49 protein-coding genes and 2 pseudogenes (1 of these 51 running past the window's edge) are annotated in these 57,671 nt (G+C 58.2%); 21 read left to right on the top strand and 30 right to left on the bottom strand.

Annotated elements, in window-relative coordinates:
• From FHT92_RS28665 to FHT92_RS28620, 9 genes are all read right to left on the bottom strand, one after another.
• On the bottom strand, positions 1 to 4,287 hold the start of the coding sequence (locus FHT92_RS28665; protein ID WP_312858800.1) for a hemagglutinin repeat-containing protein. The gene continues 4,404 nt to the left of window position 1, outside the view; only the first 4,287 of its 8,691 coding nucleotides appear in the window; its start codon is at positions 4,285 to 4,287; the stop codon falls past the left edge of the window.
• A gap of 564 nt (positions 4,288 to 4,851) precedes the next feature.
• Complete coding sequence (locus tag FHT92_RS28655; protein ID WP_183831531.1) at positions 4,852 to 6,597, bottom strand: ShlB/FhaC/HecB family hemolysin secretion/activation protein; 1,746 nt, start codon at positions 6,595 to 6,597, stop codon at positions 4,852 to 4,854.
• Between the two features lie 17 nt (positions 6,598 to 6,614).
• Positions 6,615 to 7,274 carry an invasion associated locus B family protein gene (locus FHT92_RS28650; RefSeq protein ID WP_183831545.1) on the bottom strand — a complete coding sequence of 220 codons (660 nt, stop codon included), beginning with the start codon at positions 7,272 to 7,274 and terminating at the stop codon, positions 6,615 to 6,617.
• A 588-nt stretch (positions 7,275 to 7,862) separates the two neighbouring features.
• Entirely contained in the window at positions 7,863 to 8,420 is a 558-nt protein-coding gene (gene mug / locus FHT92_RS28645; protein ID WP_246735587.1) for a G/U mismatch-specific DNA glycosylase, read from the bottom strand.
• A 282-nt stretch (positions 8,421 to 8,702) separates the two neighbouring features.
• Entirely contained in the window at positions 8,703 to 9,311 is a 609-nt protein-coding gene (locus tag FHT92_RS28640) for a TetR/AcrR family transcriptional regulator (protein WP_183831529.1), read from the bottom strand.
• 48 nt (positions 9,312 to 9,359) lie between these two features.
• Positions 9,360 to 9,734, bottom strand: coding sequence for a nuclear transport factor 2 family protein (locus tag FHT92_RS28635; protein ID WP_183831527.1), 375 nt, complete (start codon positions 9,732 to 9,734; stop codon positions 9,360 to 9,362).
• Between the two features lie 34 nt (positions 9,735 to 9,768).
• Positions 9,769 to 10,722, bottom strand: a complete 954-nt coding sequence (locus FHT92_RS28630) for an aldo/keto reductase (protein WP_183831525.1) — start codon at positions 10,720 to 10,722, stop codon at positions 9,769 to 9,771.
• 306 nt (positions 10,723 to 11,028) lie between these two features.
• The gene (locus tag FHT92_RS28625) at positions 11,029 to 12,528 is read right to left on the bottom strand and encodes an MFS transporter (RefSeq protein ID WP_246735586.1); all 1,500 of its coding nucleotides are present in this window, start codon (positions 12,526 to 12,528) and stop codon (positions 11,029 to 11,031) included.
• Positions 12,529 to 12,574: 46 nt separating this feature from the next.
• Positions 12,575 to 13,753, bottom strand: a complete 1,179-nt coding sequence (locus FHT92_RS28620; RefSeq protein ID WP_183831521.1) for an HlyD family secretion protein — start codon at positions 13,751 to 13,753, stop codon at positions 12,575 to 12,577.
• 402 nt (positions 13,754 to 14,155) lie between these two features.
• Here FHT92_RS28620 and FHT92_RS28615 point away from each other — a divergent pair, with 402 nt between their 5' ends.
• Together FHT92_RS28615 and FHT92_RS28610 are read left to right on the top strand one after the other, a co-directional pair.
• Positions 14,156 to 15,916: an MOSC and FAD-binding oxidoreductase domain-containing protein gene (locus tag FHT92_RS28615; RefSeq protein ID WP_183831519.1), complete on the top strand. Its 1,761-nt coding sequence runs from the start codon at positions 14,156 to 14,158 to the stop codon at positions 15,914 to 15,916.
• Positions 15,917 to 15,953: 37 nt separating this feature from the next.
• The gene (locus FHT92_RS28610; protein WP_183831517.1) at positions 15,954 to 16,550 is read left to right on the top strand and encodes a peroxiredoxin; all 597 of its coding nucleotides are present in this window, start codon (positions 15,954 to 15,956) and stop codon (positions 16,548 to 16,550) included.
• A 538-nt stretch (positions 16,551 to 17,088) separates the two neighbouring features.
• Here FHT92_RS28610 and FHT92_RS28605 read toward each other — a convergent pair.
• The 7 genes from FHT92_RS28605 to FHT92_RS28575 form a co-directional block, all read right to left on the bottom strand.
• Positions 17,089 to 17,745 (bottom strand): isochorismatase family cysteine hydrolase, encoded by a 657-nt coding sequence (locus FHT92_RS28605; RefSeq protein ID WP_183831515.1) that lies wholly within the window; start codon positions 17,743 to 17,745, stop codon positions 17,089 to 17,091.
• A gap of 13 nt (positions 17,746 to 17,758) precedes the next feature.
• Positions 17,759 to 18,301, bottom strand: a complete 543-nt coding sequence (locus FHT92_RS28600; protein WP_409527180.1) for a hypothetical protein — start codon at positions 18,299 to 18,301, stop codon at positions 17,759 to 17,761.
• A gap of 68 nt (positions 18,302 to 18,369) precedes the next feature.
• A complete protein-coding gene (locus FHT92_RS28595) occupies positions 18,370 to 19,665 on the bottom strand; it encodes an epoxide hydrolase family protein (protein WP_183831511.1) in 1,296 nt (431 codons plus the stop codon).
• Positions 19,666 to 20,191: 526 nt separating this feature from the next.
• Positions 20,192 to 22,771 (bottom strand): PAS domain-containing protein, encoded by a 2,580-nt coding sequence (locus tag FHT92_RS28590; protein ID WP_183831509.1) that lies wholly within the window; start codon positions 22,769 to 22,771, stop codon positions 20,192 to 20,194.
• A 145-nt stretch (positions 22,772 to 22,916) separates the two neighbouring features.
• Positions 22,917 to 23,288, bottom strand: a complete 372-nt coding sequence (locus tag FHT92_RS28585) for a response regulator (protein WP_183831507.1) — start codon at positions 23,286 to 23,288, stop codon at positions 22,917 to 22,919.
• A complete protein-coding gene (locus FHT92_RS28580; protein ID WP_246735585.1) occupies positions 23,285 to 25,621 on the bottom strand; it encodes a PAS domain-containing protein in 2,337 nt (778 codons plus the stop codon). The genes FHT92_RS28585 and FHT92_RS28580 overlap by 4 nt, the downstream gene beginning before the upstream one ends.
• 52 nt (positions 25,622 to 25,673) lie before the next feature.
• Positions 25,674 to 26,333: an MEDS domain-containing protein gene (locus FHT92_RS28575; protein ID WP_183831503.1), complete on the bottom strand. Its 660-nt coding sequence runs from the start codon at positions 26,331 to 26,333 to the stop codon at positions 25,674 to 25,676.
• 176 nt (positions 26,334 to 26,509) lie between these two features.
• Between FHT92_RS28575 and FHT92_RS29890 the strand changes: the two genes are divergently transcribed.
• The gene (locus FHT92_RS29890; protein ID WP_183831501.1) at positions 26,510 to 26,758 is read left to right on the top strand and encodes an SDR family NAD(P)-dependent oxidoreductase; all 249 of its coding nucleotides are present in this window, start codon (positions 26,510 to 26,512) and stop codon (positions 26,756 to 26,758) included.
• A gap of 2 nt (positions 26,759 to 26,760) precedes the next feature.
• Here FHT92_RS29890 and FHT92_RS28565 read toward each other — a convergent pair whose 3' ends face one another.
• The gene (locus FHT92_RS28565; protein ID WP_183831499.1) at positions 26,761 to 27,426 is read right to left on the bottom strand and encodes a VOC family protein; all 666 of its coding nucleotides are present in this window, start codon (positions 27,424 to 27,426) and stop codon (positions 26,761 to 26,763) included.
• A 486-nt stretch (positions 27,427 to 27,912) separates the two neighbouring features.
• On the opposite strand from FHT92_RS28565, the gene FHT92_RS28560 reads away from it, so the two are divergent.
• From FHT92_RS28560 to FHT92_RS28545, 4 genes are all read left to right on the top strand, one after another.
• A complete protein-coding gene (locus FHT92_RS28560) occupies positions 27,913 to 28,722 on the top strand; it encodes an SDR family NAD(P)-dependent oxidoreductase (RefSeq protein ID WP_183831497.1) in 810 nt (269 codons plus the stop codon).
• An 83-nt stretch (positions 28,723 to 28,805) separates the two neighbouring features.
• Positions 28,806 to 29,834, top strand: a complete 1,029-nt coding sequence (locus tag FHT92_RS28555) for a D-cysteine desulfhydrase family protein (RefSeq protein ID WP_183831495.1) — start codon at positions 28,806 to 28,808, stop codon at positions 29,832 to 29,834.
• A 36-nt stretch (positions 29,835 to 29,870) separates the two neighbouring features.
• Positions 29,871 to 30,464: an NADPH-dependent FMN reductase gene (locus tag FHT92_RS28550; RefSeq protein WP_183831493.1), complete on the top strand. Its 594-nt coding sequence runs from the start codon at positions 29,871 to 29,873 to the stop codon at positions 30,462 to 30,464.
• Between the two features lie 100 nt (positions 30,465 to 30,564).
• Complete coding sequence (locus tag FHT92_RS28545; protein ID WP_183831491.1) at positions 30,565 to 30,873, top strand: hypothetical protein; 309 nt, start codon at positions 30,565 to 30,567, stop codon at positions 30,871 to 30,873.
• 255 nt (positions 30,874 to 31,128) lie between these two features.
• Here the strand turns inward: FHT92_RS28545 and FHT92_RS28540 are convergent, their stop codons facing one another.
• From FHT92_RS28540 to FHT92_RS28530, 3 genes are read right to left on the bottom strand one after another with little or no spacing between them, the layout of a single operon-like run.
• Positions 31,129 to 32,115 (bottom strand): enoyl-CoA hydratase/isomerase family protein, encoded by a 987-nt coding sequence (locus tag FHT92_RS28540; RefSeq protein WP_246735584.1) that lies wholly within the window; start codon positions 32,113 to 32,115, stop codon positions 31,129 to 31,131.
• A 30-nt stretch (positions 32,116 to 32,145) separates the two neighbouring features.
• On the bottom strand, positions 32,146 to 32,616 hold the full coding sequence (locus FHT92_RS28535; protein WP_183831489.1) for a RidA family protein: 471 nt from the start codon (positions 32,614 to 32,616) through the stop codon (positions 32,146 to 32,148).
• The gene (locus FHT92_RS28530; protein ID WP_183831487.1) at positions 32,610 to 33,335 is read right to left on the bottom strand and encodes an SDR family NAD(P)-dependent oxidoreductase; all 726 of its coding nucleotides are present in this window, start codon (positions 33,333 to 33,335) and stop codon (positions 32,610 to 32,612) included. The genes FHT92_RS28535 and FHT92_RS28530 overlap by 7 nt, the downstream gene beginning before the upstream one ends.
• A 270-nt stretch (positions 33,336 to 33,605) precedes the next feature.
• On the opposite strand from FHT92_RS28530, the gene FHT92_RS28525 reads away from it, so the two are divergent.
• On the top strand, positions 33,606 to 34,700 hold the full coding sequence (locus FHT92_RS28525) for an NAD(P)H-dependent flavin oxidoreductase (protein WP_183831485.1): 1,095 nt from the start codon (positions 33,606 to 33,608) through the stop codon (positions 34,698 to 34,700).
• A 175-nt stretch (positions 34,701 to 34,875) separates the two neighbouring features.
• Here the strand turns inward: FHT92_RS28525 and FHT92_RS28520 are convergent, their stop codons facing one another.
• Complete coding sequence (locus FHT92_RS28520; protein ID WP_183831483.1) at positions 34,876 to 35,556, bottom strand: response regulator transcription factor; 681 nt, start codon at positions 35,554 to 35,556, stop codon at positions 34,876 to 34,878.
• 317 nt (positions 35,557 to 35,873) lie between these two features.
• Here FHT92_RS28520 and FHT92_RS28515 point away from each other — a divergent pair, with 317 nt between their 5' ends.
• Together FHT92_RS28515 and FHT92_RS28510 are read left to right on the top strand one after the other, a co-directional pair.
• The gene (locus FHT92_RS28515) at positions 35,874 to 36,548 is read left to right on the top strand and encodes a type 1 glutamine amidotransferase domain-containing protein (protein ID WP_183831481.1); all 675 of its coding nucleotides are present in this window, start codon (positions 35,874 to 35,876) and stop codon (positions 36,546 to 36,548) included.
• 14 nt (positions 36,549 to 36,562) lie between these two features.
• Positions 36,563 to 37,027 (top strand): YybH family protein, encoded by a 465-nt coding sequence (locus FHT92_RS28510; protein ID WP_183831479.1) that lies wholly within the window; start codon positions 36,563 to 36,565, stop codon positions 37,025 to 37,027.
• Between the two features lie 421 nt (positions 37,028 to 37,448).
• Here FHT92_RS28510 and FHT92_RS28505 read toward each other — a convergent pair.
• From FHT92_RS28505 to FHT92_RS28485, 5 genes and pseudogenes are all read right to left on the bottom strand, one after another.
• Positions 37,449 to 38,012 (bottom strand): annotated as a pseudogene (locus FHT92_RS28505) (alpha/beta fold hydrolase); the annotation flags it as partial.
• Between the two features lie 910 nt (positions 38,013 to 38,922).
• The gene (locus FHT92_RS28500; protein WP_183831477.1) at positions 38,923 to 39,243 is read right to left on the bottom strand and encodes a hypothetical protein; all 321 of its coding nucleotides are present in this window, start codon (positions 39,241 to 39,243) and stop codon (positions 38,923 to 38,925) included.
• A gap of 240 nt (positions 39,244 to 39,483) precedes the next feature.
• The gene (locus FHT92_RS28495; protein ID WP_183831475.1) at positions 39,484 to 41,895 is read right to left on the bottom strand and encodes an ATP-binding protein; all 2,412 of its coding nucleotides are present in this window, start codon (positions 41,893 to 41,895) and stop codon (positions 39,484 to 39,486) included.
• A complete protein-coding gene (locus FHT92_RS28490; RefSeq protein ID WP_183831473.1) occupies positions 41,895 to 43,121 on the bottom strand; it encodes an MFS transporter in 1,227 nt (408 codons plus the stop codon). The genes FHT92_RS28495 and FHT92_RS28490 overlap by 1 nt, the downstream gene beginning before the upstream one ends.
• A 300-nt stretch (positions 43,122 to 43,421) precedes the next feature.
• A complete protein-coding gene (locus tag FHT92_RS28485) occupies positions 43,422 to 43,721 on the bottom strand; it encodes a hypothetical protein (protein ID WP_183831471.1) in 300 nt (99 codons plus the stop codon).
• A gap of 247 nt (positions 43,722 to 43,968) precedes the next feature.
• Between FHT92_RS28485 and FHT92_RS28480 the strand changes: the two genes are divergently transcribed.
• The gene (locus FHT92_RS28480; RefSeq protein WP_183831469.1) at positions 43,969 to 46,263 is read left to right on the top strand and encodes a PAS domain-containing sensor histidine kinase; all 2,295 of its coding nucleotides are present in this window, start codon (positions 43,969 to 43,971) and stop codon (positions 46,261 to 46,263) included.
• Positions 46,264 to 46,294: 31 nt separating this feature from the next.
• On the opposite strand, the gene FHT92_RS28475 is transcribed toward FHT92_RS28480, so the two are convergent.
• Complete coding sequence (locus tag FHT92_RS28475) at positions 46,295 to 47,179, bottom strand: N-acyl homoserine lactonase family protein (RefSeq protein ID WP_183831467.1); 885 nt, start codon at positions 47,177 to 47,179, stop codon at positions 46,295 to 46,297.
• A gap of 299 nt (positions 47,180 to 47,478) precedes the next feature.
• Between FHT92_RS28475 and FHT92_RS28470 the strand changes: the two genes are divergently transcribed.
• The 9 genes and pseudogenes from FHT92_RS28470 to tnpC all read left to right on the top strand — a co-directional run bounded on the left by FHT92_RS28470 (position 47,479) and on the right by tnpC (position 56,152).
• Positions 47,479 to 50,358 (top strand): ATP-binding protein, encoded by a 2,880-nt coding sequence (locus FHT92_RS28470; protein WP_183831465.1) that lies wholly within the window; start codon positions 47,479 to 47,481, stop codon positions 50,356 to 50,358.
• Between the two features lie 117 nt (positions 50,359 to 50,475).
• Positions 50,476 to 51,000, top strand: coding sequence for a Dps family protein (locus tag FHT92_RS28465; protein WP_183831463.1), 525 nt, complete (start codon positions 50,476 to 50,478; stop codon positions 50,998 to 51,000).
• A 136-nt stretch (positions 51,001 to 51,136) separates the two neighbouring features.
• Entirely contained in the window at positions 51,137 to 51,838 is a 702-nt protein-coding gene (locus FHT92_RS28460; protein WP_183831461.1) for a response regulator transcription factor, read from the top strand.
• A 64-nt stretch (positions 51,839 to 51,902) separates the two neighbouring features.
• Positions 51,903 to 52,630, top strand: a pseudogene (locus FHT92_RS28455) (IS3 family transposase); the annotation flags it as partial.
• Between the two features lie 66 nt (positions 52,631 to 52,696).
• Positions 52,697 to 52,951 (top strand): type II toxin-antitoxin system Phd/YefM family antitoxin, encoded by a 255-nt coding sequence (locus FHT92_RS28450; protein ID WP_183749889.1) that lies wholly within the window; start codon positions 52,697 to 52,699, stop codon positions 52,949 to 52,951.
• Complete coding sequence (locus FHT92_RS28445; protein ID WP_183831459.1) at positions 52,951 to 53,379, top strand: type II toxin-antitoxin system VapC family toxin; 429 nt, start codon at positions 52,951 to 52,953, stop codon at positions 53,377 to 53,379. The genes FHT92_RS28450 and FHT92_RS28445 overlap by 1 nt, the downstream gene beginning before the upstream one ends.
• A 384-nt stretch (positions 53,380 to 53,763) precedes the next feature.
• Complete coding sequence (gene tnpA / locus FHT92_RS28440; protein ID WP_183831457.1) at positions 53,764 to 54,195, top strand: IS66-like element accessory protein TnpA; 432 nt, start codon at positions 53,764 to 53,766, stop codon at positions 54,193 to 54,195.
• Entirely contained in the window at positions 54,192 to 54,548 is a 357-nt protein-coding gene (tnpB, locus tag FHT92_RS28435) for an IS66 family insertion sequence element accessory protein TnpB (RefSeq protein WP_113436194.1), read from the top strand. The genes tnpA and tnpB overlap by 4 nt, the downstream gene beginning before the upstream one ends.
• Positions 54,549 to 54,619: 71 nt before the next feature.
• Entirely contained in the window at positions 54,620 to 56,152 is a 1,533-nt protein-coding gene (tnpC, locus tag FHT92_RS28430) for an IS66 family transposase (protein WP_183831448.1), read from the top strand.
• Between the two features lie 146 nt (positions 56,153 to 56,298).
• Here tnpC and FHT92_RS28425 read toward each other — a convergent pair whose 3' ends face one another.
• The 3 genes from FHT92_RS28425 to FHT92_RS28415 form a co-directional block, all read right to left on the bottom strand.
• Positions 56,299 to 56,742 (bottom strand): TA system VapC family ribonuclease toxin, encoded by a 444-nt coding sequence (locus FHT92_RS28425; protein ID WP_183831439.1) that lies wholly within the window; start codon positions 56,740 to 56,742, stop codon positions 56,299 to 56,301.
• Positions 56,739 to 56,966, bottom strand: coding sequence for a CopG family transcriptional regulator (locus tag FHT92_RS28420; RefSeq protein ID WP_183749925.1), 228 nt, complete (start codon positions 56,964 to 56,966; stop codon positions 56,739 to 56,741). Before FHT92_RS28420 ends, FHT92_RS28425 begins: the two co-directional genes overlap by 4 nt.
• A 195-nt stretch (positions 56,967 to 57,161) precedes the next feature.
• Positions 57,162 to 57,380 (bottom strand): helix-turn-helix domain-containing protein, encoded by a 219-nt coding sequence (locus FHT92_RS28415; protein WP_183749933.1) that lies wholly within the window; start codon positions 57,378 to 57,380, stop codon positions 57,162 to 57,164.
• Positions 57,381 to 57,563: 183 nt separating this feature from the next.
• Here FHT92_RS28415 and FHT92_RS28410 point away from each other — a divergent pair.
• On the top strand, positions 57,564 to 57,671 hold a 108-nt coding region (locus tag FHT92_RS28410; protein ID WP_183831430.1), incomplete at its 3' end, for a LysR family transcriptional regulator.

The following is a 57,671-nucleotide window of genomic DNA, read 5'->3' as shown; positions in this document are numbered from 1 at the left end:
GAAGGCGGCTCGGCTCTCGAAGATGAAGGCCTGGCCCGGGATCGTGCCGCCGACGCCGCCCGATTGCGGCTTGGCAAGCGCTGCCAACCGCACCCAGCTGGCTTGCGGCATCTGGGAGAGATTGCCAAGCGAAGCCGTAAGGTTCCCGTTGTTCCCGACGCTGCCAAGGGCGGCATTGACCGTGAACAGGGCGCCACCGGCCGTCATGCCGTTAAGGGCAGTGAGCGGGCTGCTCTGAGTTACCGGTGCACTGATCGTCGCCTGGCCAGCGATCGAACCACCGGCGGCAGTGTTGTTGACGGCGGCAAAGCCGCTGATGGCAAGCGTTCCTCTCGACCGGATAGTCGCGGCAACGCCGCCGATCGCCGTCACGCTCTCGAGCGTGCTGCCTGGGTAGAGATCCTTCGAGGCATCGCGCCTGCCAAACGGGTTGGGTTCGTAGGTCGTAACCAGATAGGGATCGCCGTTGCCGCCGGTCTCGCCCGTATGCCGCTCCATCCACTCTTGCGCGACGAAGGTGGGATAATACTGGCAACCCGCGGCCCGGTCACAGTTCAGAGACACCGTGCGCTTCAGTTGCAAGCCAAGATTCGTCAGCGTGCCGGTGCCGGACACAGTCATGCCCGTGCCCGCCTCGATGGCACTATAGGCGTTGGTGAGATCGACGGTGTTGATCGAGAGGATCTCGCCGGCCTTGATCAGCGCCGCCGGGCTTCCATACGAAAGCACCCGATCCTCGGCAATGTCACGCCAAACGTGATGATCGGTGTCATCGATGATGTAGACCGTGCCGTTGTACTCGATTCCTCTGCTCGGGTCGCAGGTGTCGCAGACGCTCCCCTCGAGAGTGTCATAGGCAGTCACTGCCGTGCTCGAGATCAACTGGCTCGTGACAGTGGGGGCCACCGTTTTTTCGTTGCGCAGATTTGCGGTGGTGATCGCCATGTTGCGGTCTGCGGAGATCAGGCCGGACCGGTTGATAACGGCAGCATTGCGGGCTCCACCGGCGCTGCCGGCGACTGCAAGATCGCGGCCGGCGACAACTGCGCCCTGATCGTTGGCAAGCACGCCTCCGACAAACAATGCCGCGTCGTTTCCGGCATAGATGAGGCCGGTGGCCGAGTTGGTCAGATTACCGCTGGTGTTGATCGTCAGGTTGTTGCGGGCGGCAAGCTGCCCGCTGTTGGACAGCGTCGGCAGGGTCAGCGTCAGGTCATGGTCCGCGAGCAGCGTCGTGGTGTTGTTGGCGGTCAGACTGCCGGCGGTAATGTCAATGTCGCCAGAGCCACCGGCGTTGGTGACCGTCTTCACCTTCGCGCCCGTCAGATCGGCCCGACCGCTGAGATCGAGCGCCAGTCCGCCGAGGACGAGGCTGCTTCCGGTCAGGTTCGCCGATGTGCCGGTGACGGCAAGGGTGCCGCCCACGGCCAATTTGGATCCGCGCGATCCAGAAAGATCAATTGCGGCGGTATCGATCCCCAGATTGCCGGCGACATTGCTGTTGTTGGTATAGCTGATGCTTCCCGAAGCCTTCAGCGAGGCGTTGGCAAGGCTCTGCAGCAGCGCGTAACTGATGCCGCCGCTTGCCGTGGCGGAAAGATTGCCGCCGGACAATAGTGCATTGCCGGCGATAATGTCGCCGTTCGTCGCGGTGAGCGTCATCGTGCCCGAATGGGCGTTGCGCTGCGAGAGCATCAGGGCGCTGTTCGTCGCCGTCCGGGTGGCGGCGAAGTCCACACCCGACACCAGGCTTGCCGCTGAGATCGACCGGCCCTGCAGGCTCATATTGCCCGCAGCCATGGACTGGCCGGCAAGCGCAATCGACCCACCCGCCATCATCGTCAGATTCTGGTGGGATACGGCATTGGTGGCGATGCTGCCGCTTGCGGTGGCGTCGAGCGAACCGGCTGACAGCAGGTTGGTTGCGTTGATATTGCCGGCCGTCGCCGCGAGCGTGAGCGCACCGGCCGAACCCGCGACAATCGCAGGCGATTGCGCTGAGAGAACGACGCTGCCGTCCACGGACTGGCTGGTGGCAGCGAAGTCGACACCGGAGACAAGCGTGCCTGCGGTGACGTTTGCGCCAGTGATATCGACATTGCCGGCTGCCAGCAGCGTGCCGGTGATGTCAGTGGCCGCGTTGACTGTGACATCTCCGTGACCGGTTACATCCGACGCTATGAACGAGCCGCCTGTCACGTCGAGATTGCCTGCGACCAAGAGCGGTCCGGTCGCGGCACTCGTGGCGTTGATCGTCAGGTCACCGGCCGGGCCGACGACGACAGCGCCTGCCGAGGATTGCGCCATGGCATAAAAATCAACGCCCGTGATCACCTGGCCGGTCGTGACCGCACCACCCGAGAGCGCGACGTCGTTGGCGCCAAGGATCTGACCGGTGGCGGTCAGGCTGGAGCTGCCGGAAAGGGCGATATCCTTGTGGCCGGTTGCAGTTCCGACGTTGAGATTTGCTGCGGTGGCGGAGATGGAACCTGCCGCGAGCAGCGTATTGGTGGACAGGCTGCCGGCGGTTTGCAGGGTCATATCGCCGGACGAGCCGAGCGCGAGACTGCCGCTATTGGCGGCGGTTGCCGCGAAATCGACGCCGGAGACGATGGTGCCGGCCTGAATGTCCGAACCCGAAATCAGAATGTCGCCCGCGCCGAGAATCTGACCCGCGACATTGGTCGCGGCATTGACGGTGAGTGTTTTATGCGAGGTGACGGCACCGGCCGATAGTGAAGCCGCGGCAACCGTCAGGTCACTTGCAGACTGAATGCTTCCGGCCGTCATGCTTCCTGTTGCCGCGCTCGTGAGAGCGCCGGCTGACAAGAGATTGCCTGTCGCGATATTTCCACCGGTCGCCGTCAAGGCGAGGTCGCCGGCCGCGCCTAACATCACATTGCCGGTTGGATCCGCGCTCGTGGCGGCAATATCGATGCCTGAGACGACCATGCCGGTGGAGACCGAGCGGCCGCTGGCGCTGACATTGCCTTGCGCCAGCACATCACCGCCTATGGCGATGTCCAGGCCTGCGTTCAACGCGACGTTCTGGTTGCTGAGCAGCGAAGCGGCCGAGATCGAGCCGGCCGTTGCCGTCAGATTAAGCTCACTGGCGCTGTTTGCAGCGCCAGCAATGTCGATATTCCCGGCACTCGCAGACAGCATTGCGGCTCCGTTGCCCGCCGTTACACTGCCAGCGGCAATGCCGTCGCCGGCGCTCATCTGCACTGTCGTGCCGCTATTGACGTCGCCGGACACGCTGAGCAGCCCGGTGGCGCTTCCGAGCAGGATATCGCCGTCGGCCGCGACAGACTGCAACGTGATTGCCTGGTCGGCCTGGACGGCGACTTTCCGTTTCGAGGTGAGTTTGGCCGCTGTCACCTTCTGTTTCGAAGTGACGGTGACGCCATCGCGCCCCGACGCATTGCCGATCGAGATCTTCCCGTCGGCCGACAGTGTAAGCTCGCCGGCGTTGGCGGCCATGTCGCCGCTCATCTTGACGCCAGCACCCTTCTCGGTGACGACGACCTTGATGCGGTCTGCCTGCATGGCGCCGAGCGCGGTGCCGTCGATCGCATATTCCGGCGTGCCGGAGGTTGCCGTCAGTGCCGTCGACTCGCCGGTGGCGTAATCATACTTGCTGGTGCCGCCCGTCAGCCGGACCGTCTTGCCGTAGATCGGTGCGTTGACGTGAATGTTACGCGCAACCACATCGAACAGGTCGACCGAACCAGGAGCGGCTGCGAAGTTGCCACCGGCGCCCTCGAAGGTGACGTCGCCGCCATTGACAGTGAAGCCCGACAGTTTGCCGTCGGCGCCGATCGTGGGCACGCCGGTCGTCAGCGTGGCATGTGGCGTATTGATGAAACCGCAGCCCGAACACGTGATCCCGTTCGGATTGGCGATGATGACGTCGGCGCGTCCACCGAACACTTCGGTCGCGCCGTTCAGCGCCGAACGATTGCCGCTCGTTACCTCATTCAAAATGACCGAGGCGGGACCGGACGTCTTCAGGTTCGGGTTGCCGGGGGTGACGCCGCCGAGGTTTGACGTTCCGACTTCGCCATTGAAGTTGTTGAGGATCAGGCCCTGTGCGCCGACGTTGAGATCCGAAAATTTGTTATGAGACAGGCCAGAGCTGTTCGGCGTGACGATATCGATGAGCGGCACGCCATTCGGTGCCGCTCCGACGCCCGGTTGGTTCGCGGCGGGCGCCGTAGAGCTCGCCGAGACCGACTGAGCGTTAGCAATCGCCGGCTGCAGGAATAAAAGCGCACTGAGGGTCACGGCAAGTGACTGATGCCCGAGGCGTGCCAGTCGATGAAGGAGACTGCTGGGGAGCCGCCGCAAGACGGTCCCTTCTTTCGACGATTTGCCGGATTGCTGCCTCGAACACTTGCCCACGGTACGCTCGCCTTTCTGAGGGTCGGGCTACGTCCGCGGACCTCGCGGAAAATCTAGCCTGCGTCTCGCCTCATTCCAGGCCGCGTCATGCGGCACATATTGACGACTTCTACTGAGGGACTCGGTCGCAAACGTCAACGGCTACACGTATATGGGGAGGAAAACAGGCGCAGTTCGTGCCGATTTGGTAAAGCCAAGGTGAATCTGAAATTGAAGATTACATCCTGTGCGGCGAGCACACGCATCGCGGACAGTTTCCTTGCGGTCGTTTCAGGCCCTGCTGCGCGACGACGGAGAACGATGACGGTGGTCGGTGGGATCAACAGCACAGTCCATCGACGGATGCGCCTGGTCCGACCGGTGATCGTGACTGGTTTAACGCCGAGAATGGCAGCCGCGTCGGTGACCGGCCGTTGCTGCGATAACAGCCGAACGAGGTTGTCCCACTCACCAATGCAAGGAGGAACTGACAAAGAAAAGGCCGGCGTCATCCTTTTCGACTGTCCCGCCGAGCACATCCGAATAGCCGATTTCGAAATTGACATTGCCGCCGGCGAGCTTGGCGCCGAGCGTCCAGCCGAACATGTCGCCGCCGGCGATGGTGTAGCGGGCCTGGGAGGCGATCCGTCCGTAATCCACACCGAAATAGGGGCGCAACTCGCCGAATATCCTGGCAAGTTCCTGGTTGTCGGAAAACGCCTGGGTGCGCCAGACAAGATCGTTGCGCACGAAGAAGCCGTTATTGCCGAACAGCATGGTCTCGCGTGTGCCGCGCACGGAGGAATAACCACCCACCGAGATCTGCTCGGCCCCGAACAGATTGTCCGGGGAATATTGCCCGGTTACGATCGAGTTGATCTCAAAATGCTGACCAGCCAGTTCGAAGGGCTTCGTCGCCGAAATCGTGCCGGTGAATTTCGAAAAACGCGGATCGGCATCACCGGCTCCAGGATCGCCTCGCGCAACGGCGTCGAAGAGATCGAGCCCCTGACTGTAGGAAAGATCGAAAACCCAGAGACCACCCAGCATTCGGCGCGAATGGGAGATGCCGAGATCACCGACTGTGTATCGCCGGCTGCCAACTTCTATTCTGCTGCCGAGCAGGAAGTTGTTCGATTCCTTGTAGATCAAACCGCTGTTGAACGTGGTGATCGAATCCTTGTCGCGGAAAATCACCCGGTTGGCGCCGATTCCGACTTGTTTGGAATCGCCCGAGGTATCCAGTGATCCAAAATTGCCGGGAACAGAGCTATTGTATTCGTACCATGAGCCGTCGAGCGAGAACGTCCAGTAGCCGTAAGGCAGGCTGACGTTGCCGGAATAGCTGTGGCTGGTGCCTTGGCCGTCATCCGGCCAGGGATAGTCAGGGCCACTATGCTCGTAGCCGAGGTTCCACTGATCATTGATTCCAAAAAAATTGTCGTAGCCGAGCGAGGCCGAGGTCTTGGAATATCCGGTCTGCTGCTGCCCGAGATTGCTGTTGCCAATGGAAAGATGCCAGGGATGGCGTGGTTCGTTCTCGATATTGAGGATCGACGTGCCGTCGCTCTTGCCCGGCAGCATCGCCGTCTTGGCATTGTTGGAGGTCAGTCGATTGATCTGGTCAAGGCCCTGCTCGATATCACGCAGATTGGTGACCTGACCCTTCATACCGGGAAAGGCCGTGGCAATCATACCGGAACCAGGTGCGGGTTTGCCGTTGACATAGATGTCGCCAAGCGTTCCTTCGATGGCAACAAGACGCAGTGTTTTGGTCTTGGCGATGTCCTGCGCAGGCACATAGACGCGAGCGCTCACGAAACCCTTGTCGAGATAGAGATGCGTCAGGTCGCGCAGCAGCGCGTTGATGTCGCCGACCCCGATACAGCGGTTGGCGTAAGGCGCTGTAATCCTTCCAACGGCCGCAGCCGAGAACTGTTTGACATCTTCGACCTCGACATGGGTGATATCAAAACAGGAGCCGACCGCGTTGCCGCTGGAGATGGCCGGCTGTTTGGCTTCGGCCGGAGGCTGCGGCGTCATCTGGCCAAGGGACTTCAGGCGCTCCTGTTCGGCTTCCTGGGCGCGGCGCCGCTCGAAGTCGGCATTGGGTGTCTGGGCGGCGGCGATGGAGACAATGAACGTCGCCGCCAGCAGAGTGGCGATGGTCAAAAGAAGACAATCTGCCCCGAAGGCTACTTGCCGGGATGACATAGCGTGTCCGGCCGGCCTTAGTTGGAAGCGGTCTTTTGCAGCGCGCCAAGCGCCGCCGACAACCCCTTCAGGGAAAATTTGATGTTGACCTTCTGGCCGTTCATCATCTCCAAGTGTCCGGTGCCATCCGCGGCCTTCGTCAGGGCCGACATCATCTTGTTGTCCAGCTTCTGCTGCGACCAGCAGCCCGCCTGGTTACAGTTGCGATAGGCGAGCTGCGCGACGCGCTTGTCGGCGGCGCTGATGCCGAGGCCAGCCGGCAGGTACATGTTGAGCGGCACCAGTGCGGTCAGAACGAGTTCGCTTGCCTGCTGTTTGGCAGGTTTCTTGTTCAATGCAACCGTCGCATCAGTCGTTTTGGCGATCGCAAGCGTCAGAATGTTGACGTCCTGGTCGCCCTGTTTGACCGTGGCGACCTGTGCCACTTCACAATGAGCGGTGGCAGCACCGTCAGCAGCCTTGCCGTCGATGCAGCGATAGTACCAATCGTCGAACTTCTGCACGCGCGCCGGCTGAACCGGCTGCTGCGCACCTGCGGCGGCTAACTGTTGCTGGACATCCGGAACCGCGGACACGGCGGCTGGTTGTTCCTGAGCTTTGATGGGGGTTGCACAAAAGGCCGAGGAAATAAGGACCGCCGATGCGAGGGTCCTGATTGAAAATGACGAAAACGCCATGCAAATTATCCTGAAAGCAATGCCCTTCACCCGAGCGGGAAACCCGCTCTTCGATCAGATCTCAATCAATATCTGAAAAAGCACATGGCCCTCATGTGCTGCCGGTCATCGACTGAGGCAATCCATAGCAGACTCCCGTCAGTGCAACACTAAGTAGTTGGCGCGACGGAAGGGGACGCGCTCGTTTCTGAAGTTGCGTGCTTGTTTTGCAACACCTTTGGTTGCTTTTTGCGGCCTAACGAATGAAAATTGGCGTGACCCACGCACGCTCGACTGGCGTTGAGTCCGCGCCGCCTCTTTGAGGGACCAACGATGCTGTTGATTTACTTGCCGAGAAGAGGTTGTTGTAGGGAAACGTTTGCCGTCATTAATTAAGCGCACTCACCTAAGCTCGAGTCGCAGGTTCGTATCCCTCCAGGCGACCGCGAGATTGACTTAATCAATTGAAATGGCGTCCGGGACGCAGGTTTGCAGGAGGCTGCTCTCCTTCAGCGGGTTCCGCAAGAAGTTCGCAAACCTTGCATTCAAGGACGCCCGCAATCTTTCCCAGCGAGTCCGCGACAGTTTTTGTCCGCGGGCCGCCGCAACCTACGAGATTTGCTGGATTTTTGCTCTTAGCTCTCGGTAGTGTCCGGTCAAGCGATCCAAGGTGAACGCCCGGTTGAGCCCGCTTGGGTTGGGCAGGACCCACGTCCGCACACCGGCGAATAGTTCGCTCTGTTCGCCCCAGTCGCAATCGGTTCGACCATTGATCGCAGCAAACGCGGCCTTGCCGAGGAAGGCAAGATTGGCTGGCGCAAACCCGCCGATCTTTGCTTCCAGCTCGGGCGCAGCCGTCAAATAATCCTTGGCTGTCAGGTCGGCTGCCCTTCTCGTCGCCCGCCATACGGCGGCCGTAATGCCGCAGCCATATTGCAGTAGCTCCCGTTCATCGCTCGCCCGCAACAAAACGGGGGTAAAGCCGGCCAAATGCAGAACCCGCCAGAAACGGTTGCTGGGTGACGAGAAATTATGGCCGTCTCGTTGAGCGGTCAGCGCTGGATTGAGCCCGCAGAACACAACGCCAAGGCCAACTGCCAGCACGTCAGACAGCGCGGTCCTTCGCCCTGCCACCAGATTATCTTTGCAATCCATCTCTGCAACCATTGTTTGACCTTCAGGCACAATCACACCAGCGCCCGACGAGAACGACGCCCGCCTTTCCGCTCGATCGCGCGGAGCCCTCCGCGCATGGGCCGCGCCTTCCTCCTGGCGGACAAGGATGGGGCCCAGCCGCGGCTTGTCGAAAAGCGTACGCGCTTTAGGCGCGTGATGTTCGTCCGAAGTCTTGATCTGACGACGAAAACGGCCAATCCGGCGTCATTTGCGGCCAATGCTACCAACCTTCGCCTCGATACCCGGCGACGGTCCGATAGTTATTGCTCGGCGCTACCCGTCGCGTGGAACACCTGCGATCTGCATCATCACCGGCCGGATGACGCCTTCGTCATTCAACTCACCAAGCAGCAGCTTCAGCCAGCTGAACCCCACCCAGAGTGAAATTTTATCGCACACCTCGTCGCCGCGTAGCTCGCCGCGGGCGGCAGCGCTGGCCACCAACCGCCTGACGTCGGCCGTGCGATCCGGCAGAAACCTGTCCCGCAAAGCGCTCAACGCCTCCGGCGTGCCCTGCGCCTCGGCGATCAATCCGCGAAGCGCCGCCCCGGCCGGATGCGACGCCCAGAAGCGCCACAGGCTCGTGGTGTACTGCACCAGTTCCTCGACAAGGTTGCCAGTGTCTGGAACAGGTACGAAGGTCGAACGCTCGGTCGTGTAGATCGCGATGAAAAGGTCGGCCTTCGTCGGATACCAGCGATAGATGGTCGTCTTTCCTGCTCCAGCCCGACGGGCGACCTCGTCCACCGAGAACCCGGCATACCCCTTTTCCGAAATCAGCTCTCTGGCCGCGGCGAGTACTGCTGCCTCGGTTTCCGGATTGCGACGCGATCCAATGGACGTTCGTTTCTGCGCGGGGGCGGATTTCGGCTTCGTGGTCATGAACAAAGACGTATCCCAACTTCGTACCTCCGATCAACAACCACCCCATCACCGATCGACCAGGTGCGCGCGCGACGGTGCGGGATCAAAAGGATTTCCGAAGTACTGGGTTTCCTGCGCTACAAGACCATTCGCGACTTCCATGATGCTTACCGCGTAGGAAGGCACGCCGTCGTAGGTAAGGATGAATTGCGTGACCCAGAGACCGTCGCTGCCTACGATCCGGCTGACGCTGAAGCGCTTCTTGTTGACCTGGAGAAAGCGGCTTTTCCGAATCTTCCAACGGCCACGTATCCGCTCACCAGACTGCGGATATTCAAGCAAAGCATCTTCCCGGTAGATTTCATGTTCGAGCTCGAAATCCCCGGCGTCCGAAGCGGCCCAATGTCGTTCGAGTGCAGTTCGGAATTCGTCGTCTTCCATCTCAGATTTCTCCTTTGACGAAGTTACTTGAACCTCACTTCGCGGCCTCGTTAACGCGAGGGATGAAGCCAGGAACCCCGGTATGGACGACGCTGTTGAAGCGGATGTTCGTCGTTATGTGCTCGCGCATCTGCTGCATTGCGTCCTCGGGCAGGCTGGAGATATCGAAGTTCTCCTGGATCCTCGTTGGATTCACCGAGGTGGTCAGGAAGGCCGTTCCTCGTTGTACCGCCCAGGCCAGGGCAACCTGAGCAGGCGTCTTGCCAAGGCGTTCGGCTATCGCGGCAATGACGGGATCCTCGAGGAGATTCGGCACCATTTTGTGGCCGAGAGAGGCGAAGGCAAGCAGGACAATTCCCTGTTGCCGGCAATAATCCAAGAGCTCCCACTCGGGCAGGTATGGATGCGACTCCACCTGCACGATTGCGGGCTTGATCCGCGACGCTTCGACGATCTCCTTGAGTTTGTCGAGCGTGACGTCAGAAAGGCCGATGGACCTGCACCGCCCGCTCTCCACGAGCTCCTCCAGCGCGCGCCATGTCTCGATCAACGTGACGTCTGGATCGTATATGACCTGTCCTTGTTCGTCTCTCGGATCCTTTTCCTCGCCGGGACGAAAGGCGTAGGGGGTGTGGATGAGGTAGGCATCGAGGTAGTCGACCTGCAGGCGGCGGCAGCTTTCTTCCACGGCAGGTTTCACCCGTTCCGGGCGATGATTTGTGTTCCACAGTTTCGTGGTGACGAAAAGGTCCTCGCGGCGCAGCGTTGCCGCGGCGATCGACTCGCTGAACGCCTCACCCACCGCTTCCTCGTTGAGGTATCGCTCGGCACAGTCGAAATGACGAAAGCCGACGGAAAGAGCAGATTTCACCGCCTGTTTCGTCGCGATCGGATCGGGAATCAGGGTCCCGAAGCCAACGGCCGGGATCGTACCAGCGCCATGTGAGAGAGGGATTTTCTTGTAGCGGAGCATGTCCGAAGCTTCCATTTGCCAATTCCTTCGTATTAGCGACAATTCTTCAGTGCCTTTCGGCGAGACAGCCCTCCGATCATCGTGCATCCCATTCTTCTAAGGCGGCACGGTATCCGGGCCTATTGTACCTTGGTGTCGACAGGTTTCGGTGACACGACAGACAGGGAGTGCCGGGGTCCAAGCAATTTTCGCAAAATCACCAGGCAGGGGTGGTTTCAGCAGCCCCTTCAGCCCGGACTGCACTAGAGTTGATGATTTCCTTCATGCGGCATGGTTTACCAGCAACTCCTGTTGCGGTCTTTTCCTCGACCGGGTATCGCGTCATCGCGTTGTCAGCGGATGCGCCGGGGAGGGCTTCATCAGTGACACTACGATCAACCCGACGATCGCCGCCATGAAGGTGATCCAGAAACCGTCGATGTAGGCCTGCACGTTCGCTTCCCTCTGAACGTGGCTCGCTAGGATGCCGACGCCGCGCTTCACCGTTTCGGCTTGAGACGCGGCCGGCGTCGAGCCCGAGCCAAGTTGAACTATCATAGAAGTCCATCCGGGCGTCGCCCCGGTGACGTGAAGACCGATCAGGTTGGAATGCAGTTGTTCGCGCTGGCGAACCCACGTCGTCATCAATGTCGACACCGTTTCAGAACAGATCAGTCGCATGACCTGGACATAAGCCACGAGAGATATGGCGCGTGCCGGGTTCACGTTGCTGAATAGGGTCGCCACCGCGGCAAGAAACACAATCTCCTCACCGAATGTCTGCAGGATCACGATCAACCGGAACTCCGGCAGCGACCAAAGACTGGTCAACTGCGTGCCAAGCCATGCCGACAGCGCAAAACAGGTGAACCCGATGGTCAAAGTGGCCCGCTGCTTGACCGTGCGCACGAGCGTCACCGCGGTGGCGGTGGCCGCCATGAGAAGCAGGATGGCGCATGGCGCCGCAAAGTCCCCGATCTGCTCTGGACGCAGGCGAGCCACACTGATCAGGAAGTTCGGCTCCAGCAGTGAACTCCCAAGACTTGCGATCATGAAGCATGCAATGGCGGCAAATCCGAGCCCTATGTTCCTCTGATAGAGGATCGAGATGTGAGCCCACGGTTCTTTGATGCGGGTTTCGTGCCACAGGAAGACGCAGACGAGAAAAGCCGTCGCTATGAGGAGCGAAATGACATAGCCGGAACGAAACCAGTCGAGCCGATTGCCCTGATCCAACGCAAAATAAAGCGTCGTCAAGGCCACGCCAAAGAGCGTCATCCCACCCCAGTCGGCACGGGCAAGAAGGTCGCGGTCGGTCTGCATCGGCTTGCCACCATGCCAGAATAATAGGCCGATCAACGGGGCGACAATCGCGCCTTGCCAGTAGAGCCACTGCCACCCGATGGTCTGGGTATAGCTCCCGGCGGTGTAAAGCCCGAGATTCTGTGCGAATGGAATTCGCAGGACATAGAAGGAGAGGGCGAAGATCCAGTACTTTCGATCTAGGTTGCGAAAGGCGACCAGCAGTGTTGCTCCGACAAAGATGCCGAGCACCATCGCTCTCATCGCATGCAATGCAATGAGAGGCTCGAAGCCGCGAACAAACGGAATGGCGATCGAGATAACCGAATAAAGGATGGTCGGCCAAATCATCACCTTCTTTACGCCAAAGACGGCGATCAACCAGCCAATGCTCGGTGCGACAAGGATTTGCGGTGCCGTGGCGAAGGTGCTCAGCCACGCGCCTTCGTCGAAGCTCAAGCCGAATGCCCCGCGCAGGTCCGCCAAGCCAATGCTTGCGGTGCGGACGTCGAAGGCCGTCAATATCGAGGCCATGATCATGGCGACCGCGACATAACCCTGCCGCGGAAGCTCGCTTGCTGCGCTCCTAGACATGGTGTTCGGCCTTCGTGGTTATGCGCGTTATGACAGACATGCCCGGGCGCAGACGGTCGAAGTTCGACTGGTCCGGGTCGAGCTCGATGCGCACCGTCAGACGCTGGGCGACCTTGGTGAAGTTGCCGGTCGCGTTGTCAGGAGGTAAAAGCGCAAACGTCGATCCAGTTGCCGGCGATATGTTCGAGACGGTCCCTTGGAGGTGTTCTCCGGGCAGGAGATCGACCGATATGTCGACCCTCTGCCCCTCGCGAACGAGCGCCAACTGGTTTTCCTTGTAGTTGGCAAGGATATAGATCCTGGGAAGTGGAACGATCGAGATCAGGCTGGTGCCCGTGGCGACATAGTTTCCAAGCTGCACGTTTCTCTTGGCCACGACCCCGTCCACCGGGGCGCGCACATCGGCGTAGTCGAGGTCGAGCTCGCGCGCGGCGACGTCGGCAGCCGCAGTGTCGAGGTTTGCTTTCAGCACGTCGCGCTGTTTTGCGATGACGTCGAGCTTTACCCGCTGGGCGAGGACGGTCGCATCCGTCATCTTCGAGTTCGCCAGCGCCCGTTCGTGGGCTGCGGTGGCCTTCTCGAGCGTCTGCACCGAACTCACCCGACCGTCGAGGCCAAGTCGCGTCTGGCGCTCCAGCTCCTTGCTTGCCTGGATTTCATCGGCGGCGGAAGCCTGCTGCTCTGCAACGGCGACATCGATCTGAGTGAGCTGGAACGTTCGCTGTGTGTCGTTGTCTTCGAGCTGCGCACGCGCGGCTTCGAGCCGTGCCTTCGCGGCCCGAAGGGCGACTTCGAACGGCTTTCGGTCGATCGAGAACAACAGGTCTCCGGCTTTGACGCGGGAATAGTCTCCAACAGAGATCGCTTCGACGGTGCCGCCAACGCGGGCGCTGACGGATGAGACGTCCGCATAGACGGCCGCGTCGTCGGTTGTCTGCACCGCCCGGCTGGCGACCCACCAATCCCAATTGGCCCCAGCGCCGATCACGGCGCAAAGCGCGATCACAATCGCAGTGACTGGCACGACGAACGAGGACGGTGATGTCCTGTTGGGCGAGGTTACAGGTGAGGGAGCAGGCGCGGGCGCGTTCTCCGGGGAGGCCGGCACCAATGCGGTGACGTTTGCTAGAGATCTTTCGTCCGCTTGGTTCTTGTTTCGCAGCCAGTCCATTTTCTTCATCCGTTTGGTTGGTACGATGTGGATTCGTCACGCGCTTGGTGTCCGGGAGATTTTCCGCGGCCCGTCTCCCAGGCTTCCGCCGGGAAGGCGGGCCGGCGAATAGCGTCATCTGCATCCCCCGTAAGATCACGTCCAAGGACACTCCGAAGAGGCTTTCGCGTGCTCGATGCCTTATATAAACGATACGTATCGTTTTGAAAAGGTCAGTCGCCGAAATTGGCCTAGCGTGCCTGTTCATGTTGCGATGGCCCGAGAAATCCTGTTGGAAAAGTTAGAGCAGCCCGTCAGTAGGTGGCTATCCAACGAAGGTATCGCCGAGACCTAGGTATAATAGAATAGGAACCACCTTTGCTGTTCTCTTCCTGAGGAAACCTTGCGAGCGGAGACTGTCTTATGGCTCGACTTCTTTCGATCAACGTCGGCCAACCACGCGACGCCGAATGGCAGGGCAGGATCGTCAACACCGCCGTCTGGAAAGTTCCAGTCGATGGTCCGTGCATGGTCCGGAAACTCAACATCGATGGCGACGGGCAGGCGGACCGTGCTGGGCACGGCGGCGAGCAGCGGGCGGTGTTGGTCTACCAGATCGATTCCTATCAGTTCTGGGAAAGGCATCTTGGACGAAGCGACTTCGTCTACGGTCAGTTTGGCGAAAACTTCACAGTGGAGGGGCTGGCGGACGCGGAGGTTTGCATCGGCGACCGCTACCGCATCGGTGGCGCCCTGTTCGAGGTGACGCAGCCGCGTGTCACCTGTTATCGGCTCGGCATTCGAATGGACGTCCCCGAAATGGCGGCACTGCTGGTCTCCCATGACAGGCCCGGCTTTTATCTTCGCGTCCTTGAGGAGGGAGACGTCCAACCGGACGACGAGATCGTAAAGACAGCCTCCGGCGAGGGCGCCATGACCGTCTCGGACATCAGCGCGCTGCTCTACAAGCCAGGGCATCCTCACGATCAATTGCAGCGTGCGTTGCGTATTCCCGCGCTCAGTTTAGGCTGGCGTCACTCCTTCGAGGCCTTGCTGAGGCAATCGGTCAGTGGAGTCAAATCGACAGGGAATGCCGGTCTCACCGGTGTGGCACATCCGGATCCGGCGTGGGACGGCTTCCGCCAATTCCGCTTGGTTCGCCAGACGTTCGAGGCCGATCGCGTCACCTCGCTCGAACTTGAGCCCGTGGATGGAACTTCGCTGAGCAGCTATCTGCCTGGGCAATTCGTCGTGCTCCGCCTGCAGCCACGCTCGGCACCAGTTCTGCTACGCAGCTATTCGCTGTCCGGTAGGCCAGACAACAATCGTTTCAGGGTGAGCATCAAACGGGAGCTTCAGGGCGCTGCCGGCAAGTATTTGAGTGCGGAGCTGAAGCAAGGTGATCTGGTACAAGTTAGCGCCCCACGTGGCAGCTTTACATTAATCCCCGGCGACCGGCCCGTCGTCCTCGTGAGCGCCGGAATCGGCGTGACGCCGGTACTCGGCATGCTGCATGCGCTTGCGGCGGAAAGATCGCCGAGGCAGGTGTGGTGGCTTTATGGCGCTCGCAGTAGGAGGGAACATCCATTCGCAAAAGAGGTCGCCGAGCTTCTTCAGTCGCTCCCACACACCCATAGCTATATCTGCTACAGTGCGCCTGGCCCTGCCGACCGGCAAGGCGTCGACTATGACGCGCAAGGTCACCTCGACACGGCTGCCCTTCGAACATTGGATTTGCCGATCGACGGCGACGTTTACCTGTGCGGACCTTCGAAGTTCATGAGCGACCTTACGGAAGGATTTGCCCATCTCGGGGTGACAGGCCCCAGCCTCCACACCGAAACATTCGGCTCGGCTTCTTCCATCACCCCGGGTATCGCAGCCTCACCGCGGCGGCCACCGCATCAACCGCAGGTTCAACCCGACTCCGGAGTACTGGTTTCGTTCGCCCGAAGCGGCTTGAACGTGCGATGGAACCCTCGCCTCCACAATCTCTTGGAATTGGCCGAGGCCTGCGATGTGCCGGTGCGATGGTCCTGCCGGACCGGCGTCTGCCATACTTGCGAGACCGGAATGATCTCGGGGTCGGTCACGTACCAGCCAAAGCCGATTGATGGGCCGGCGGACAACAACGTACTGCTTTGCTGCTCGCAGCCTGCAGGTGACATCGTGGTCGACCTTTAGCGACCTCATAAGCCTCATACAAACGGAGGAATCAGTCATGAGATCCGATATTGTGCCAGGAGCCGTTTTCCCCGACTACGAGCTCAGCGATCACACCGGAAAACGTCGAAAGCTCTCCGACCTGCAGTCCATATATCCAATGGTGCTGGTTCTTAGCCGTGGCAGTTTTTGCCCCAAGGACCGCCGCCAGCACGAGGGCCTGCTTCAACTCGATCGGGAGATGGAGGTCGGCTATTGCAGGATGGTGACGATTAGCACCGACACCATTGCCGAGACGCACGAGTTCCGCAGTGGCGTCGGGGCGCACTGGCCATTTCTGTCGGATCCAAGACGGACGATCCAGAAGGACCTTGATATCGCCGAATACACGGACCCGGTGCATAACCCGATGATCCCCCATGTCATCGTTCTCGGGCCGGGCCTTGTCGTCTACAAGGTCTACAACGGATATTGGTTCTTCGGTCGACCGACAGTGGAAGATCTTCGTCAGGATCTGCGCGTGGTTTTCGAAAAGTCCTTCTTGGACTGGGACATTACGCGGCCAGAACTGCGGACCGCGTGGCAGGAGGGCCGCAAGGAGCTCTTCTTTCCCTACGGCAAAACCTTCGCTCAGGCGCTGGCAGACGGGGATTAGGCAAACGCGAAAGGCTTACGGCAACCTGGCAAGAGTGCGTTCCGCGTGCCGAACCAACGGTGTGTCGAGACCTTTGGTGAGGCGCAGATAAATCGACTGGGGCACCGTGCGTGCTTTCGGCGAGCGTTATTTCGGAGATGGAGAAGCTGACGAAGGAAAAGTTCGAGCGGGTTTGGAAGACGAAGGACGAACTCCATGCTATGACGAGGAACTGGATTTCCGGTCGCTCCGTCTCGGCGCCTACCACTGAGAACAGAAAAGGGATCCGGCCAGGATCCTTTTTTGCGGTCAGCGTGACAGTCAGACCCCATGCCACAGGCAGGTCTCCAACATGACGTTCTGCCGATAATATCGGTGATTTCATACATTTGATGATATGTCGCGTCAGATAACGAACCATTCCGTTATCCGATCGTGGATTTTTGTCCGGCCCGCAGATGAGGGCCTAGACATCAGGAAGACGTCGTCCAGAATGTCGCTTCACCGTGATGCCCTGGTTCGGGAACTTCAGGCCCGGACCGCATTTTAGGAGAGTCGTCTACTCGGCTGCCACTGCAGCCGTTGCTGCCAAAGAAATCGCGCTGAGGACTTCATCGGTGTTGATGATCGCATTCGCGTAGTTGGGCATGTTGATCTCAAGCGCCGCGCGCATCATCTCGTCCGAGTAGTCCGCGACGGCGTCGCTGACGACCGTCACGTCATAGCCCAGTTCTGCGGCAAATCTGACAGTCGCCTCGATGCAGGTGTGCGCGATCAGGCCGATCACGATCACCCGCTGTATTCCACGACGCTTGAGCAGGTTGTCCAGATCCGTGTTGGCGAAGCCGCTTGAGCACCAATGTTCCTGAGCAACGGTCTCGCCAGCTGCAGGCACGAACTCGGCCCTGTACTCGCCGCCCCAGGTTCCGAACGCGAAGCTCTTGCGATGCCAAGCAGCGCGCTGGATCGGCGCGATGAACTTCCAATTTTCGTAGTCGCCCTCGCGGTAGCGATGATGCATGGCAAAGAAGACAGGCATCTTCACAGCTCGCGCGGCTTCGAGGATCTGCGCCATGTGTTGCACGCAGTTGTTCGCTTCAGCTACTGCCTGAATACGAGACCAGATCTTGCCGCCTTCGGAGATGAAGTCGTTGTAGGGGTCGACCACCAGCAGGGCGGTGTTCGCGGTATCGTAGGGAACCGTCAAATGGGTCATATCCGCCTCCTGCTCAAGCCGCCTTGGCAGAGTTCTGGCGTAGCGCGAAGCGCTCGATACTGGCTGCGAACAGCGGTGTCTCACCCTTATTATGGGCGATAGACATCGGCTGCCGCTGGCTCTTGAAGATCTCGAAAGGGATGCCCTGACGGTCGAGACCGGCAAGCATTTCGTCGGTGGCGAAGGATTGGACGCGATTGGTAAATTCGCAGCGATCCTTGTCGAGCGCCTTGACGCTGAGCTCCCAGGTCACGTGAATGACCACGCGGCCCGTCGGCGTGAAGACGTCCGAGTCAGAGTCCAGGATGAGGTGCGTCTTCTCCCCGAGGGTCTCGTGATAGTGCTGCACCATAAGGGAGCCGCCGATCGTCTCGACGTTGATCGACATCCGCGTCCCGTCAGGATCGGTCGTGAACCCGGCCGCGATATGGGCGGGCGAGCAACCCTGGTATTCCTTTTCCGGCAGCGAGAAGCACCAGGCCGGGATGTCGATCTTCTCGATCGGCGCGTTGATGATTGCGGTGAAGCTGGAATCCACGATCTGGTTCTCGCGCATTGTCATTCTCCTTGATTTCTGGGTGGTCGAAGCGGTGGAGGCGGCACAGGTAGCTGCGCCGCCGGCTGTCAGATCTGATCGCGAAGCGACTTGAACGAGGCGCGGAGCTCCGAGGTGAAAAGCTCGGGCTGTTCCCACGCCGCGAAGTGCCCCCCCTTGGGCAGGCGATTGTAGTGAATGAGTTTCGGGTAGGCCTTCTCGGCCCAGCTCTGCGGCGCCTGATAGATCTCGTCGGGAAAGGCACTGACGGCGACTGGGATCTTGATGCCGCGAGGATCGAAAAAACCACCGCTCGGGTGATGGGCATTGTCCCAATAAAGGCGTGCCGAGGATATCGCGGTGTTTGTCAGCCAGTAAAGAGAGACGTTGTCGAGCACGTCGTCCGGGCTCAAGCCTTCCTTCTCGCCGTCGATCGACCGCGCGATCATGCGGTAGCTCCGGATGTCGTGGTCGAGCATCCACGCGGCGAGACCAATGGGCGAGTCGACGATGCCGTAGAGCGTCTGGGGGCGGTTGTTCATTTCGATCGCGTAGCCGAGACCGTTCTTATTGAAGTCGTCGAGCTGATCCCAGGCCCGCTTTTCGTCGGCGGACAGTCCCTCCGGCGGTGTTCCCGCGGCCAGCGATTTCGAAATTTCGGCCGGAACTGTGGCTGCCATATTCGTGTGAATGCCGAGAAGCCCGGGAGGCTGTTGCACGGCCATGAGCTCGGTCACTGCATTGCCCCAGTCGCCGCCCTGTGCCACGTACTTCGTATAGCCGAGACGCTCCATGAGCACTGCCCAGGCCTTTGCGATCCGCGGTGGGTTCCAGCCGGTCTCCCGAGGCTTGCCCGAGAAGCCGTAGCCGGGGAGGGAGGGAATGACAACGTCGAACGCGTCGGCTTCGGTGCCGCCGTAGGCGGTCGGATCCGTCAGGGGCTTGATGATCTTCAGCTGCTCGATCACGGAGCCTGGCCAACCGTGAGTGATGATGATCGGCAGCGCGCTTTCGTGCTTCGACTTCACGTGGATGAAGTGAATGTCGAGACCGTCGATCTCCGTGGTGAACTGCGGGAACGCATTGAGGCGGCCTTCGACCTTGCGCCAGTCGTGGCCCTTCCAATGCTTGGCAAGCTTCTTGATCGTTTCGAGACGAACGCCTTGACTATCATCCGAGACGTTTTCCTCATCCGGCCACCGGGTGGCGGCGACGCGACGATGAAGATCAGCGAGTTGCTCGTCCGTTGCGGTAAACTTGAAGGGTTTAATTCCGGGAGCTGCGCTGGTGGCAGCAAATGCCTGCGGGATCACAGCGATTGCGCTTGCGGTCGCGGCTGCTGCGAGAAGGGTTCGACGGGTGACCGTCGGCTGTATCTGGGACATTGCATCCTCCTGGGTGTTGCTTGCTTCTGCGAGCAGGAAGGTCCCATTGATGGAGCGATCGCACTATTGCACGAAGGTATGGACGAGACTTTGGTATCGGATCGAGCCAAGAGCTGAGGATGTCTCTTCTGCTTCCCGGTACGCAGGAAAGGAAAAGTGGATTGTAACGTCCTGGTCATCGCTTGCTTCGGCGCAGGGTCTGCCGCCCCTCGATGATCGAACGAAAGATGGTGAGCCCAATGACCATCTCATCGGGTTTCGTCGTGTAAACGCTTCGAACATTCGCAATTGAGAATCTGCCTCTATCAATGCATCGCTATCTCGAACGCGCGCGCTCGGGAAGACTTTGGCAAAGGAGCCCACGCTAAAGCCGAATGATCTAAGAAGATCTGGAAGTGCATCACGCACCGACTTACGTCATCGACGAGAGAGATATGATTTACTTGTTCCACCATTCTGCTTTCAATGTGCATTCGTCCGTCGGTACAAATCTCCTCGAAGGGTAATTCTCAGCTGGCAACGGCGACTAGTGCTTGGGGATGGAGAAGCCGACAGTCGCGCCGTGCATCGGATTGCTCTCCGCCCACAGACGCCCATTATGATTCTCAATTATCGAGCGGCTCACAGAGAGACCGATGCCCATTCCGTCGGGCTTAGTAGAGTAGAAGGCGTCGAAAATTCGATCGGTGCCGTCTGGGCCGAAGCCAATCCCCGTATCTTGAACGGTAAGTTGAACGGTATTGCCGCTCGCTACGGTCTTAATGAGAATACGACCAGGACGATCCTTAATTACGGATGTTGCTTCGATCGCATTTCGAAGCAAATTCATAATTACCTGCTGTAGCTGTACCCGCGCGCCAGCAACGGGAGGCAGGCCGACGCCGAAATCAAAGATAACAGGTATTCGCGCTCGCTGGATATCGCTGAACGCAAGAGCAATGACTTCGCTGGCGACTTCGTTCATGTCAATAGGTTCGACCAGCGGCGGTTTGCGACTGAACAGAGCTCGTAGCCGAACGATGACATCTGCCGCGCGATTTGCATCACGGACCATCCGTTTGGCGGTGTCTTTGGCGATCTCCAGGTTCGGTGGCTCGGTCGCGAGGACACGAAGGCAGGTACTGGCATTCGCGACGATCCCCGCCAATGGCTGATTGATCTCGTGGGCGATCGAAGCAGTCAGGACGCCGAGACTGGTGACACGGGTAACGTAAGCTAATTCCGAGCGGACTTCGTTGAGCGCCTCTTCAGCGATGCGGCTTTCGGTGAAATCCTGCACTGCACCAACAAGCTCTTGCTCGCCATCCTTGTTTTTTTCGCTACGCGCAAGCACACGCACGTGCTTGACGGACCGATCTGACATGACGAGCTTGATATCATAGTCAAAATCGGCGCTTTCACTTCGGGCTTTTTCGATCACATCGCGTACGGTAAGGACGCTTTCAGGATCGAGGCGGGATAAAACAGTCTGCAATGTAACTGGACTACCTTGCTCCACGTCGAAAATCCGATAGGTTTCCGCGGACCAAACAATATCGCCGTGATCCAGGCGCAACGAGAAACTCCCAGTCTTGCTCAGTCGCTGGGCGTCGGCCAGAAACGCTTCACTTCTTCGAAGTTGCTCTTCCGTACGCTTACGATCATCGATGTCGGTCATCAGCCCGTACCAGCGGACGATGTGTCCTTCTGCATCTCGAAGCGGCAGACCTCTGAGCTGGAACCAGAGCCAAACGCCGTCGTGGCGCAGGAAACGGGTTTCGTAATCGTACGGCTCACCAGTCGCGATTGACCCCATGAAGCTATCTATACATAGCTGCAGGTCGTCCGGGTGCGTAATCCCATTCGTCGCCCAATTATCGAGCTCTGAAATAGGCCGTTGGAAATAATCTATTATCTGTTGATTGCCACCGATCAGCTTCGCCTCGGGTGAAAAGATCGCGATCATCCCCGCGATACCGTCCACTATGAAGCGGGATTCGCGTTCCCGTTCTGCAAGTGCGTCCTCGGCGCGTTTGCGATCATCAATGTCGACGTGCAACGCGTACCAGCGGACAACACGGCCATCGGCATCCGTTAACGGAGAGCCAGTTACTTGAAACCAGCGATAGGCCCCATCAGCTCTTCGGAGCCGGACTTCGAGATCGTATGGTTCGCCCAAAGTAATCGCACGATGAACAGCGTCGATCATCCGGGCCATGTCATCAGCATGGACTACATCGGTTGTTTCCCAATCGCGGAGCTCACCGAGCGTTCGCCCATAGTAGCGCAACAAGGGACCGTTGATCGCCTCCACCTCGCCAGAGATGCCGATGACGCCAATCCCGGCAGAGATGCTCTCGAGGACCGCTGTCGCTTCACGTTCGCGGGCTGCTAGCTCCAGTTCGGCGCGCTTTCGATCGTCGATGTCTACCAACAGGTGGAACCATCTCAGGATCGTTCCATCGGTATCCCTCAGGGGAAGACCGAGAACGTTGTGCCAGCGGTAGATTCCGTCCTTCCGTAAATGTCTGCTTTCCACGTTGTAGAAGGTTCCCGCGCGATGGGCCGCTAGCTGGTCTTCGGTAGTCGCCTGGAGGTCCTCAGGGTGGACCACTTCGGTCGCCTTCCAGTTCTTCAGCTCCTCTAGCGTCATGCCGAAATATTCAAGGGCCGGATTATTTAAGGCCTCGACGTCTCCCGTTGGTGTGGTCACCGCCACAGGAACGGGGATGCTGTCCACGATGCGTTGAAAGTCGTTTTCATCACCGCGGGGTCGGCGGTCCGCATTGCGTTCAGTTGCGATTCCATACCATCTATGAACGTCGCCCGCATCGTACATCGGATTGCAACGAAGTTGGAGTGACTGACAGGCCCCATGGGGGAGGCTGACAGGAATCTCCATTTCGAAAGGCTCGTTTCGTGCCAGCATCATTCGAAATTCGCTGGGGAATGTCGCGGCACTCAAATGTCCAGGATCTATCGGCCAGTTCCAGTCATTTGTAGCATTGAGTGGGATACCGGTGTATTCCGCCAAAGCTTGGTTGACAAAGTCGATTACCCCACCGGGTCGGATGCTGAACACCATACCCGGTAACGTGTCGAGAACTCGAACGAGTCCCGCCTCCATGACTGTCCTTTCGAACTCAGCTGCTCAGGTAGCGTATGATTTCCGCAACCTGCCGTATACTATTCTAAGGTGTTGGGTGTAGCCACGCCCCAGCAGCAACCTGAGGCTCATTCACTTGAGATCGCAGAAAATTTTGCTTTCGGACCTATCTCAAGGCCCGATCCAACGCTTCCTGAAGTGCGACGTCGCTGAAAGGCTTGAATAGGCAGTCCACCGCGCCGCTCTGAAGCAGCGGAATTCTCTCATTCTCGTCCTTGTGCGCAGTGATGAAGACGATCGGAATTTTTTCCCCCCTTCGAACCAGTTCCTCTTGAAGCTCAGGGCCGGACATACCTGGCATTGCCACGTCGAGGACTAGGCAATCGGTTTTTTTCAGCCATTCTGAATCCAGGAACTCAGCTGCCGAGGAGAACGCACGGACGTTAAATCCGAAGATCCGGATTAGGTCGGGGAGGGCTTCCCGAACCGACTCGTCGTCGTCGACAACTGAAACGAGTGTATCTTGTGTCTTGATCATGAATTTGCTTCCGAAAGCGGGATGTCACCTTCCGCTCGCCTGCCGACTGGCAAAGCGAAGCCAAAAGCTGCGCCACCGGAAGGACTGGGTTCCGCCCACATCCTTCCCTTATGAGCCTCGACTATCGAGCGGCTCACTGACAAGCCTATTCCCATTCCATTGGGTTTCGTTGTGTGAAATGCATCGAACAACCGCTCGATGTCGGCATTTCCAAGGCCGATTCCACTATCCTCCACGATGACACTGACTTCGTGATGTCTGAACACTGTACGAACAACAATTTTTCTCTGCTGCTGAGCGACATCTGCCATTGCATCAATGGAATTGCGAAGGAGGTTCATCATCACTTGCTGCAGTTGAACACGATCACCAACGATAAGCGACGGTGCACTCGAAAGATCCTCAACAAGGGTGATTCTTCCCCGCTGCAGATCGTTGGCTACCAGCCCTATCACTTCCCGGGCTGCGTCGTGGAGATCGAACTGCTCGAGAGTTGCCACGCCTCGTTTGAAAAGGTTTCTGAGGCGCGTGATTACGTCGGATGCCCGATTTCCGTCGCGAATGGTTCTCTTTGCCGTTTCGATCGCGCCATCAACGTTCGGAGGAGACGTGGACAGCATACGAAGCAAGACGCTAGAGTTCATAATGATACCGGATAACGGCTGGTTGACCTCATGTGCAATGGACGCCGCCATCGTGCTGAGGCTCATCGCCCTAGCGAGTTGGGCCAGTTCCGAGCGCAGCTTGTCGCGGGCCAGTTCGGCTACTCGTTGGGCCGACACGTCCTGCACTGCTCCGATGCATTCGGTGGTACCGTTGAGATGCCTGATGATCCGTCCAACAACGCGGACGTACTTCAATTGCCCGTCGACGAGCAGCCGAATCTCGTAGTCCGGGTTGTCGCCCCCCTCCCTGACTTCAGCCATTTTGGTTGCGAGAAGAGGCAGATCCTCCTCGAAAACCCGTTGACTGATACCTTCGAAATCCACTCGCCCGCTCTCCAAGCCGAATATGCGGTTAAGCTCTTCTGAAAAGGCGATCTCGTCAGTTTCAACTTTCCACGAGAATGTCCCGGTCCGACTGATTCGTTGACCTTCGGTGAGAAGAACCTCGCTTCGTCGCAGTTTCTCCTCTGAGATCTTCCTTTGCGTTATGTCCGCGACGGCACCGATAAACTCTGGATCTGCCGGGTCAGCACCTATGTTCTGAAGAACGACGTGGACGTATTTTATGGCTCCGTCCTCCATCACCAGTCGATGCTCAAGATCGACGTTCTCACCGTGGAGCATCGCGATCGAGATCAACTTCCGTACTATCGGCAAATCATCCGGATGACAGCGATCCAGCATCATGTCCACAGTCGGGGTCGTTCCCAAGTCATGTCCCGCCACCCGGTACGCCTCGTCAGACCAGTAAATCTCCCCGGTAGTGGGTCTCCACCACACGCTCCCTGTCACCGTCAGGCGTTGGGCCTGAGTCATCAATGCCGCACTCCGACGCATCTCTTCTTCGAAGCGTTTTCGATCGTCAATATCCGTATTGGTCCCGTACCATCGAATGACCTTCCCAGTTTCGCCGAAAATTGGGTTGGCGCGGAACAAGAACCATCGATACTGTCCGTCCCATCGCCGCAGCCTCGCCTCGGTCTCTCCAGGGGCACCGGAAGCGAGCAAGCCCGCCCACACGCTTTGGAGCGGTCCGTAGTCGTCGGGATGCAGCGCCGTCGTCCACCCCCATCCCGCAGCCTGCTCAGTGGTTATCCCGAGGTATCTCAGGAAGTGCTCGTTAAAGAAATCTGCCCAACCGTCGGGAAGTGTCGACCAAGCCATTACCGGGATGGCGTCTACAACCTTCTTGAGTTCGCGAGCTGCAATAGCGCGGGTGTCGTCGCGAAATCGCATTACCTCGGCGACGGCAATGGTAGCCTGACTGGCGGCAACGTGCAGGACAATGCGTTCCTCGTCGCTGGGAAACGATGGCACCATCGATCCGGCGAGAAGCACTCCGGTTTTCCCATGGACGCCGAGCTTCTCGGTGACAATTCTAAAGGAGGATCCGCCTTGCTGAAGGTCGGCTTCACGAGGCCAATCGTTTACGTTTGTCCCTAAAGTTCTGATCAAGTCGTCGATGAGCTTCGATCGGCCTCTCGCCGACCCCTCGCCAGATCGCTCAATTAGGACTTCGGGCTGATCCGCCTGGCCTGCAACCCTGAGAAACAGGAAATCGACGTCGAGGATTGCTCTCAAGGCGTCCAACAAGAGGGCGCCGATCTCATCGACGGTTCCGCCAGTCCAAACTGCCGGAAGTGCGGTGATACTCAGGATATTGTTCATGCAGCGCCGGAGTCTTTGGTTCTCCGACGCCACCATGAGCATGTCTTGCATGTTATTCAGCAGCGGCCCACTGCTCCCCTTTTCCGAAGCGCCTTTCACGCAGTTCCGTGAGAAACTGCACTGGCGGGATATAGAACGGATTTTCCCGGAGAACTCCGCTGATCACAACAGCCGGATGCGTCCGCAAGATGTCCATGATTGTGTCGCCACCGAATTTTGTCAGATCGTATACGCAGATCACAACGTCATCGTGCTGGTTCCATAGGTCGTTGATCCGAGATTCAAATTCGATGAGATCCCTAAGATGTTCTCGATTTTTGGCTGCCCAATCCATGTCGCAGACAATACGGCTCAAGGGAAAATTTCCGTTCATGTTACCACTCGCCAGGGCGCTGAACTCCTCCACCATTCGGTCCTGGTCGAATAGTCCGTCCTTGAGGTACGTGTCGACCGTATTCCGGATTTCGAGTTGCCCGGAGATTTGCGACGCTTCCGTGTCAATCCCTTCGCAACGCAAACGAGTGATATGAGCTTCACACTTGTCCGCGCCAACCAGGTGAATTGCCCTGTGGTCGCAAAGGAAACCATCGCGGATGAAAGGGCCGAGAACCTGGAAGGCATCCTCGGAGCCATTGAAGAACGCACATATGTGCCGATGGCGGCTGAGGCTCGCTCCAGCAAAGCTCATGGTATCGGGGTTCGTCTCCTTCACGTGACCCTGCTTCTTATCGGAAATGCCGATGCTATCTGGCTGCCGTTGTCCATCCGCACGTCATTCATGGCCCATGCGTTCAACGCTGTATCAAGGGCGTCCTGCTGTCTATTGTCCAATGGTATCGGGTGACGTGTGATTGCCAGCGCTGGCTTATCCTGGCATGTGCTGCAAGGATGACGGGCTTAAGACCTCCGTTGGAGCTCGAGCGATGGATCGCATTGACGCGATTAACGTTTTCCTCACCGGCGTCGGGCGTTCACGCCGTTGCCGGGGATATCGTCGATGCGAAAACCGCAGAGCGAGCCGTGAAGGAAGCCGTCGACAGATATGGTCGCATCGATACCCTCGTCAATAACGCGGGAGCGTTCCTTGCGAAGCCTTTCGTTGACTTCACGCGGGAAGAAAACCGATCCGCAAGTTAGCTTCAGGTCGGCGGTACGCCGGATTGTTCGGCGAGCATGTATTCTGCGTACCATTCGGGCCAGTTCTCATCATGCTTGCCGCCGTTGCGCTTCTCGTGCTCACCATGAGCATCGGCTGCGCGTCGGAGCGCGATCGAAAGATCCGACGCAGACGCGTAAGTCGCGCCGTTGGTGTCGATGCGACCGGGCAGGCGCCTTGTAATTTCCTGGAGGACCCAGCCGTTCCCGTCCGGATCGCTGAAGGAGGCAAATGAGCCATAGCTGGCGCGAGTCGGGTGAGGGCCAGGTAGCCTGTCTTCGGTTCCGCGATGATGGAAGACGCCGCCCGCATCGTGGAACACGCCGCTCATCTCGGCGCCACGTGAGGCGAGTGTAGCGTGAGCCATTTCTATGTCGGAGACGATCAGGTGGAGTCCCTGAGCCGAGCCGGGTTGCGCGGTGGTGATATTGGACCCGAAAATCACGGAGCATGGTGAGCCTGGCGGCGTGACCTGAACAACGCGGAAGCCATTCTGTCCGGAAACGTCAGCATCGAGCCGCCAGCCGAGACCGGTATAGAACGATTTGGCGCGGTCGACGTCGGAAACCGGAATGACCACGACTTCCAGCTTCATGTCCAAATCGTTCGCCGTGATGGGTGACGCTGTTGCTCGTTCCTGAACGCTCATCGAAATCTCCCTCGGTAAGGTCTGGCAGCGGAGTTCGCTGCGGGGAGGACGATGCGCCGCAAAGAGCATCGTGTCCATTGTCCGATGGTGTTGGCTCCAGGGCGCCCGACTGATCCGAAAGTATCGCCGATACCATGGTCCAATAGCGCCTGCCCGCCTGCCAGATGTCTTTTAGCCCATGACCTTCAAAACCCGACTGGAGCACCTGATGACCAACATCGACGCCAAAACGACCATAGCGCCGACCTCGCGGGAACTCCTGGCTGCCACGGCAGCGACTGCCGCTTTCAGGCGGGGATATGTTCGGGCCGCTGCGCCGAAGACGCAATCCGGCCTTTCAAAGCGGCGATTCCGCAGAAGGAGCTGGATGAGCTGCCCGCAGTCTCGGTCTAACTGCATGGCCTGACAAGCCCCCGAGCGGCATCCGGAAGTCCGGTTCCCAATCGGTGGCGCAATCAACTCATCCTTAACATTAGGAGACTCGAAATGACTATCATCGGTAAAGGGACCGCGCTCATCACCGGCGCGTCGTCTGGCTTTGGTGCTATTTACGCCGACCGCCTTGCCCGCCGCGGCTACGACCTCGTGCTCGCGGCTCGGAACCAGGACGCTCTCGACAAGCTCGCAAAGAACCTGTCGAACTCGACTGGACGCAAAGTTGCAACAGTCCGCGCCGACCTTGGACAAAGGGAAGATCTGCTTAAGGTCGAAGCAATCCTGCGAAGTGATCCGACTATCACGATGCTCGTCAACAACGCAGGCGTCGGTGCCGTTGAGCCCCTCCTCATGTCCGATGTCGAAGCGATGGAGCAGATGATCAAGGTCAATGTCACAGCGTTGACGCGTCTCGTATATGCCGTGGCGCCATCGTTTGCCGCTCGCGACAACGGGACCATTATCAACATGGCTTCCGCTCTGGGCATCGCGCCCGAAATTCTCAACGGGGTCTACGGAGCGACAAAGGCATTCGTGATCGCCTTGACCTTCTCACTGCAGAAGGAATTCGCTGAGAAGAACATCAGGATCCAGGCCGTGCTTCCTGGTGCGGTGGAGACGCCTTTCTGGGATGCTTCGGGCGGATCTCTGGATCGGCTTCCGAGCAACATCGTGATGAAGCCGGACGACACCGTCGATGCCGCACTGGCAGGGCTGGACATGGGTGAGCTTATCACGTTGCCGTCCGTGCCCGATGAAAATGACTGGAACGCTTACGAGGCGGCACGGCAGAAACTAATGCCGAACCTCTCCCGCAGTGTTCCGGCTCCACGCTACCACGTTTCCGCCGTTGCGCACTAGCAAGGGCTCTGAATTAGGGTTGCCGTGGCATAGGGCTTTGCCTGAGACGCGGCGCCCAGACCCTAAAAACGACGGTGAACCCGATGATCCATCATGAACCTTTCCATGGCCTTCCTCGAGAGCGTCTGATGCAAGGCCCCACACCGATACAGCGCTTGGTACATCTCGAAGAAGTCCTTGGGGAGCGGAGGCGGGGCGTATCGATCTGGGCGAAACGAGATGACCTTATGGAACTCGGCGGCGGCGGCAACAAGCTTCGCAAGCTTGAGTTCCTTATAGGGCAGGCGAAGGCGGAAGGATGTGACACTCTGGTCGCGACCGGAGGAATTCAATCCAACTTCGCGCGATTGGCCGCGGCTGCTTGCGCCAGAACGGGGCTCGCCTGCGAGCTCATTCTCGCCCAGATGGTTCCTCGTACGACAGAGATCTACCAGGCGAATGGCAATGTCCTCCTGGACCGCCTCTTTGGCGCACGTGTCCATATCCTGAATCGAGGCGACGATGGTGGTGCACATGCGACCCGTCGAGTGCAGGAACTTGCCGAAGCAGGTAAGAAAGCGTTCGTCGCGCCCCTCGGCGGTTCAACGACGGTCGGCTGCCTCGGCTATGTAGATTGCGCGTTCGAACTATCGCGGCAATCGACTGAAATCGGTGTGACGTTCGACCATATCGTTATCCCTAACGGCAGCGGCGGCATGCATGCTGGCTTAGCCGCGGGCATGGTCATCGCGGGATCTCATCCCTCGCGAATCGCCGCACACACAGTGCTCGCGCCAGCAGACAAATGTCTCTCCGCGACTGTCGAAAAGGTCGCCGCGGTCCTGGAGCTGTTGTCGATCAATGCGCGGCTAACTCCGGCCGATCTGCGGATCAGCGGAACGCAACTGGGCGACGGATATGGAATGCCCACACATAGCATGGTCGACGCCGTCGAACTCCTTGCTAGTACAGAGGGTTTGCTCATTGATCCCGTCTACGGCGGCAAGGCGTTCGCCGGGTTGCTGTCTGATATCGAAAGTGGGGCAATCGAACCGCAATCGAATGTCCTCTTCATCATGACGGGAGGTTCGCCGGGCCTCTACGCCTACGCGGACGTCCTAACTTCGAAGTAATCCCCACCTGATCCCTTACCAACCAACGAGGCTATCATGTCCAATAAACCGAAAATCGCCCTTATCATCGGCTCCACGCGTCCGACGCGGTTCGCCGACAAGCCAGCGCAATGGATGCTGAAACAGGCCCAGCTGCGTGGCGATATCGACGTCGAAGTCGTCGACCTGCGTGACTACCCACTGCCGTTCTTCGACGAGGTCGCATCGAACGCATGGGCGCCCAGCAAGAGCGCCGAGGCAGTTCGCTGGCAGGAAACGGTCGGTCGCTACGATGGCTACATCTTCGTGGTCTCAGAATACAATCGGTCTATTACTGGAGTCCTCAAGAACGCGCTCGACCAGGCATATGTCGAGTGGGGTCGAAAGCCTTTTACTGCGATCGCCTACGGCAGCATGGGCGGCGCGCGGGCGCTCGAACACCTCCGAGGTATCGGTGTGGAACTTCAGATGGTTTCGACTCATGCCGCGGTTCACATCGGCGCCGGCGATTTCTTCGCGACGTCTCCGCTGGGCGGCAATAAGCCGATCGAGGACATTGAGGCCAACCTGTTGCAGTCGGCCAAGACCGCGCTGGACGAGCTGGTGTGGTGGGCAAAGGCTACCATGGCAGCCAAGGCCTCCGAGCAATAACTTGCAAAAGACGGGACGGCAATGAATGTAGGTTTCATTGCCGCCCCAAGTTCCTCGATAAGCAGCGTCCCCGCGGCGGCGAGTCCATGACTCGCTCGCGATGCTCTCAGCTTCCCCATGCAGTGATTTCAACTTCATCAATCGGATGAGCAATCAGGACAAGCACAGGCTGCTGCTTCCCGTTGCTGTCAGGCAAGTACCAGGCAAGCTAAATATCGACGTGGCGGCAAACAATGCCTCGTTCGATGACGACATCGCTGACTCAGTGGATGTTTGCACAGGCGAGATCAAGGACGGCGACCAAATTTCCATGCCTCATCTGCTAAAGCTGGGCGTCGGTGTCATCGTTGAGGGCCAGGCAACGACGTTCCCGTCGCAGGACATAGCGCGCGTTAACCACTCTCTTTGAGTTCTTGTCTAACGCTCTCATGGAACGCTCTTTGCTGGTGCAGTAGCGCCGCAACTTGCGAACCATCCACGGGCTCAGCGTGAGCGGTAAAGAACCCTGTGAAGCGCGTTCTCGCCAACTGTCGAGCGCTCGTCGTAATACTGCGGTCGCCGCGATTTTTCCTTAGGGGATCGACGGTCGGAAACCCGAACGGTGCGATAGAAGGGGATCGGCACCCGCGCAACCTGCCGTACCGTGCGCGGGTGCCGTCTTGGCCTACTTTTCGGCCAAGGTTCCGGTGTAATGCCCCAGACGGGCTTCGATGTCTGTGTTCGTCTGCAGTCCCATCTCCATCAGGCGGCCGATATTCTTCTGCGCGACAGGCCGCTGCACGGAAGAAATGAACGCGTCCCACCCGGCTCCGATTTCAGGATCGCTGGGAAGGCTGGCGAAATCGACCAGACGCTTGGTATCGGCGATTGCCTGCCTGTCGAAGCCAGAAATGCGGGTCGCAAGTGCGTCGACGAAAGGATCGAGCTTGTCATCGTCGAACGAACGGTTCACGTAGCCGTACTTCTCGGCGAGATCGCCGTCGACGTCGTCGGAGCCAAGGAGAACTTCGAGCGCGCGGCCGCGTCCCATCAACCTCGGCAGGCGAGCCATCGGGCCACCGCCCGGGACGAAACCTGCGCCAACTTCCCACTGCGAAAGGATCGCTTTCTCACGGCTGGCGAAACGCATGTCGCTCGCCAGGGCAAGCTCGCTGCCGACGCCCGTGGCTCTGCCGCGGATGAGTGCGATCGACACGATGGGCGCCTTGCTGATGCGGACCAGCATGTCGGGCAGGGGGTGCAGGCCCGTCGGCCCTGCAGGGAGGCTGGTCGACTCGGAGAGGGGCGGCGTGAAATTGTAGTGGGTCAGAAAGAAGCCGGGGACGGCACTGTCGAAAACCACCACCCGGAGCTTGGGATCTGCCTCGATTTCGGCGACCACCTTTTCCATCTGCGGAATCGTCTTCGGACCGAAAATGTTGAAGGGCGGATTGTCGAAGATCACGCGCCAGTAGGCGGAAGTGCGCTTCTCGACACGGATCTGTGGCCGTTCGCTGCCGGGCGCGGACTTGATGTCAGCGGGCTTGCTGTTCGACTCGGCGACCATGGTCTGGCCGGAGAGTGCCAGCGCCGGAAGCATGAGCAAGGCGGCAGCCGTCAGGAACTTGGACGACATCGCGATCCCGATGGATCGATTTGAGTTCGGTTTCATTGCGTTCTCCATGGTTGTTGAGAGGGATTGCTATGGGTTGATGTCGAGAACGAGCTCGACCTCGAGCGGCATTCCCAGCGGAATGCTGGAAACACCGAGCACAATGCGCGGCGGAAGGCGGCTTTGTCCGAAGACCGAGAGCAAGAGCTCGGATGCTCCGTCAGCGACCTTGGGGTGTTCGCGGAAGTCGTCGGACGCGGCAATGTATACGCCCAGTTTGGCCACGGTGCGTATGCGATCCAGGGATCCGAGATGCGCTCGCGCGGCGGACAATCCACTTAGGCATGCGGCTTTGGCGGCGTCGTAGCCATCGCCAACGGAAAGCCCGCTGCCAACCCTTCCAATGTAGAGTGGCGTATGTCCGACAACCGGGAGCATGCCACTCAGGAAGAGCAGGGAGCCGACCTGAACGGCTTCGACATACGCGCCGAAAGGGGTGGGCGGCGGCGGGAGCACCAGACCGGTCTCCCGAATTCGCGCCTCGGCGCTCGCCGCTACCATTTGCCGAGATGTGCGCCGTTGTCGACGTGCAGCACCTCCCCAGTGATTTTGGAAGCTTCCGTGAGGTAGAGCACCCCGTCAACGATTTCCTGCACCGCAGTGATTGTCCCCATCGGCGACAAGGATCGAAGATAGTCTCGTGGGCCCGTAGCGTGGAGCGGCGTGTCGACAACGCCAGGCGAAACCGCGTTCACCCGGATGTTGTCGCTTGCAAACTCCAGTGCGAGGCTTTTGGTGATCGCGTTTAGGCCGCCTTTGGTGATCATCGGCAGCGATGCTTTGACGCCTGCGATCGGGTGGTCGGTCAGCGACGAAGTGATCGTAACGACGCTCCCTCCGGATCTCTGTCGGAGCATCTGCCTGACAGCGTGTTTCGTGAAGTGCACGAAACCTTCAAGATTGGTGGACGAGAGCTGCCGGAAGTCGTCGATCGTGTACTCGAGGAACGGCTTGGTAAAGAACACGCCTGCGTTGTTCACGAGTGCATCGATGGACCCGAACTGTTCGATCGCTACGCGGGAGACGTTCTCTGCGGTCTTGGGATCGCCAACGTCTCCGTCTACCAGCTCCAGCCTCCCGGCACGATCGAAGGATGTCGCCTCCTTGATCCGCCGCGACGTCGCGACGACATTCCAGCCCTTATCCAGGAACGTCTTCACGAGCCCGGCGCCGATGCCCTGCGATGCACCGGTAATCAGAACCGTCTTGTGCACACTCATTCGTGCTGCCTCCATTTGTTTGTTTTGCGAGCGGCAATGGCCAGCGAACGGGCGCTGGAGCGTTGCCGCTGTTGACATTCAGGGACTGCCCTGTGGGGCATTGGAGGCGACTTTCGCGCCAAGGAGCGTGCAGACGCTATTGTACCAAAGTGTCTCCGATACCTTTGGATCGGTGGAGATGTTGTGGGACACCAAGGTCCAATAGACCCCGGTCGTCGTTGCCTGTTCAACTAGGCCCGGCAGAGCAGTGCATCATGAACGGAGTCCGAAATGAGAACGTGGCATGACCGCCGAATCCTCGACCTTTTTGGAATAGAGCTTCCTATCGTACAGGCGCCGATGGCTGGAGCGACGACTGCGGAAATGGTGATTGCCGTGTCTCAAGCTGGCGGCTTGGGTTCGCTGCCGAGCGCACAGTACTCCGTTCAGCAGTTGCATGAGGCGCTATCGCGGATCACTGGGAGAACAACGAGATCAATCAATGTCAATTTTTTCAGCCACGTGCCACCTGATGCCGATCCCATTGGTCAGATGAGGTGGCGAGCACTCCTGGCGCCATATTACGTCGAACTTGGCCTTGATCCCGCTGCTCCGGTCAGCGGCGCCGGGCGCGCGCCCTTCGACAACGAATTCTGCGAGGTCATCGAAGAGTTCCGCCCCAAGGTGGTGAGCTTCCATTTCGGTCTTCCGGATCGAAAACTCGTTGATCGGGTTAAGGCCACAGGGGCCAAAGTGCTGTCGTCTGCGACGACCGTTGCCGAGGCAGTCTGGCTCGAGGCACATGGTGTTGATGCCGTGATCGCAATGGGTTTCGAGGCTGGCGGGCACCGCGGGAACTTTCTTACGCAGGACATGACAACCCAAGTAGGAACGTTGGCGCTCGTTCCGCAGGTCGTGGACGCGGTCAAGGTTCCGGTCATTGCTGCCGGAGGAATCGCAGATGGCCGCGGAGTTGCGGCGGCGCTGATGCTCGGAGCGTCGGCGGTGCAAATCGGGACTGCCTACCTTCTGACTCCGGAGGCCAAAATTCCGGATCTGCACGCTGACGCTCTTGGTCGCGCAGGCGACGCGAGCACGGCCATCACCAATGTCTTTACGGGAAGGCCCGCGAGAGGTGTTGTAAACCGCTTGATGCGGGAACTGGGACCGCTTTCGGACGTGGCGCCCGCGTTCCCAACTGCTGGCGTGGCGCTCACCGCCATCCGCGCGAAGGCGGAGGCGGAGGGGCACAATGACTTCACCAACCTCTGGGCGGGGCAGGCTCTTGGTTTGGTGAAACGGCTTCCCTCAGCAGAGCTTACAGTGAAGCTGTTTGACGACGCGATGGCAGCCTTGGAAGCGGGTTCGGCCATCAGACGAGTGTAGCGGTGCGCGGCAGACTGCCTCCCACTGCTCGTCGGCTCAAGGCAGAGTTTCCTGCCAAGTATGTCAATCGAGTAATCGGACCGTCCAACGCCGGAGGATCCCGCATGTCGCGATGAATGGCCGACCACTCATTATCGTTCTCGCAGGATCCGCTTCACTCGCAGCTTCAGGAGCGTTAGTGGGTCTCTCGACCGTCGTCGATCCTTAGCTTTGCCGCCATGTTTACAAGATCCGGCAGGGACCGAGCGCCCATTTTACGCATGACCTGGCCGCGATGCGCCTTGACGGTGATTTCGCTGATGTCGAGCTCGAACGCCACCTGCTTGTTCAAGAGGCCCTTCACCACGCCCGACATGACTTCGCGCTCTCGCGGGGTTAGGGCATCGTAGCACACGTGAAGGCGCATCAGCTCTTCCTCATCGCGAATGAGGGCCTCACTCTGCGAGAGAGCTGATTGTATAGCCGCGAGGAGCGCCTCCGCATCAATCGGCTTCGTTAGGAAATCGAGAGCGCCGCCCCTTAGTGCCTTTACGGTCATGGGCACATCGCCGAAGCCAGACACGAATATGATCGGCATTCGGTTCCCGCTCTTCGTGATCAAGGACTGGAGATCCAGGCCGTTGAGCCCGGGCATGTTTACATCCAAGACCAGGCAGCTTGGTCCTGCATCCGGTGTGGCGGTCAGGAATGCCTGAGCAGAATCAAAAAGAATCGGCCGCCACCCTGCGGACCCGATCAGGAGCTCCAAGGATTCCCGGACAGAAATATCGTCGTCAACCACGAAAACTCTCGGCCCATCCGCGGCATTCAGAAGCGCGGTAGTCTTTTGAGTCATCGCCGAGGTCATCCGGTACATGTGCTGCCTCCTTAAGAGCGCAAGCTCATCAATTGCAAAGACTGTATCACGGGTGGGCGCAGGCGATACTGCCCTAATGTTCGATATTCCGCCGCCCCTCGACGCGAAGCATGCGAGTTTTTGGTTGAAATGCCATTGTACGATGGTATCGGCGCCTCATCGCCATCGGTCGCCACGACACCATCGTACAATGGCATGCAGGTCATCTCTTGAGCATGCTCGTTGGGTCAATGGAGTGTTCCAGCTCGGCATAGGAGTTCGCTCGCCAAAGACCGAATGAGACACCAAACGTCTTGAACAGATTCAAGGAGACGACGATGAGCAAGATTTTGATGGTTCTGACTTCACATGATCGGCTTGGTGATACAGGCCGGAAAACAGGCTTTTGGCTGGAGGAATTTGCGTCGCCTTACTATGTCTTCAAAGATGCCGGGGCAAGCATAACTGTGGCCTCGCCCAGGGGTGGGCAGCCACCGATCGATCCGAAGAGCGACGAGCCGGGCAATCAGACGGCATCAATGACCCGGTTCAAGGGTGACAAAGACGCCCAGTCAGTCCTTGCAAACACGGTGCGTCTCGCAACGGTAGATGCCAAGGATTTCGACACGATTTTCTATTCGGGGGGCCACGGACCTATGTGGGACCTCGTCGAGGACCGGAAGTCGATCTCGCTTATCGAAGAATTCTACGGTTCCGGAAAGCCCGTGGCCGCAGTCTGCCACGCACCTGCCGTCTTCCACCATGTGACTTACAATGGAAACCCGCTGGTGAAGGGTAAGCGAGTGACCGGCTTCGCGAATTCCGAGGAGGAAGCGGTTCAACTTACCAAGGTGGTCCCGTTCCTGGTCGAAGATGATCTGAAGGCGCTTGGCGGGCACTATGAAAAGGCAGGAGACTGGGAAAGCTTCGCCATCGTGGATGGTCAATTGGTCACGGGCCAGAATCCCGCGTCGTCAACCGCAGCGGCGAAGTCGTTGCTTGGCTTGCTCTAATGCGCGAGGTGAATATGAAGACCCGCCTTGAGGAAGTTGAAGGTGTTGAGGAAAAGTCCGGAGACGGCGGCCCTCTCGATTCCCTGATCGAATTCTACCGGGCTTTTAACGCCGGCGATCTTCGTGGGCTCGAGGCAGTTTGGCTCGAAGGAGACACGCCAAGCATGGACAACCCGATCGGCGGAATCCGACGAGGCTGGGCGGCTATCGCGGAGGGCTACTCCAAGCTCTTCAGCGGCCCGGCCAAGGTCCATGTCACTTTCCATGACTTCACCAGTCAGGGAGGGAGTGATTGGCATCTTTTTGTCGGAAGAGAGCGCGGAACCTGTGTTGCCGCGGATGGCAAGCTCGATATCGCGTTTCGAACGACGCGTTGGTTGGTCAGACAGGGTGACTCCTGGCGGCAGCTCCATCACCATGGCTCGGTTGAGGACGCGGAAATGCTTCGAGAGTATCAACGTCTGATTTTTGGCCGATAGCCGGAAGGAACGGCGATGTAGGTCGCCGTTCCTTCCGCTTTCCAAGGGCCTTTGCCCGCTCAAGATGAACCGCAAGTATCTCCTTTGCGGTGAATCTCACCGAATTTGATTGATCATGTTCACGGGAGATTTTTGACGACGGTCGCTGCCGGCGCCTCGCCGCTTTCCCAGATGCTGAACAAGGCTTTCACCAAAATCGACAGAGACGGGGGACGGTAAGCTGACGGGAGACGAGCTCAATAACTTTAATCAAATTCTCCGACCAGGCGTCGCAGTCGATGAAAACGGCCGCCCCACGGTCGACATGAATGAGAAGCTCGACCACGACGGTGACGGCGCTGTCGACCTGGACGAAATGAATTCGACCGGAATTCTAATGCCCGCAACCATGTGCGACACGGACTTCTCTTCGCTCCTCGGATAGGGGAACCTTCCCGGCTGCCTGGTTGCCGATGAGATAGCCACTGACGGAGACTAATGCCTTGCAGCGTTCGGGCCAGAGCGCAGCCACGATGTCGGCGGTGCGAGCGCCCCAGTCAAACCCGGCGATGGTGGCGCGATCGATGTTGAGGGCGTCCATCAGTTTGATAGCGTCGACGGCCAGCGCGGACTGTTGTCCATTACGTTTCGTCTCCTTTGAGAGGAACGTGGTGCCGCCATATCCGCGGAGGTAGGGAATGACCACCCGGTGTCCCCGATCAGCCAGGATCGGGGCGACTGCTGCGAAGCTGTGTATGTCATACGGCCAGCCGTGAAGAAGGATAACGGGCGATCCGTCCTTCGGGCCGACTGAGTAGGCAACCTTGAGGTCGCCAGCATCAACGGTCTCGCTCGCGGTAAGAGGTACTGCTTTCTGTTTCGGGCCGCTGGTCTGATCCGCGCGTGCGGTGCCCACGATGGTTCCAAAGATTCCGGTGGCGGTCAAGCCAAGAGCCGCGCCACTGAATGAACGGCGCGTCAAGTTGGCAAGCTCAATGTTGCTCATGAGTCGTCTCCAAGGTGTGGCAAAGGACCCCTCCGCGATCGAGGACGTCCACGCACTAGCTTGACAGCGACTTTGGAGAGATCGATTGCTCGCCGCTACTGAACGAAGGTGTTGGCCATACAAACGTATCGGCGATACCTATGTTCAATCCCGCTCAAGACGGCATTCGACATACTCGTTCTCCATGACGGCGTTCAACAGCCGAAAGGAGATAATGATGTCGCGTGACTACAGGCCCGCAGGGTCCACATTTCCCGGTTTCGTGATCCTTGTGGCGATTGCCGCTCTGGTCGTTGCTTTGGTATCCGTGAGGCAACCCGCGCACACTGTGCGAGTTTGGGTTCCTGCAGCATCTACAGGCGTCAGTAACTCGATCCGCAATTTGGGCGAGATATGTGCACAGCGGTGCAAATCGATCGACCCGGCGTAATACTGGCAGAGGCGTTGCGATGCACGGAAGCTTTTCGATCGGTGGGCGGCCGCTCGGCGCCGAAGAAATCGCGATGATGCGCAGTCTCCTGAGGGAATACTGCGCCCAACGTCGATGCGACAGACAAGGAGATGTTGCCGAGGAGGCTGCTCGATACCTGGTCGCTCTGTATCAGGGCGGCTTGAGCACCGAAGAAGAGCTCAGACGGCGCCTTTATGAAAAGCGGAATTGGGGTGGCCAATTGATTTAGGTAAGGCCACCCAGGGGTTAGCGACTACTGGAGGGCGTTGGGAAGCAGAAGGACAGGAAGTCCTGATCGGCAACTGGTCTCAGAAACCGGGTGTCGCACGAGCCTTGCGCGCTACGGCGCGTTGCACTGCTCGACCGAGGAGTTCCGATGTTTCCGGGTGCGCTGAATGGGCCTTCACTCGCCCTCGCCCTTATGACCCGCGATGCAGTGCGATTAGAAAGGCGATGCCGTCACCGTCCCTGTGCGGCAGTCTCGCTTGGCAAGTCGCCAACCCCGGTCGACGCAACACGCTGGCCGAGATTCAGCTCAATGACTGAGCGCTTCCGCAGTCCCGCTTCCAGAAGCTTCGTCATCCGAGCTCTTGTTGTCGGGCGTTTAGTCGAGATGAAGAACTGATCGAGAGCGGGTGGAAAGAGGTCGTCACCAGGAAGGGAGGCTTCGTCAATAAAGCGCTTCGCGTCAGCAAGCGCGTCTTTGTCGAAGCCCGCGATCTTCCGGGCGAAGCGATCGACGAATGCGTCGAGATCCGCATCGGGAATGGCTCGGTTCACGCACCCGTAACGTTCCGCCGAAGCCCCCGGGTAACGTGAGCCCGCACGAAGGCCGCCTCCGGGCGGGTGGAGACGGCCTTCAGCGGACCAGGAGGATCCGCGCGCTCCGGCGAGGGGGAGGACCGGGCGCGCTGTCGCTGCATCAGCGTATCGCCCTAGGAGGAGGCGATGATCGAAGAATAGCTGCCTTCGAGGTGTTGCAAAACCAGACTTAGGTATCGGCTGCCTGCCGAGTTCATTTCACGTCGCCGATCGGTCAGTCGGCTTGCCAAGGCTCGGAAGAGAGAAGGCAACCGTCGCGCCTGGCCCGTCGTTCGGCATCGCCCACATCCGGCCGCCATGGTTTTCGATGATCGAACGGCTGATGGAGAGGCCTATACCCATCCCGTTCCTCTTCGTCGTGAAAAAGGGTTCGAACATCTTGTCCGCAGCGTCAGCGGCGATGCCGACGCCCGCATCCGAGATCGACAAGGTGAGCATGTCCTCGCCCGCCAGCGCGGTTCGCACGAGCAGACGGCGAGGTCGCCCCTCGATCTCTGCCATGGCCTCGATCCCGTTCAGGACCATATTCAGAATGACCTGCTGAAGCTGAATGCGATCGCCGCTGACGGACGGCAGCTCTGGCGTCAGCTTGGCCTCCAGCACGATAAATTTCCCACGCATGTCTCGCGTCGATAACGCAATCACCTCGCGAGCTATCTCATTGAGGTCGATTTCCTCCATTGCTGGAGATTGCCGATTGAACATAGCCCGAAGTCGCTTGATAACTTCGGTCGCACGCATGGTGTCTCGGATCGTCCGCCGGGCAGTGTCTGTTGCGGAGGCGATGTTCGGCGGATCGAGCGCCAATAGACGGACACATGCATTGGCGTTCGCGAGAATGCCCGAAAGTGGTTGGCTCACCTCGTGCGCGATGGAGGTCGTCAGAGCACTAATTGTCATCACGCGGGAGACGTATGCGAGTTCTTCTCGCGCCTTTAACAGGGCTTCCTCACCGCGTCGAAGAGCATCTTCCGCTCGTCTTGTCTCGGTGATGTCCTGTACCGTTCCCATGAACACCGGGTGATCGCCGATGTAGTGTGTTGCCCTGGCAAGTCCTCGAATGAATCTGACGGACGCGTCTGTCCTGATGATCCGAAAGACGAAATCAGCATCCTCGCCAGCGAACCCTCTCTTCATCTCGAAGTCAAAGAGTTCCAGGTCTTCCGGATGGACCCGCTCCCTGACCGCGTCGATGCTTGGCTCGAGCTCAGGGTCGAGGTCGAATATTCTGTAGAACTCCTCAGACCAGATGTTCTCATCCCGCTGGATATCAGATGTAAAGCTGCCTGTTGAACTAATGCGTTGAGCCGCTACGAGCTGAGCCTGGCTCCGCTCGACCTGCGTCTCTCGTCTGACAAGAGCTTCCTCGTGACGCGTCCGGTCTATGGAGATAGCTGCGATATGCTTCGCTCGATCGACTATTTGCTGCTCGCGAGGTTCGAGGTTTCTTTGCTGGTGACGTAGGATTGCAAATATCCCGGCCGTGTTCCCATAGGGGGACAGAATGGGAATGGCCTGCCAGTAATTCAGACCGTTGGCCAACATGATCTCGCCCATCGACGTCTCACGCTGGTCGCTTTCGGCCAGATTTGCGATCTCGACAGTCCTTTTTGTCAAAGCGGCCGTGGAGCAGGGGTTGTTGTCCGAGATCACGCTCTTTCCGTCGAAAATCTCCCTGAACTCGCCTGGCAGCCTAGTAACCGCCCCCATTCGGAAGAGCTTGCGGTCAAGCGAAAGCTCGAGGAAGCCACAAACGAGGTCCGGAACCAGATCCGCGACAACATCGCAAAGCCGTTGAAGAACACTTGCCGACGGTGCGCCTCGCGCGATCATTTCGAGTATCTCCATTTCCTGCGCGAGGAGGTGGGAGGATTCCCGATTGTCCTGGACGTCGCTCTGAAGTACGCAATAGCCCGCCAATTCTCCGTTTTGAATGCGAATTTGTACGACCTGTGCCTCCAGCCAGCGCAGCGTTCCGTCCGCAGAGAGCGCTTGATACGACACGACAGCTGGTTCGTTTCCGTTCTTCCCCGCCTGCAAACGAAAGGCGATTTCTTTCAGTTTGCTAAGATTGAATTGGCCTGATCTGTCTTGCACCTGAGCGCCTGGTGATAAGCCATACCACCGCCATGCTGCTTGATTTGCAAACTTAAGCTCCAGAGAAGGCGTTAGTAGAAGCGCCTGGAGTGACAAGGAATCTAGGAAACTCCGAAAGTCACGATCGGCGTTGTCAATCTGGTTGTCGACCCTCTCAAGACGTTCCGTCGCAAGCCAACAGACCTCCCCTCCGAGCCCTTTCATTGGCGAAGCAGAAAGATTGAACCATTCGAATTGTCCGTCCCGTCGCCGCAAACGGGCGGCGAGGAATTGAACGCCACCCTTCTGCGCCGGAACGATGAGGAGATGATCGTCCGGATGCAGAAAGCTTGCCCACTGCCGCGAGCCACCCTGATCGATCACCAAGCCAGTGAAGTCTGTGAAGCGCGAGTTCGCATAGCACAGGGCGCCTGTTTCATCCGTTGTCCACACCAGGCCGGGCAGGCTGTTTAAGAGTCGTAGGCCGTCGTTGGACCCAAACGCGATTGCCTCCTCGTCGAGTGAAATTGACATCAACGGTCGTTCCGTTCACTTCGTCGCCCCGCTGTCATCGCAGGAGCCGTCGCTAGTCCGGCGCCGCCGCTGAGGTGCGTCTCGGTCAGCCGTCGCCCAATGATGAAGTCTTTCGAGAGAATTGCCGCCAGCGCGCAAGCGAGCATCCATACCGAAGCGGTCAGGGTAAGCGTGACAGAAGTCCAGCCGAGCGTCGCCGAGGCTAGGATAGTTCCCAGTGAAGTCGAAATTTTCAGCACGGAGAAAACCTCAGCCCTCATCTCTGGCGTCGCCAGTCTGTTGAGCTGCAATGAGTAGTGGATGCCGAGCGATGGGGCGCATATCCCGACAAGCGCGCAGCCGAGTATCGATAAACCGAAGGAATGCTGAAGTATCAGCGCTATGCCGATAATGATCGAGAGGAACATCGCGGCGACCTGCTGCTTCGAGTAGGCTTTGTTGAGCAGGCCGTTTCCCATGGACCCGACAAGCGACGCCGCACACAGGGTCCCGGTGAATATCGCGCCGTACCCCCCTTGCAGATCGAACCCCATCGCAAGCGACACCGCGCCAACTTCGATGCCGCTGATCGCGGCGGAACTGGCACAGGCGCATCCGAGCCAGAGAAGGACTTCAGGCGTCAGCGATTTGGTTCGGGTTTCCGCCGCTTGCGGCTCTACCTTGCTTCGTGCGGACGGCAAGATCATTGCGGGCGCCGCGCCGAGTATTGCGATTGCAGCTATCGAGAATGATGCGGATATCGATCCAAGACTGGCTGCCAGAATCGGGGTGACGAGGAAGGTGAGGTCCGACGCAAAGGCTGCCAAGGCGAGGGCTCGTGTCATCTGTGATTGCACCACAAGATAGTTCGCGCTGTCACGCAGATAGCCGAATGCCGCACCTTGCACGACGCCGGCGGCCACTGCCGCAGCGATGAAAACTGCGAACGGCGCGCCCGCTCCACACGCAGTAGCGCAAGCGAACAGTGCTGCCGTGCGAATAAAGATGAGAGCCTTGAAGAATGCAATTGAGTTCGCCCCCCGCCCCAACCGGGCAATTGGCAAGGCTCCGACAAGTTGCGCGGTTGTCATGGCCGCGAACGCCGTTGCCCCAGTAGCGGGGTTCCCCGTGATCGAGAGTCCTGCCAATGCGAAGGCTATAGACGCTCCTGAGCGAGGTGCGCCGAACAAGCCGTAGGCGACCGCCCACCGGATAGTCTGATGACTTTGTAGACCGCCCCAGTTCATTTTTCCGTCAATTCTGGCCGTATCGTCCGCAGATAAACCTTGCCGATGTTTCGTAGCACACGTGGTGAAAAGCGCCTCGCGTCCGGTGACTTGGAAGCATGGACGGTACTCACAATCAGGAGGTTACCGCAAACTTGCACCACGCACACTATACTATGGTATTGCCTCTAATCTCTGATGGCAGAACTTCGGCCGAGCTACATCATGGTGCAATGGACGGCGTCGAGGGCGAGCGACAAGGCCACGGCCGCTTAATCTGGCCTATTTCCATCGGGTGTGAACTGATCGTAGCTGTCGAGGCTACAGCCCCAGACCTGTTTGCAGTGGCGGCACGAGCTCTCGTATGATCTTTGCCCACATATTGTCGAACATGTTGGCCAGAGCACCAAGCGAGAGGGTAGCACTTGATCCGAAAAGTATTAGCGACGCAATCGCCGAGTTGGCTTGCGCGCCGGGCGCAATACCACCGCCCCCTTTGCCGAATCCTTCCTTAGAGTCACAGGGAATATTGGAATTGGCCGCGCAAAACAGTCGCAAACATATCAGCTGTGTACTCGACGACACGCTGGTCGGCACGGCATGAGGTTCGGAGCCTTCCATCGGACCCTCTCGCAACGAAGTGAATGTTGCGAGTTAAAAGTGGATCAAGCGGTGCGACAAGTCATCCAATGGTATCGGGCCCAACGTTCTGGCTCCGATAGAACATGTCTTGTGCGACCCAAAAAGGCTCGCCGACAGGCGAGATAGCATGCTGTGAAATTGCTGGCGCCCAAGCCATAGGATATTGTACGTTTCGGCAATCCAAGGGTGCGCAGGGCAACAACCTATGTCGGGGATTTCATCGCAGATGGAGTATGAGATCCTCGTTGCCGAGGCGCTTCTTGATTCCTTGCTCCGCGGATTAGCTGTCGATTTCGTCGCAGTGGCTCTCCGAAGCCAAGCCCAGGATGGCTCTATCGAGCTTCTGCAATGTTCGCCAGATCTCAACGCGAGTGAAATCGAAGCGGGATTGAAGCAAGCGACTCTCGGGAACTCCCGATACGCTGAAAAATTGGACATCGGTGACTTGAGGCTGCCCCTCTTTATCACGCCGCTCGACCACGATGGGGTTAGCGGCGAGCTGGTCATTGGCGCCTGCCGAAATGGTTTTCCGACCGAGATTGAGCGCCGGATCATTTCCCATGCTGTTCTCCAGGCAAGGGCCGGATTTAAGAAAAGGCCTGGGACCCTGCTAGGGGACAGTCGGCGAACTGCCGCGAGAGAGGTGATCCTCACAGAGGTGATAGCTTCGATCCCAGGATTGGCATGGTCGGCGGGGCCGGACGGATCCGCGCAGTACTTCAATGACCATTATCTGAGGTACGTTGGTCACGATGCGGCGAGCCTTCGAGGTACGGGATGGACAGCCACTGTCCACCCAGACGACCTTAATGGGCTTGTAGCCGCCTGGATCGAAATGCTTTCCTCCGGACAGGGAGGCGAGGCCGAAGCAAGACTTCGTCGGTTCGACGGCGAGTATCGCTGGTTTCTCTTTCGGACCAATCCACTTGTGGATAGTAGCGGTGCCGTCGTTCGCTGGTACGGTCTGAACGTAGATATCGAGGAGAGGAAGCGTGCGGCCGTAGCTTTGCAATCGAGCGAGATCCACCTGCGCCAGCTTACCGAAACCATTCCTCAGGCGCTCTGGAGTGCTACACCTGACGGAGCCATCAGATATCTCAACAAGAAGGGCCTGGACTTTATGGGCGTAGAAGCGTCCGATCTTACGGACGGCTTTTGGTGGGCAGAAGGGCTCCATCCAGACCAGGTTGCCGGGATCATCCGTACGTGGCAGCACTCCGTGGCCACCGGTGAACCCTACAACGTCGAGGTCTTGTACCGCCGCCGCGTGGACGAGGATTACCGCTGGGTTGATGTCAGGGCGCTTCCTATGTTCGATGATGATGGCAACATCCTCATGTGGTACGGCAGCCTCATCGACATCCATGATCGGAAGGTCGCTCAGGAAGAGATGGCTTCCAGTGAGAGAAGGCTACAACTGATCATTGACACAATCCCCGGGATGGTTTGGTCTGCGCTGCCCAACGGAGGCGGTAACTTTGCCAACCGCAATTTCCGAACCTATCTCGGACTTTCGATGGATGAAGCACGGGAGTGGGGATGGGCTTCGGCGGTACACCCCGAGGATCTGCCGGAGTTGACGGCAACCTGGCAGGAAATGGCGGAGACCAAGGAGCCCGGGGAGTGCGAGGCGAGGCTTCGTCGTTTCGACGGAGAATACCGGTGGTTCATCTGCCGCGGGAATCCGCTCGTGGATGCTTCTGGTGGGGTTGAGTGGTTCGGCATCAATGTCGATATCCATGACTGGAAGATTGCCCAGGATGATCTGCGCGAGGCCCAGGTGAAATTGGCTCACATGACTCGAGTCATGGGCATGGCGCAGCTTACGGCTGCCATTGCACACGAACTCAGCCAGCCACTTTCTGGCATTCTGGTCAACGCTAGCGCCGGGCTTCACATGCTGAGCAGCGAACCTCCCCAGCTTGAAAGTGCGCGGGAAACTGTCAGGCGGACAATTCGAGACGCAAACCGTGCTTCGGAAGTCACCGAACGAATTCGCGCTCTCTACAGCAAGAGCGATCCGGTCGTGGAAACAGTGGATCTGAACGCGATTGCTCAGGAGGTGATTGGGTTTGCTCACAGCGACCTACGGAAAAACGGCGTAAGATTGACGACACGGTTCGCCGCAGATCTGCCGCTGGTGAGAGGCGACCGCGTGCAATTGCAACAGGTTATCTTTAACTTCATCAAAAATGGCGTTGAGGCGATGAACGGCACAGTTGGTCGCTCAAAGGATATGGAGATTGCCACGGTCCGAGAAGACGCAGATCGCGTCCGCTTATCGGTGAAGGATGCGGGGCCTGTCTTCGATTCTGCCATGTCCGAGAAATTGTTCAGCCCGTTCTTCACGACAAAATCGAATGGCATGGGAGTAGGACTCTCCGTCAGCCGCGCAATCGTCGAGAGTCATGACGGTCATCTTTGGGCCGAAGCGAACGACCCACATGGCGCAACTTTCGCCTTTTCGATTCCTGTACGAGAGGGTGGAGACCCTCGGATGGAACCGCACGCCTCGAAGTGAAGCGTTTTGGCGCCGACAGGTCAATCCAGTGTCAGTCATAGAAATCAGGCAAGAGCTTGAGCCCGTCGGCCTGATGCTTGTCGTGGTTGATAAAGAGCTGCGCATCGTATTCGTTCATGATTTGCTTGATCCGGTCCATGGACGAGATGGATTCGGGCTTATCGACATTCAGCGCGGGGACGATGTCTCGCTCGAAATTATCCTCCAGGTGTGCCACGTCCCCCGACAGAATGACGTAACCAGTCTTGGCCAAATTGACCAGCAGCGACTGGCTTCCTGGGGTGTGCCCCGGCGTCGACAGCAATTTGACGCTGCCATCGCGGAACAGGTCGACGTCTCCAGTCACGAGTTCAAGACGGAGAGGGTGTCCGAGGAGCTTCCGAGCTAGCTGCACAAGCGTGTTGAGGTTCGGGTCCGAAGGTGGAGGCGAATTGATCCATTCGTATTCTGCCTTCTGCATCACAACCGTGGCGTCCTGAAACAGACCGACGTTTCCGATATGATCACCGTGCGTATGGGACACGAGGACGTAGTCGATGTCGACTGGCTTCAGCCCAATTTGAGCAAGCTGCGAGGATATCGTCTTGTCGAGGTGATATACGATAAGGCTGGGAAGTGTGGACCACCCCTTGGGATCACCGATCGCCGTTTCGGGGACCCCAGTGTCCCACATGAGGTATTCGTTGCCGCGCTGGATTAGATAACATGTCGACGAGAATTCAATAGACTTGCCCTTGTTCTCGCCGGGCGTCCAGACAGACTCGTCATTCGCAAGGGAATGGCCGCAGTCGACCCGGTAGAGCCGATCGATCGTCGCAGCATGATTTTCTGCTTCCGTCGCTGACAATTGCCGGACGTCTGCTGTTGCGAAGAGCGCGAGGAAAATAACTTGAGTGATTGCAAAACGAAGTTTCATTATCTGTCTCCGATCTAGCAGCAAAAAGAGGTTGTGGTTCCACTATGGAACCGCGGTAGTCGGAACATTCGTGATGTACATCTAAATGGCTCGCCACATGCGAAGTGATGGACGAATGTTAGCCAGGCCCTCGGTGACGCGTAATTGCACTTAGGTATGGAAGGCGGAACGTTTGCTTATTGAACTTTCTTCCGAGGATGAGGTGCCGGACTATCGGAAAAACTTGTCAGCATAAGAACTCTCAAGGAATCAACATCGTCGCTTCTTCTTCGTGAAAATAAATAATTCTGGGGAACCGCATGGCAGCTCAAAAGGCAACATTGATCTTTGAATGTGAAGGGCTGGAGATCGATCTCGGACGGCGCGAGATGCGTGAAAGCGGGATTGTTATTGCACTTGGCGGCCGCGCGTTTGATCTCCTCGAGGTCTTGGTTCACTCGGCGGGGCGGGTCGTCAGTAAAGATGAACTGATGGCAGCGGTCTGGCCGGGTATGATTATCGAGGAAAATACTCTTCAAGTTCATGTCTCGGCAGTCCGAAAAGCGCTTGGCCAAGATCGTGGAATGTTGAAGACGTCCAAGGGTCGGGGCTATCAGTTGCTGGGAACGTGGCTAAGACGGCAGGAATATGTATCGGCACTGGATAATGAAGTACCAACTCAGCCGTTCGTTTCCAATTTTCCGGCCGCCATGTCAGACGTGGTGGGGCGGTCTGCTGCAATGCGATACTTGCAAGATCTCTTGTCAGCCTACCGAATGGTGACGTTGACTGGACCGGGCGGAATCGGAAAAACCGCGCTTGCACTGGAAGTGGCGCGGACCCTAATTCCTACCATTCAAGGTGAAGGCTGGCTCGTGGAGCTAGGCTCGCTCTTAGACGCTTCGTTGGTTCCCTCCGTTGTCGCTGGTGTTATCGGAGTAAGACTAGGCGGCGAGACTTCTGCCACCGCTGTGGCACGCGGGATCGGTGGAAGAAAATTTCTCCTTGTTTTGGATAATTGCGAGCACGTAGTGGACGCAGCCGCCGAGTTTGCGGAAACAGTCGTGCGAATGTGCCCGCACGTCACTGTTTTAGCGACAAGCCGCGAAGTACTACGGATTGCGGGTGAGCAAGTGTACCGCGTGCCGCCGCTAGACGTGCCACAGGACGATCAGGCTGGCCCAGACGATGTCCTCCAATGCAGCTCGGTCGAGCTATTCGTGAAGCGGATTAAGGCTTTGGATGTGGACTTCTCGGAGGCGGCCGACAACCTTGCTGTCGTTGCTCTTATCTGTCGACATCTTGACGGAATTCCACTGGCTATAGAGTTCGCGGCTGCACGGGCCGCCGTTCTTGGAACCATACAAGTTGCCAAACATCTTGATGATCGGTTTGGCCTATTGTTTGGGGGGCGACGAACAGCGCTCCCGAGGCACCAAACCCTTCGTGCAACGCTCGATTGGAGCTATGAGCTGCTCCCGGAGAACGAAAGGCGGCTGCTACGCCACCTGGCCGTTTTTGCAGGCGGGTTTACGCTCGATGCGGCAGCGACCGTTCTTAATGGGACCGCGACTAATCTCTCGGAGATCACCGACAGCATCGCAAATCTCGTATCGAAATCGCTGGTGACCCTGGAATCATCTGTTTCTAGTGGCCGATGGCGCCTTCTCGAGACGATCCGGGTCTACGCGATCGAGAAGCTTGTTGAACAAGATGAAGCTGATCAAGCATCGCGGCGGCATGCCGAGTATTTTCGTGATCTGATAACGCCGACCACTATTGGCTTGACGTTGGATCCAGCCAAGGAGGACATGGCCCGGAACGAGAGGGAGATTAGCAACGTCCGAGCGGCGCTTAGTTGGTCTTTCGGCTCAGGCGGGGACGTGGCGATCGGAATCGCGCTGACCGTCGCCTATGTGCCGGTGTGGACGTATCTCGGACTGATGGTCGAATGTTGCGACCGCGCGGAGCTCGCGCTTGACCGTCTCGAGCCGGAACTGAATATCGATTTATCGGTCAGAATTCATCTTCATCTCGCTCTCGGGCTCACGTTGATGTTTACGATGAGATCTGCCGAGCGCTGCGGGGCGGCTCTATCCAATGCACTCGAGGGTGCCAGAGAGATCGATGATGTGAAGGTTCAAGTGTTGGCTTTATGGGCCTTGTGGATCCTGCATTTGAATACGGGTCAATCGCGAATGGCGGGGTTGGTCGCATTGCAATTCGGGCGCGCTGCCGAACGGACCGGCGATCCTGCCATCACGCTTATTACTGATCGGCTACTTGGAAGCGCACTTCACTTTGGAGACGATCAGAGCCAGGCGCGGCGCCATTTGGAGCGTGTTCTTGGAAACGACGTGATTCTGAAAGATCAACGGTACACGATCTGGCTCCAGCTAGATCAACACGCAGTCGCGCAGGCGATGCAGGCGCGCGTGCTAGCATTGCAAGGGCTTTTTGATCAGGCACTAGTCACTGCACGAGAGAGTATTGAATCTGCGGCGAACCGCCGCCCCTTGATCTATGAGGTGCTTCGCCTGGCGGCGGTCCCGGTTGCACTTATGGCTGGCGATCTCGATGCCGCCGAACACGCGGTACAGAGGTTACTGGGTTTGGCGTCCGCTGGAAGCGCGGCGTTCTGGGTCAATGCCGCACATTGCCTGAATGCGAAGCTGCATATCCAGCGTGGCGACCTGGATAAAGGCGTCTCGCTGCTGACGACAGCACTCAATCATTGTGACAGCACAGGATGGACGGTGTGGTATCCGGAGTTCCTGGGTGCACTGGCAACTGGATTGGCTGGACTCAATCGAACGGACGAAGCGTCAGCGACGATCGACCGTGCACTTGCATGGTCGGAACGGGGTGGAGAGACTTACTATGTGGGCGAACTGCTGCGCATCAAAGGTCAACTCGCCCTTCAATCCCTGACCCAACCACATTCGCTGGCAGAGGAGTGCTTCAACAAGGCGATAAGTCTCTCGCGGGTGCAAGGCGCTTTGACTTGGGAACTCAGAGCCTCAATGAGTCTGGCACGATTGCATATTGGACAGAACCGGCGGGATTTGGCGCGCCGAGTCCTCGCGCCGGTTTATGATCGTTTCACCGAAGGGTTTGATACAGCGGATCTATCAGCGGCTCGCCTCTTGCTCGGATCTCTGTCATCGCCGGAGATTGATGGACGAGGCGGCGACGGTTGATCGCAGTCCGTAGCGAAAATTCTCCTTCAGGATTCTTCAGGTTTGCTTCAAGGAAAGTCCTGTAATGATGCGCTAGAACTGACTCCATTGGACCCGCGCATACTTGGAGGAACGACTGTGGAGGAGGTGTGGCCAGAACCGAAGCGAATTACCTCGGGGAAAAAAAGCACCAGGCTGAAGGTCGTTGAGACAAGGAATGTTGCGGCCGCGCTCACAGGGCTCATCGCAGACTTCTTCGCGCTTTATCTGAAGACCAAGAATTTCCGATGGCATGTCTCAGGATCGCACTTTCGCGAGTACCATTTGCTGCTGGACGAACAATCCGCCCAAATTCTCGCCGCGGTGGAGCCTATGGCAGCGCGAGTACGCAAATTGGGAGCGACGACACTCCGGTCTGTTGGTCATGTCGCCCGCCTCCAACGTTTGTTGGACAACGACCAACACTATCTGGAGCCGCGGCAAATGATAGCAGAACTCCTCGACGATAATCGTCAAATTGTCGATCTGCTTCGGGAGGCATACGAACTCTGTAACGACAATGGGGACTTTGTCAGTCTGAATCTGATTTCCGACTTTACCGATGATGCTGAAGGCCGCGCCTGGGTTCTGCTTTCGATCACGCAGGATGAAAATGACGAATAAGGCAGGTCGCCCCGCGGAGGATCGCTAGTTTTTCTGAACTGATGATCTTGGTAGGCATGGATCTGTCTGCGCACCGACGCTTGTTCCGGTTCCACCAGTTGTTTCCCGTTGCGGGCATAAACAAGGAGGTATCGCAATGTATAATCTCTCGACGAATGCAGCCTTCTATGCGCATGCGGCTCCATCGACAATTACGCGTCCGATAGTGTTTGTAGTCGATGACGATATCTCTATCCTGGAGTCTCTGGAGATGCTGATCCTTAGTGCCGGGTGGAAACCCGAGCTTTTCGGTTCGGCCGGAGCCTTCCTTTCGCAACCGAAGCCGCTTGCTCCGCATTGCCTTATCCTCGATGTCAATCTTCCCGATCTCAACGGGCTGAAGTTGCAGGAATTGCTTTCGGAAAGCCGAAGTGGATTGCCGATTATCTTCGTGACCGGCTGTGGCGACGTTCGGACGACGGTCCGGGCAATGAAAGCGGGGGCTGTCGACTTCCTAACGAAGCCTTTCAAGAATGAGGCATTGATCGACGCGATCGAACGCGCCTTAGAGGCAAGCACTAGATATGAAGAACTCGAGGCAGAGCTAGACATATTGCGCGAAAGTTACGCATCTCTCAGCCGCCGTGAGACAGAGGTAATGAGTTTCGTGGTCTCCGGGCTGCTTAACAAGCAAGTCGCCTATGAACTCGGTATCAGCGAGATCACTGTAAAGGCACATCGAGGGCAAGTGATGAGGAAAATGAACGCCCGCTCACTTCCCGAGCTAGTCAACATGGCGGCCAAGCTTGATGCCGATGGGAAAAATTCCAGGCTCGGTCACCTGACGTGCCCCCGTTAAATTAGGCCATTCAGACTTGGAATTTTCTACTTATGATCCCTATTGGGCAGAAGAGGAGAATTTCATGAAGGCCTCGAAGTTTTCGGAAGCGCAGATCGCCTTTGTTCTGAAGCAGGCGGAGGACGGGACGCCGATCGGTGAGGTCTGCCGCAAGGCAGGAATTTCGGACGCGACCTTCTACAATTGGCGCAAAAAATATGCCGGTCTGATGCCGTCAGAGATGAAGCGGTTGCGGCAGCTCGAGGAGGAGAATGCCAAGCTGAAGCGGATTGTTGCCGACCTGTCGCTGGACAAGGCGATGCTTCAGGACGTGCTGTCAAAAAAGCTCTGAAGCCTGCCCGCAAGCGCAAGCTTGTCGACACGATCAAGGCAGACTGGAAGGTTTCTATCCGGCGCGCATGTTCGGTGCTGAAGATTGACCGGTCGCTTTATGTCTACAAGTCCAGGCGCGGCGAGCAGGCCGAGTTGAAGCTGAAGATCAAAGAGATCTGCCAGACACGGCTGCGTTACGGTTATCGTCGCGTGCACGTGCTGCTCACGCGCGACGGCTGGCCCGTCAATCCGAAGCGAATCTATCGTCTTTACAAGGAGATGGACCTGCAACTCCGCAACAAGGTTCCCAAGCGTCGGGTCAAGGCGAAGCTGCGAACCGACCGCACGGAGCCGACCCATTCCAATCACGTCTGGGCAATGGATTTCGTTCATGACCAGTTGGCCACTGGCCGCAAGACCAGGGTTCTGACGGTGGTCGATACCTTCTCGCGCTTCTCGCCGGCAGTGGATGCACGCTTCAACCTTGTAAATCAGCCCCATATGAACTAAATGTGGTTACGTAACCACGATCATTGGAGGCTTGTTATGAGCGTCACCACACTTTCGGGCCGAGAACTTAATCAAGATTTAGGTCGCGCCAAGCGAGCCGCCCAGGAAGGGCCTGTGATCATCACCGACAGGGGCCGGCCCGCCCATGTCCTTTTGTCGTTCGAGGATTATAAACGGCTTACCGGCAAAACGCGCACGCTCGGCGATATGCTCGCGGCGCCGGGTGCGGAGGACGTCGACTTGCCGCTCGTGTCGCGCACGGAACATGCTCAGCCGGTTGACCTGTCCTGATGCTGCTGCTCGATACCAACGTGGTGTCGGAGTTGCGCAAGGTCGCAAGCGGCAGGGCCGATCCCAATGTCGTGGTTTGGAACGAAACCGTAGATCCGGAAGAGACTTTTATTTCGTCTGTCGTTTTGCATGAACTCGAGATTGGCGTCCGGCTGGTGGAGCACAACGATGCTGCGGCCGGGAAGGTGCTGCGGAATTGGTTGGAAAATGCCGTTTTAACCGCGTTTTCCGGACGTATCCTCGCCCTTGACGAGGCGGCCGCCCGTCAGGCAGCCAAATGGCATGTGCCTCACCCCAAGCCAATCAACGATGCCTACATCGCAGCGACGGCGTTCACGCGGCGAATGACGCTGGTGACACGCAACGTCAAAGATTTCGAGACCCTCGGGATCGCACTTAAAAATCCCTGGGATGCTCCACCCGCCTGATGTGTCAGTAGGATCGCGCCGGCAAGGCAGCCAAATTGGTTCCGACCGAGGGTTGGCACTAAGGCCATGAATACCAGGCGGGGTCACGATTAGCCGAAGAAGTCGAATTGGATCAGCGCTAGCGTTGTTTCAAAATCAAAGAGCCCGTGTCTGTCGCGGAGGGCTGTGTTCGAAGCCCCAGCTTTCCGTTTCTAGTCAGTCAGACTGTTCAGATATTTGGGAGGCGCTTGGAGACCTCTCGCATTGGCTCGACCTCCAATTCAACCGCGGCAAGAGGGGGAAACTAAGCAGAAAGGTCTTCTGTTTAGTGTAAGCGGTGTTTTGACCCCACCTTCCGGATCAGCGCGTGATTGTTGATGTTGTTGCCGAACGAGGCTTCGACATATGACGGTTACAGGGTTTACGCATGGCACCAGTGCAGACGTGCCGGTGCAACGGTTTGAGGTTTTTACGGGAACTGGCCGTCGCCGCGACTGGAGCGACGAGGAGAAAGACCGAATTGTCGCCGAGAGCTATAGCGGCGAGATGTCGGTCAGTGCTGTTGCGCGTCGGCACGGGTTGTCTCCCGGACAATTGTTTACCTGGCGTCGGCAGGCGCGGAGTCAGGCGCAGCAAGACTCGCCGCCGATGTTTGTGGCAGCAGTATTTGATCGTCCGGTAGAGCCGCCTCCGACACGGCGAAAGACGATTACGAGGAGTGCACTTCCAGTTGCGGCAATCGAGCTGGAGGTTGGCGGCGCGGTCGTCAGGATCGCATCTGGCACGGACAGCGCGACAATTGCTGCTGTGATCCAGGCGTTGAAGGCTCAGTCGTGATCGGTCCGTCCGGTGCGGTAAAGGTGATGATCGCCACCAAGCCCGTCGACTTCCGTAAAGGTGCTGAGGGATTGGCGGCGCTCGTGAAGGCGGAGATGGGTGCTGACCCATTCTCTGGCACGATTTATGTGTTCCGCGCCAAACGAACGGACCGGATCAAGCTGATCTTCTGGGATGGCAGCGGCGTGTGCCTGGTTGCCAAGCGGCTTGAGGATGGCGAGTTCCATTGGCCTCGAATGCAGGACGGCGCGATGCATCTGACAGCGGCCCAGTTCTCGGCTTTGTTCGAGGGATTGGACTGGAAACGCGTTCATGCGCCAAGCGAAACGCGCACGCCGGTAAAGGCTGGATGACGGCCGCGACCAATTGAATCAGCGCCATCCAGCCTCTCGATCCGAGCGGTAAAATATGCTGTTCTCGATCCATGGCGATAACGTCGGACGAGCTTCCGGATGATCTGAACGCGCTGAAAGCGATGGTGCTTTCGCGCGAGGCGGAGAACGCCCGTCTGCGTCAGATCATCAAGGAATTGCAGCGCCACCGGTTCGGTCGCCGTGCCGAGACGCTCCCAGAAGATCAGCTCCTGCTTGGGCTTGAAGAGGCCGAGCAAGTCGAGGCTGCCGGTCTGGAGGACAACGAGCAAGCCTCTCCCGCTGTTCGACAGGCGCAGGTCGCCAAACGCCGCACGAACAGAGGTTCGCTGCCAGCCCATCTGCCGCGCATCGAGATCGTAGTTGATATTGATGACCATGCCTGCCCCTGCTGCCGCAATGACCTGCATCGGATCGGCGAAGACGTCAGCGAGAAGCTCGACATTGTGCCCGCCCAGTTCCGCGTGCTTGTGCTGCGCCGCCCGAAATATGCTTGCCGGGCTTGCGAAGAAGTCGTGGTCCAGGCTCCGGCCCCGGCAAGACTGATTGAAGGCGGCATTCCGACCGAGGCCACCGTCGCCCAGGTGCTGGTCTCCAAATATGCTGACCACCTGCCACTGTATCGCCAGGCGCAAATCTATAAGCGTCAAGGTATCGACCTCGACCGCTCGACGCTCGCCGACTGGGTCGGTCGCGCCGCCTGGCATCTGCGTCCTGTCCATCAGCGGCTGCTCGATCATTTGAAGTCATCGTCGAAGCTCTTCGCCGACGAGACGACAGCCCCCGTGCTCGACCCGGGTCGTGGCAAGACTAAGACCGGGCAGCGTTGGGCCTATGCGCGGGACGACCGCCCTTGGCAAGGAAATGACCCGCCCGGCGTCGCCTATATCTATGCCCCGGATCGCAAAGGCGAGCGACCGATGGCCCATCTCGACGGCTTCGTCGGCATTCTGCAGGTCGACGGCTACAGTGGATATCGCCCACTCGCGGCAAAGAACACCGTGTCACTGGCTTTCTGCTGGTCTCACGTTCGCCGCCGCTTCTATGAACTCGCCGCCGCCGGTCCAGCACCCATTGCCAGCGAGGCGCTCAAACGCATCGCCGAACTTTACAGGATTGAAGACGAGATACGTGGCCTCACACACGAGGAGCGTACCGCCACGCGCCAAGAGAAGAGCCGACCGATCACAGATAGCCTCGCTCCCTGGCTGCGCGAACAACTCGGCCTCATCAGTCAGAAGACGAAGCTCGCCGAAGCAATCCGCTATGCCTTGTCACGCTGGGATGGCTTGACCCGGTTCATCGACGATGGCCGGATCGAGATCGACTCCAATACCGTCGAGCGATCCATCAGGCCAATTGCGCTCAATCGCAAGAATGCACTATTTGCAGGTTCAGACGCCGGGGCAGAACACTGGGCAACCATCGCGTCGCTTATCGAAACCGCCAAGCTCAACCATGTCGAGCCACTGGCCTATCTCTCAGACGTCCTCACCAGGATCGCCAACGGCCATCCAAATAGCCAAATCGACGACCTGCTGCCGTGGACTTATGCCGCAAGGAACGAACTCAAAGACGTGGCCTGAAAACAGCGCTTACTGTTTAGTCACGAATTCAGTATGAGCTCGATCGCGGCTTAAGATCGAGGACCGGACTGCGTCGGCACTCTAGTTCGATCGGAAGTAGCGTGGTCGCCGGTTCAGATCTCATCAAGGCGCTGGGTCGGGCACACTCACGGTCTACCTGTGGTGATCAGGTGCAAGGCAGAATTGCCCCTTGTAACCGCTGCTGCTGACAGCTTGCGGTCGAATGTCGCCAGCTGGCCACCACGCGCCTTGGCTAGCGCAAGCAAGTAGGTATCAGTTACTTGTCCCGGTGTTAGTATCTTTGTGGGAGCGATATCACCTGATCCAACAAGGCTCACATCGTCGGGCCAAAAACTGTGGCCGGGGAGCGAGCGCAATTTGCGGACGATCTCCATCACGAGTGCCGGTGAACCAGGAGAGTTAGGGTATTTGGGGTTGCCGACAATCCGGATGACACCATTTTCGGTAATCGGGCAGGTAGCCCACGCGACCTGACCCATCGCCGTGAACCACTCGTGCGCGTCATCATGAGCTACATGGCCCGGATCAATTAAGGCAATCAGTACATTGACGTCGAGCAGGAAAGTCACGGCAGTTCGTCACGCAAGGCGTTCACGATGTCGAGCGTCACTGGCGGCGCACCTGGCCGAACTGACAGGAGAGGAATGCCATTGCGCTCAGCGCTGCTGGGCGGTCGGCGAAGAGAACGTCTCGCGAGCTCAGAAATGACCTCGCCGACGCTCCGGTGCTGCTGGGTTGCCATCGCTTTTGCCGCGATCAGGACATCGTCGTCGATTGCCAAGGTCGTTCTCATATCTGCCTCATCGCGCATCAATCATCACGCATCATATAAAGCAAGCGGTCGGCCGTCTCAAGGTGAATAGGACGCAATATTGCGCCAAACTGTCAGCGTGAAAACGGCTGAAAATCACACTCTCAAATCTGCGCACGAACCACGGGTCTCCGGTTCGAACCTGTTCAAGGCGACCGATGAGTTGCCAGACCGCGATTAGCCAGTTGGATCCTTGAGACGAATGCCGGGGCCGCCGGCGCCCTGGTAGTCTCCTTCAATGAAAATGATCCCTGCGTTTTCTAATGCAAATCGGATCGCAGCGATTGTTCTCGGCTTGAGTTCTTCGCCACGCTCGAAGCGGACAAGCGTGTTTGTTGATACGCTTGCGGAAGCAGCAAGATCCTTCACACTCATGTTGAGAGCGGTTCGTGCCATCTTGCATTGAACGGGCAACAAAATCGCTATCTCCTATCGAAATCGCCTTGACGTGGCGATTTTCTCTGCGTATCGTGGTCTCAAACGATCATTCACGTCAGGCGTGATTCTCGAAAAGAACCATAGCTAGCTCTCGTCCGCGGCGGGAGGCAATTCCTTTCGTCAGTAAAAGAGAGAGGGATCATGGAACTACGCCAGCTATCCTACTTCGTTGCGGTGGCAGAGGAGCTGCATTTCGGCAGAGCCGCAGCCAAGGTGAGTATAACCCAGCCTGGCCTGTCAGACGCGATC

Source organism: Rhizobium sp. BK377, from assembly GCF_014193935.1.
Taxonomy (GTDB): domain Bacteria; phylum Pseudomonadota; class Alphaproteobacteria; order Rhizobiales; family Rhizobiaceae; genus Rhizobium.
Note: the sequence above shows the minus strand (reverse complement) of the source record. Positions and strands in the feature narration are given on the sequence as shown.

Bases quoted from the DNA above. Each gene is read 5' to 3' on its own strand.
- FHT92_RS28655 (WP_183831531.1), bottom strand. From the start codon at position 6,597: ATGTCATCCCGGCAAGTAGCCTTCGGGGCAGATTGTCTTCTTTTGACC.
- FHT92_RS28650 (WP_183831545.1), bottom strand. From the start codon at position 7,274: ATGGCGTTTTCGTCATTTTCAATCAGGACCCTCGCATCGGCGGTCCTT.
- mug (WP_246735587.1), bottom strand. From the start codon at position 8,420: ATGGTTGCAGAGATGGATTGCAAAGATAATCTGGTGGCAGGGCGAAGG.
- FHT92_RS28640 (WP_183831529.1), bottom strand. From the start codon at position 9,311: ATGACCACGAAGCCGAAATCCGCCCCCGCGCAGAAACGAACGTCCATT.
- FHT92_RS28635 (WP_183831527.1), bottom strand. From the start codon at position 9,734: ATGGAAGACGACGAATTCCGAACTGCACTCGAACGACATTGGGCCGCT.
- FHT92_RS28630 (WP_183831525.1), bottom strand. From the start codon at position 10,722: ATGGAAGCTTCGGACATGCTCCGCTACAAGAAAATCCCTCTCTCACAT.
- FHT92_RS28625 (WP_246735586.1), bottom strand. From the start codon at position 12,528: ATGATCATGGCCTCGATATTGACGGCCTTCGACGTCCGCACCGCAAGC.
- FHT92_RS28620 (WP_183831521.1), bottom strand. From the start codon at position 13,753: ATGGACTGGCTGCGAAACAAGAACCAAGCGGACGAAAGATCTCTAGCA.
- FHT92_RS28615 (WP_183831519.1), top strand. From the start codon at position 14,156: ATGGCTCGACTTCTTTCGATCAACGTCGGCCAACCACGCGACGCCGAA.
- FHT92_RS28610 (WP_183831517.1), top strand. From the start codon at position 15,954: ATGAGATCCGATATTGTGCCAGGAGCCGTTTTCCCCGACTACGAGCTC.
- FHT92_RS28605 (WP_183831515.1), bottom strand. From the start codon at position 17,745: ATGACCCATTTGACGGTTCCCTACGATACCGCGAACACCGCCCTGCTG.
- FHT92_RS28600 (WP_409527180.1), bottom strand. From the start codon at position 18,301: ATGCGCGAGAACCAGATCGTGGATTCCAGCTTCACCGCAATCATCAAC.
- FHT92_RS28595 (WP_183831511.1), bottom strand. From the start codon at position 19,665: ATGTCCCAGATACAGCCGACGGTCACCCGTCGAACCCTTCTCGCAGCA.
- FHT92_RS28590 (WP_183831509.1), bottom strand. From the start codon at position 22,771: ATGGAGGCGGGACTCGTTCGAGTTCTCGACACGTTACCGGGTATGGTG.
- FHT92_RS28585 (WP_183831507.1), bottom strand. From the start codon at position 23,288: ATGATCAAGACACAAGATACACTCGTTTCAGTTGTCGACGACGACGAG.
- FHT92_RS28580 (WP_246735585.1), bottom strand. From the start codon at position 25,621: ATGAACAATATCCTGAGTATCACCGCACTTCCGGCAGTTTGGACTGGC.
- FHT92_RS29890 (WP_183831501.1), top strand. From the start codon at position 26,510: ATGACGGGCTTAAGACCTCCGTTGGAGCTCGAGCGATGGATCGCATTG.
- FHT92_RS28565 (WP_183831499.1), bottom strand. From the start codon at position 27,426: ATGAGCGTTCAGGAACGAGCAACAGCGTCACCCATCACGGCGAACGAT.
- FHT92_RS28560 (WP_183831497.1), top strand. From the start codon at position 27,913: ATGACTATCATCGGTAAAGGGACCGCGCTCATCACCGGCGCGTCGTCT.
- FHT92_RS28555 (WP_183831495.1), top strand. From the start codon at position 28,806: ATGATCCATCATGAACCTTTCCATGGCCTTCCTCGAGAGCGTCTGATG.
- FHT92_RS28550 (WP_183831493.1), top strand. From the start codon at position 29,871: ATGTCCAATAAACCGAAAATCGCCCTTATCATCGGCTCCACGCGTCCG.
- FHT92_RS28545 (WP_183831491.1), top strand. From the start codon at position 30,565: ATGCTCTCAGCTTCCCCATGCAGTGATTTCAACTTCATCAATCGGATG.
- FHT92_RS28540 (WP_246735584.1), bottom strand. From the start codon at position 32,115: ATGAAACCGAACTCAAATCGATCCATCGGGATCGCGATGTCGTCCAAG.
- FHT92_RS28535 (WP_183831489.1), bottom strand. From the start codon at position 32,616: ATGGTAGCGGCGAGCGCCGAGGCGCGAATTCGGGAGACCGGTCTGGTG.
- FHT92_RS28530 (WP_183831487.1), bottom strand. From the start codon at position 33,335: ATGAGTGTGCACAAGACGGTTCTGATTACCGGTGCATCGCAGGGCATC.
- FHT92_RS28525 (WP_183831485.1), top strand. From the start codon at position 33,606: ATGAGAACGTGGCATGACCGCCGAATCCTCGACCTTTTTGGAATAGAG.
- FHT92_RS28520 (WP_183831483.1), bottom strand. From the start codon at position 35,556: ATGTACCGGATGACCTCGGCGATGACTCAAAAGACTACCGCGCTTCTG.
- FHT92_RS28515 (WP_183831481.1), top strand. From the start codon at position 35,874: ATGAGCAAGATTTTGATGGTTCTGACTTCACATGATCGGCTTGGTGAT.
- FHT92_RS28510 (WP_183831479.1), top strand. From the start codon at position 36,563: ATGAAGACCCGCCTTGAGGAAGTTGAAGGTGTTGAGGAAAAGTCCGGA.
- FHT92_RS28495 (WP_183831475.1), bottom strand. From the start codon at position 41,895: ATGTCAATTTCACTCGACGAGGAGGCAATCGCGTTTGGGTCCAACGAC.
- FHT92_RS28490 (WP_183831473.1), bottom strand. From the start codon at position 43,121: ATGAACTGGGGCGGTCTACAAAGTCATCAGACTATCCGGTGGGCGGTC.
- FHT92_RS28485 (WP_183831471.1), bottom strand. From the start codon at position 43,721: ATGGAAGGCTCCGAACCTCATGCCGTGCCGACCAGCGTGTCGTCGAGT.
- FHT92_RS28480 (WP_183831469.1), top strand. From the start codon at position 43,969: ATGGAGTATGAGATCCTCGTTGCCGAGGCGCTTCTTGATTCCTTGCTC.
- FHT92_RS28475 (WP_183831467.1), bottom strand. From the start codon at position 47,179: ATGAAACTTCGTTTTGCAATCACTCAAGTTATTTTCCTCGCGCTCTTC.
- FHT92_RS28470 (WP_183831465.1), top strand. From the start codon at position 47,479: ATGGCAGCTCAAAAGGCAACATTGATCTTTGAATGTGAAGGGCTGGAG.
- FHT92_RS28460 (WP_183831461.1), top strand. From the start codon at position 51,137: ATGTATAATCTCTCGACGAATGCAGCCTTCTATGCGCATGCGGCTCCA.
- FHT92_RS28450 (WP_183749889.1), top strand. From the start codon at position 52,697: ATGAGCGTCACCACACTTTCGGGCCGAGAACTTAATCAAGATTTAGGT.
- FHT92_RS28445 (WP_183831459.1), top strand. From the start codon at position 52,951: ATGCTGCTGCTCGATACCAACGTGGTGTCGGAGTTGCGCAAGGTCGCA.
- tnpA (WP_183831457.1), top strand. From the start codon at position 53,764: ATGACGGTTACAGGGTTTACGCATGGCACCAGTGCAGACGTGCCGGTG.
- tnpC (WP_183831448.1), top strand. From the start codon at position 54,620: ATGGCGATAACGTCGGACGAGCTTCCGGATGATCTGAACGCGCTGAAA.
- FHT92_RS28420 (WP_183749925.1), bottom strand. From the start codon at position 56,966: ATGAGAACGACCTTGGCAATCGACGACGATGTCCTGATCGCGGCAAAA.
- FHT92_RS28415 (WP_183749933.1), bottom strand. From the start codon at position 57,380: ATGGCACGAACCGCTCTCAACATGAGTGTGAAGGATCTTGCTGCTTCC.